50 protein-coding genes and 5 pseudogenes (2 of these 55 cut by a window edge) are annotated in these 57,671 nt (G+C 43.4%); 22 read left to right on the top strand and 33 right to left on the bottom strand.

Annotated elements, in window-relative coordinates; all coding sequences use genetic code 11:
- The 7 genes from ytfE (O59_RS18755) to O59_RS18725 all read right to left on the bottom strand — a co-directional run.
- On the bottom strand, positions 1-238 hold the 5' end (the start) of the coding sequence (gene ytfE, locus O59_RS18755) for an iron-sulfur cluster repair protein YtfE (protein ID WP_007645535.1). 485 nt of this gene lie to the left of the window's left edge; the window shows 238 of its 723 coding nt (coding positions 1-238); it begins with the start codon at positions 236-238; its stop codon lies off the left edge, out of view.
- 27 nt (positions 239-265) lie between these two features.
- Positions 266-1,033, bottom strand: coding sequence for a peptidylprolyl isomerase (locus O59_RS18750; protein WP_040393472.1), 768 nt, complete (start codon positions 1,031-1,033; stop codon positions 266-268).
- A 34-nt stretch (positions 1,034-1,067) separates the two neighbouring features.
- Positions 1,068-1,757 carry a respiratory nitrate reductase subunit gamma gene (gene narI / locus O59_RS18745; RefSeq protein WP_007645530.1) on the bottom strand — a complete coding sequence of 230 codons (690 nt, stop codon included), beginning with the start codon at positions 1,755-1,757 and terminating at the stop codon, positions 1,068-1,070.
- An 11-nt stretch (positions 1,758-1,768) separates the two neighbouring features.
- Positions 1,769-2,506, bottom strand: coding sequence for a nitrate reductase molybdenum cofactor assembly chaperone (narJ, locus tag O59_RS18740; RefSeq protein ID WP_007645528.1), 738 nt, complete (start codon positions 2,504-2,506; stop codon positions 1,769-1,771).
- 5 nt (positions 2,507-2,511) lie between these two features.
- Positions 2,512-4,047, bottom strand: a complete 1,536-nt coding sequence (gene narH / locus O59_RS18735) for a nitrate reductase subunit beta (RefSeq protein WP_007645526.1) — start codon at positions 4,045-4,047, stop codon at positions 2,512-2,514.
- 90 nt (positions 4,048-4,137) lie between these two features.
- Positions 4,138-7,860 carry a nitrate reductase subunit alpha gene (locus O59_RS18730; protein WP_007645525.1) on the bottom strand — a complete coding sequence of 1,241 codons (3,723 nt, stop codon included), beginning with the start codon at positions 7,858-7,860 and terminating at the stop codon, positions 4,138-4,140.
- A 336-nt stretch (positions 7,861-8,196) separates the two neighbouring features.
- On the bottom strand, positions 8,197-8,685 hold the full coding sequence (locus tag O59_RS18725) for an HPP family protein (RefSeq protein ID WP_007645524.1): 489 nt from the start codon (positions 8,683-8,685) through the stop codon (positions 8,197-8,199).
- Between the two features lie 144 nt (positions 8,686-8,829).
- On the opposite strand from O59_RS18725, the gene O59_RS18720 reads away from it, so the two are divergent.
- Positions 8,830-10,701 carry a histidine kinase gene (locus O59_RS18720; protein WP_050977122.1) on the top strand — a complete coding sequence of 624 codons (1,872 nt, stop codon included), beginning with the start codon at positions 8,830-8,832 and terminating at the stop codon, positions 10,699-10,701.
- Between the two features lie 7 nt (positions 10,702-10,708).
- Here O59_RS18720 and O59_RS18715 read toward each other — a convergent pair whose 3' ends face one another.
- Genes O59_RS18715 through O59_RS18705 form a run of 3 tightly spaced genes read right to left on the bottom strand, consistent with a single transcriptional unit; the run spans position 10,709 to position 12,821 of the window.
- Positions 10,709-11,146, bottom strand: a complete 438-nt coding sequence (locus O59_RS18715; RefSeq protein WP_007645522.1) for an Rrf2 family transcriptional regulator — start codon at positions 11,144-11,146, stop codon at positions 10,709-10,711.
- 12 nt (positions 11,147-11,158) lie between these two features.
- Complete coding sequence (locus tag O59_RS18710; protein ID WP_007645521.1) at positions 11,159-12,343, bottom strand: NnrS family protein; 1,185 nt, start codon at positions 12,341-12,343, stop codon at positions 11,159-11,161.
- Positions 12,336-12,821: a YbaN family protein gene (locus O59_RS18705; protein WP_050977121.1), complete on the bottom strand. Its 486-nt coding sequence runs from the start codon at positions 12,819-12,821 to the stop codon at positions 12,336-12,338. Before O59_RS18705 ends, O59_RS18710 begins: the two co-directional genes overlap by 8 nt.
- A gap of 179 nt (positions 12,822-13,000) precedes the next feature.
- Between O59_RS18705 and ytfE (O59_RS18700) the strand changes: the two genes are divergently transcribed.
- From ytfE (O59_RS18700) to O59_RS18685, 4 genes are all read left to right on the top strand, one after another.
- Entirely contained in the window at positions 13,001-13,681 is a 681-nt protein-coding gene (gene ytfE / locus O59_RS18700; protein WP_007645510.1) for an iron-sulfur cluster repair protein YtfE, read from the top strand.
- A complete protein-coding gene (locus O59_RS18695; protein ID WP_007645507.1) occupies positions 13,674-16,004 on the top strand; it encodes a nitric-oxide reductase large subunit in 2,331 nt (776 codons plus the stop codon). Before ytfE (O59_RS18700) ends, O59_RS18695 begins: the two co-directional genes overlap by 8 nt.
- 133 nt (positions 16,005-16,137) lie before the next feature.
- Positions 16,138-16,584 (top strand): azurin, encoded by a 447-nt coding sequence (azu, locus tag O59_RS18690; protein ID WP_040393468.1) that lies wholly within the window; start codon positions 16,138-16,140, stop codon positions 16,582-16,584.
- Between the two features lie 115 nt (positions 16,585-16,699).
- Positions 16,700-16,987 carry a hypothetical protein gene (locus O59_RS18685; RefSeq protein ID WP_007645503.1) on the top strand — a complete coding sequence of 96 codons (288 nt, stop codon included), beginning with the start codon at positions 16,700-16,702 and terminating at the stop codon, positions 16,985-16,987.
- 30 nt (positions 16,988-17,017) lie between these two features.
- Here the strand turns inward: O59_RS18685 and O59_RS18680 are convergent.
- Positions 17,018-18,016, bottom strand: a pseudogene (locus O59_RS18680) (efflux RND transporter permease subunit); the annotation flags it as partial.
- Positions 18,017-18,021: 5 nt separating this feature from the next.
- Here O59_RS18680 and O59_RS18675 point away from each other — a divergent pair.
- From O59_RS18675 to O59_RS22115, 3 genes and pseudogenes are all read left to right on the top strand, one after another.
- The gene (locus O59_RS18675) at positions 18,022-18,492 is read left to right on the top strand and encodes an HAD family hydrolase (RefSeq protein ID WP_007645501.1); all 471 of its coding nucleotides are present in this window, start codon (positions 18,022-18,024) and stop codon (positions 18,490-18,492) included.
- Between the two features lie 659 nt (positions 18,493-19,151).
- Positions 19,152-19,657 (top strand): annotated as a pseudogene (locus O59_RS21570) (ATP-binding protein); the annotation flags it as partial.
- Positions 19,658-19,706: 49 nt separating this feature from the next.
- Positions 19,707-19,816: pseudogene (locus tag O59_RS22115) on the top strand (IS481 family transposase); the annotation flags it as partial.
- 187 nt (positions 19,817-20,003) lie between these two features.
- Here O59_RS22115 and O59_RS18670 read toward each other — a convergent pair.
- From O59_RS18670 to O59_RS18645, 6 genes are all read right to left on the bottom strand, one after another.
- A complete protein-coding gene (locus tag O59_RS18670) occupies positions 20,004-20,243 on the bottom strand; it encodes a carbon storage regulator (RefSeq protein ID WP_040393464.1) in 240 nt (79 codons plus the stop codon).
- Between the two features lie 208 nt (positions 20,244-20,451).
- Complete coding sequence (locus tag O59_RS18665) at positions 20,452-20,916, bottom strand: hypothetical protein (protein WP_040393462.1); 465 nt, start codon at positions 20,914-20,916, stop codon at positions 20,452-20,454.
- Between the two features lie 11 nt (positions 20,917-20,927).
- Positions 20,928-23,207: an RHS repeat domain-containing protein gene (locus O59_RS18660; RefSeq protein WP_007645499.1), complete on the bottom strand. Its 2,280-nt coding sequence runs from the start codon at positions 23,205-23,207 to the stop codon at positions 20,928-20,930.
- Positions 23,208-23,222: 15 nt separating this feature from the next.
- Positions 23,223-25,358 carry a hypothetical protein gene (locus tag O59_RS18655; RefSeq protein WP_007645489.1) on the bottom strand — a complete coding sequence of 712 codons (2,136 nt, stop codon included), beginning with the start codon at positions 25,356-25,358 and terminating at the stop codon, positions 23,223-23,225.
- A 123-nt stretch (positions 25,359-25,481) separates the two neighbouring features.
- The gene (locus tag O59_RS22335; RefSeq protein ID WP_007645488.1) at positions 25,482-25,643 is read right to left on the bottom strand and encodes an RHS repeat domain-containing protein; all 162 of its coding nucleotides are present in this window, start codon (positions 25,641-25,643) and stop codon (positions 25,482-25,484) included.
- 1,166 nt (positions 25,644-26,809) lie between these two features.
- Complete coding sequence (locus O59_RS18645; RefSeq protein WP_040393460.1) at positions 26,810-27,199, bottom strand: helix-turn-helix domain-containing protein; 390 nt, start codon at positions 27,197-27,199, stop codon at positions 26,810-26,812.
- Between the two features lie 335 nt (positions 27,200-27,534).
- Between O59_RS18645 and O59_RS18640 the strand changes: the two genes are divergently transcribed.
- From O59_RS18640 to O59_RS18620, 5 genes are all read left to right on the top strand, one after another.
- Positions 27,535-28,026 carry a TIR domain-containing protein gene (locus tag O59_RS18640; RefSeq protein ID WP_232283114.1) on the top strand — a complete coding sequence of 164 codons (492 nt, stop codon included), beginning with the start codon at positions 27,535-27,537 and terminating at the stop codon, positions 28,024-28,026.
- The gene (locus tag O59_RS18635; RefSeq protein WP_007645486.1) at positions 28,020-28,685 is read left to right on the top strand and encodes a hypothetical protein; all 666 of its coding nucleotides are present in this window, start codon (positions 28,020-28,022) and stop codon (positions 28,683-28,685) included. Before O59_RS18640 ends, O59_RS18635 begins: the two co-directional genes overlap by 7 nt.
- 76 nt (positions 28,686-28,761) lie before the next feature.
- Positions 28,762-30,792, top strand: coding sequence for a hypothetical protein (locus O59_RS18630; RefSeq protein ID WP_198284830.1), 2,031 nt, complete (start codon positions 28,762-28,764; stop codon positions 30,790-30,792).
- 79 nt (positions 30,793-30,871) lie between these two features.
- Entirely contained in the window at positions 30,872-32,041 is a 1,170-nt protein-coding gene (locus O59_RS18625; protein WP_007645484.1) for a nucleoside triphosphate pyrophosphohydrolase family protein, read from the top strand.
- Entirely contained in the window at positions 32,031-32,699 is a 669-nt protein-coding gene (locus O59_RS18620) for a uracil-DNA glycosylase (RefSeq protein WP_007645483.1), read from the top strand. Before O59_RS18625 ends, O59_RS18620 begins: the two co-directional genes overlap by 11 nt.
- 172 nt (positions 32,700-32,871) lie before the next feature.
- Here the strand turns inward: O59_RS18620 and O59_RS21560 are convergent, their stop codons facing one another.
- From O59_RS21560 to O59_RS22210, 4 genes and pseudogenes are all read right to left on the bottom strand, one after another.
- Positions 32,872-32,997 carry a helix-turn-helix domain-containing protein gene (locus O59_RS21560; protein ID WP_081489740.1) on the bottom strand — a complete coding sequence of 42 codons (126 nt, stop codon included), beginning with the start codon at positions 32,995-32,997 and terminating at the stop codon, positions 32,872-32,874.
- A 652-nt stretch (positions 32,998-33,649) separates the two neighbouring features.
- Positions 33,650-34,129: pseudogene (locus tag O59_RS22330) on the bottom strand (type I restriction endonuclease subunit R); the annotation flags it as partial.
- Entirely contained in the window at positions 34,129-34,311 is a 183-nt protein-coding gene (locus O59_RS18610) for a helix-turn-helix transcriptional regulator (RefSeq protein WP_040393455.1), read from the bottom strand. The pseudogene O59_RS22330 and the gene O59_RS18610, both read right to left, overlap by 1 nt.
- Positions 34,312-34,467: 156 nt before the next feature.
- A complete protein-coding gene (locus tag O59_RS22210) occupies positions 34,468-34,698 on the bottom strand; it encodes a helix-turn-helix transcriptional regulator (RefSeq protein WP_040393453.1) in 231 nt (76 codons plus the stop codon).
- Positions 34,699-34,772: 74 nt separating this feature from the next.
- On the opposite strand from O59_RS22210, the gene O59_RS18600 reads away from it, so the two are divergent.
- Positions 34,773-35,465 (top strand): hypothetical protein, encoded by a 693-nt coding sequence (locus O59_RS18600; RefSeq protein WP_157152645.1) that lies wholly within the window; start codon positions 34,773-34,775, stop codon positions 35,463-35,465.
- Between the two features lie 131 nt (positions 35,466-35,596).
- On the opposite strand, the gene O59_RS18595 is transcribed toward O59_RS18600, so the two are convergent.
- From O59_RS18595 to O59_RS18580, 4 genes are all read right to left on the bottom strand, one after another.
- Positions 35,597-35,779: a hypothetical protein gene (locus tag O59_RS18595; protein WP_040393449.1), complete on the bottom strand. Its 183-nt coding sequence runs from the start codon at positions 35,777-35,779 to the stop codon at positions 35,597-35,599.
- Between the two features lie 215 nt (positions 35,780-35,994).
- Complete coding sequence (locus tag O59_RS18590) at positions 35,995-36,420, bottom strand: DUF6262 family protein (RefSeq protein WP_050977119.1); 426 nt, start codon at positions 36,418-36,420, stop codon at positions 35,995-35,997.
- Entirely contained in the window at positions 36,410-38,539 is a 2,130-nt protein-coding gene (locus tag O59_RS18585; protein WP_007645474.1) for a tyrosine-type recombinase/integrase, read from the bottom strand. Before O59_RS18585 ends, O59_RS18590 begins: the two co-directional genes overlap by 11 nt.
- Positions 38,530-39,717 (bottom strand): tyrosine-type recombinase/integrase, encoded by a 1,188-nt coding sequence (locus tag O59_RS18580; protein WP_198284829.1) that lies wholly within the window; start codon positions 39,715-39,717, stop codon positions 38,530-38,532. The genes O59_RS18585 and O59_RS18580 overlap by 10 nt, the downstream gene beginning before the upstream one ends.
- A gap of 367 nt (positions 39,718-40,084) precedes the next feature.
- Here O59_RS18580 and O59_RS18575 point away from each other — a divergent pair, with 367 nt between their 5' ends.
- Positions 40,085-43,090, top strand: a complete 3,006-nt coding sequence (locus O59_RS18575) for a Tn3 family transposase (RefSeq protein WP_007645463.1) — start codon at positions 40,085-40,087, stop codon at positions 43,088-43,090.
- On the opposite strand, the gene O59_RS18570 is transcribed toward O59_RS18575, so the two are convergent.
- The 4 genes from O59_RS18570 to O59_RS18555 form a co-directional block, all read right to left on the bottom strand.
- Complete coding sequence (locus tag O59_RS18570) at positions 43,087-43,911, bottom strand: SprT-like domain-containing protein (RefSeq protein WP_007645462.1); 825 nt, start codon at positions 43,909-43,911, stop codon at positions 43,087-43,089. The genes O59_RS18575 and O59_RS18570 overlap by 4 nt on opposite strands.
- A gap of 154 nt (positions 43,912-44,065) precedes the next feature.
- Positions 44,066-45,004, bottom strand: a complete 939-nt coding sequence (locus O59_RS18565; protein WP_007645461.1) for a site-specific integrase — start codon at positions 45,002-45,004, stop codon at positions 44,066-44,068.
- Positions 45,005-45,079: 75 nt separating this feature from the next.
- The gene (locus O59_RS18560; protein ID WP_007645460.1) at positions 45,080-46,486 is read right to left on the bottom strand and encodes a DEAD/DEAH box helicase; all 1,407 of its coding nucleotides are present in this window, start codon (positions 46,484-46,486) and stop codon (positions 45,080-45,082) included.
- The gene (locus O59_RS18555; RefSeq protein ID WP_007645458.1) at positions 46,483-47,043 is read right to left on the bottom strand and encodes a hypothetical protein; all 561 of its coding nucleotides are present in this window, start codon (positions 47,041-47,043) and stop codon (positions 46,483-46,485) included. Before O59_RS18555 ends, O59_RS18560 begins: the two co-directional genes overlap by 4 nt.
- An 8-nt stretch (positions 47,044-47,051) precedes the next feature.
- Here O59_RS18555 and O59_RS18550 point away from each other — a divergent pair, with 8 nt between their 5' ends.
- Positions 47,052-47,372 carry a helix-turn-helix transcriptional regulator gene (locus O59_RS18550; RefSeq protein ID WP_050977118.1) on the top strand — a complete coding sequence of 107 codons (321 nt, stop codon included), beginning with the start codon at positions 47,052-47,054 and terminating at the stop codon, positions 47,370-47,372.
- A gap of 103 nt (positions 47,373-47,475) precedes the next feature.
- Here the strand turns inward: O59_RS18550 and O59_RS18545 are convergent, their stop codons facing one another.
- From O59_RS18545 to O59_RS18535, 3 genes are read right to left on the bottom strand one after another with little or no spacing between them, the layout of a single operon-like run.
- Positions 47,476-48,861 carry an ATP-binding protein gene (locus O59_RS18545; RefSeq protein WP_007645456.1) on the bottom strand — a complete coding sequence of 462 codons (1,386 nt, stop codon included), beginning with the start codon at positions 48,859-48,861 and terminating at the stop codon, positions 47,476-47,478.
- On the bottom strand, positions 48,851-49,519 hold the full coding sequence (locus O59_RS18540; RefSeq protein WP_007645454.1) for a response regulator transcription factor: 669 nt from the start codon (positions 49,517-49,519) through the stop codon (positions 48,851-48,853). Before O59_RS18540 ends, O59_RS18545 begins: the two co-directional genes overlap by 11 nt.
- A gap of 34 nt (positions 49,520-49,553) precedes the next feature.
- Positions 49,554-49,913 carry a diacylglycerol kinase gene (locus tag O59_RS18535; protein WP_040393442.1) on the bottom strand — a complete coding sequence of 120 codons (360 nt, stop codon included), beginning with the start codon at positions 49,911-49,913 and terminating at the stop codon, positions 49,554-49,556.
- A gap of 119 nt (positions 49,914-50,032) precedes the next feature.
- Here O59_RS18535 and O59_RS18530 point away from each other — a divergent pair, with 119 nt between their 5' ends.
- The 6 genes from O59_RS18530 (at position 50,033) to O59_RS18510 (ending at position 57,407) form a co-directional block, all read left to right on the top strand.
- Entirely contained in the window at positions 50,033-52,030 is a 1,998-nt protein-coding gene (locus O59_RS18530; RefSeq protein ID WP_007645449.1) for an LTA synthase family protein, read from the top strand.
- Between the two features lie 86 nt (positions 52,031-52,116).
- Positions 52,117-52,464 carry a cupredoxin domain-containing protein gene (locus tag O59_RS18525; RefSeq protein WP_085951730.1) on the top strand — a complete coding sequence of 116 codons (348 nt, stop codon included), beginning with the start codon at positions 52,117-52,119 and terminating at the stop codon, positions 52,462-52,464.
- A 190-nt stretch (positions 52,465-52,654) separates the two neighbouring features.
- Complete coding sequence (locus O59_RS18520; RefSeq protein ID WP_081489739.1) at positions 52,655-53,014, top strand: DUF2199 domain-containing protein; 360 nt, start codon at positions 52,655-52,657, stop codon at positions 53,012-53,014.
- A gap of 291 nt (positions 53,015-53,305) precedes the next feature.
- Positions 53,306-54,052, top strand: coding sequence for a phosphatase PAP2 family protein (locus O59_RS21550; RefSeq protein ID WP_007645447.1), 747 nt, complete (start codon positions 53,306-53,308; stop codon positions 54,050-54,052).
- The gene (locus O59_RS18515; protein ID WP_157152643.1) at positions 54,015-55,685 is read left to right on the top strand and encodes a phosphoethanolamine transferase; all 1,671 of its coding nucleotides are present in this window, start codon (positions 54,015-54,017) and stop codon (positions 55,683-55,685) included. Before O59_RS21550 ends, O59_RS18515 begins: the two co-directional genes overlap by 38 nt.
- Positions 55,686-55,700: 15 nt before the next feature.
- Positions 55,701-57,407, top strand: a complete 1,707-nt coding sequence (locus tag O59_RS18510) for a hypothetical protein (protein WP_007645445.1) — start codon at positions 55,701-55,703, stop codon at positions 57,405-57,407.
- A 181-nt stretch (positions 57,408-57,588) separates the two neighbouring features.
- On the opposite strand, the pseudogene O59_RS18505 reads toward O59_RS18510, so the two are convergent.
- Positions 57,589-57,671: pseudogene (locus O59_RS18505) on the bottom strand (YnfA family protein); its annotated part runs 241 nt beyond the window's last position; the annotation flags it as partial.

Below are 57,671 nucleotides of genomic sequence, written 5' to 3'. Positions count from 1 at the left end.
CGGCCAAGGGCATTGTTTCTGTTGCAGGTGTTTCGCCTTTATTGGCAATTGCTAATAGCGCATTTGCAATAGTGTCACCGTCCAGATTTTTTTCTTCAGCGGCGCGGCGTAGACTTTTATTGCCACCGCAACAAAAATCTAACCCTTGGCGATGAAAAATAGCTGTGGCGCCCGGAATTTTTCGTGCTAGCTGACCCAGGCTTCGGTTAAGTAAGTCGTGTGCTGTTTCTAAGCTCATGGTGTAACCCTCGCAAGCTAAAGCGGTTTATTGCATAAGCGTTGATGTTGGTGCCGAAAAATCATAACCCTCTATTTTTGCATCGTTAATCAATTGCTGAATGTATTGTGCTATGGCTTTGTGGCGAACTCGCTCCTGTAAAAACTGTGCGATCTTGGTTTTTACATCATCAAATTGCAGTGCTTGGCCTGGGGTGATGCGATTGACTTTAACAATATGAAAGCCGTAGCGACTTTCAAGTGGTTGATGATGTAAACCGACTGGCAAGAGCAATAATTGCCGTTCAAATTCAGGCACGGTTTGGCCGCGGCTGATAACACCCAGGTCTCCGCCTTCTTGTTTAGAGGGGCAGGCGGAATGTTCTTGTGCAAGCTGGGAAAAATCCTGTCCCAATTGCAATTTTATCAACAAGGCTTCAGCATCTTGTTTTGCTGTAATACGCGCGGGTTCATCGTCTGGTGCTGCAGCAATTAAAATATGTTGCAATTCGAGCAGTGGTGAACTCATAAAACGCTGGGCATTGGCGCGGAAGTATTGTTGGCACGCCTGCTCGTCGGCAGTAGGTAATTGCACTTCTTGAGCAAGTAAGGCCTCTATAAAATCTTCATCTGAGGCTTCTGCGTTGTTGTCTCCTACTTGCAACTCCAGTTGTTCCGCGCGTTGGCGTAACAGCTCGCTAATAATTAACGCTTCGGCGGCTTTAATCATCGCTTCACGCTGTGAATCTGCCGGGTGGTATTGCATTTCGGCCAGTACAGCCTGTTCATTAATTGTAGTGTGATTAACCTGAATCATAATTTTCTCCAACACCGGTAAAAAACGCTGTGCATTAACGCCATGCTTTCTTGCGCACTACTTGATAATTCCGGCCGATATATTTAACCGGTACGCTTGCTACATGAACCAGACGGCTGAAGGGAAATACCACAAATAAGCTCATGCCCAAAAATATGTGAAGTTTGAAAATCCAGTGTACGGATAAAATTGCACTTGCCGCTTGCGCTGGATCAAAAGTGGCAATGTTTTGTGCCCAGCTCATTAACAACAACATCTCTTCGCCATCGGTATGCTGCGCAGAAATAAAAATTGATCCTAGGCCTAATATTAGCTGCGCATAGAGTAGTAGCAGTACCGCAATATCCATGTTACTGCTGGTGGCTCGAATACGAGGATTAAATAAACGGCGACGCAATAAAATTGTTAATCCAATGAAACAAATAACACCAAAAATTCCACCCAGCGTCATTGCAATAATTTGTTTGTGATGAGCGTGAATGCCGACTAGATGCCAGAGTTCAACGGGCGTTAATAGGCCGACAAAATGACCCAATAAAACGACTATGATGCCCACATGAAATAAACGGCTACCGGTTTTTAATTGCTTAGTTTCTAGTAGCTGGCTGGAGCTGGCCTTCCAGGTGTACTGCTCCCGATCGTAGCGAATCCAACTCGCGATAAAACAAATAAAAAGTGCAATATAGGGGTAGAGGCCAAATAAAAAAGTATTCAAGTAATTCATAACTGCTCCTATTACCGCGCACTGGCTTGTAGATTAACTAGTTCATCGACATTGAGAAATTCAACATGATCACGGCTTTGTTGTGGTGTCGGGCGCATGGTTGAACTGCTGCAGCTTTCGGAATTTTTTTCTGCACCGAAATTCACCACTTCTTCTTCCCAAACTTTATCCAAAGCTTCGGGAGTGTCATCGCGTTTTTCTTGCTCTAATTGCGCATGTAATTCGTCGAGATTCACCTCCGCACCCGAGAGCAAAAGCAAACAGTGAAATAATCCGGCATAGGGGTTATTGCGTTTTTCCAAGCGACATGCCAGTACTGCCAAAATTGGGGCAACTTCCTCAAGCCCGATACGTGCATTTTCTTCACCCTGGGTCGATAAAAACTCCAGGTACAGCGGTAAATAGTCGGGTAATTCTTTTACTCCTATATCCAAACCGGCATCCCGGTATTGCTGTTGCAGATTCACCATGGCCTGACCTCTATCGCGTGATTCGCCATGGATATGTTCAAACAAATGCAGTGAAAGTGCGCGCCCGCGTTCGAACAAACTGTCATAAGTCGATTGCAAATCCAGAAGCGACGTGTGTGCGTAGTATTTTAAAAATTCATCTAAAAATGTGTTTATTTGTTGTTTGTGTTGCGAAGGTGTTTCTATTAACTGCATACCTATACGCAATACTGCTATCAGCTCGTCGGAGTTGTCTTCCGGGTAATCCATCAGGAGTGATAAAACGGTTAATAATTTCATGGGCCTTACTCCTGAATCGAAACGGGAATGACTTGGCGAACCCCTTTGGCTTTAGTGCCGAATAGGCTCACATCATTGTTGCCATCGCCACAGCCATTACCAAAACTAAAACCGCAACTGTTTTTCAAATCGTAGGCATTTTCGGCATAGGCGCGGTGACTGGTGGGTACTACAAAACGGTCTTCGTAATTGGCGATCGCCATATAGCGATACATTTCCTCTACCGTTACTACATCCAGTCCAACCTGTTTAAGTACCTCCAAATCCTGCACACCGTCCACATGTTTGCTGCGCATATAAGCGCGCATGGCAATCATCCGTTCCAGGGCATGTTCAACTGGTTTTTCATCGCCCGCTGTTAATAAGTTAGCGAGATAGCGCAGGGGAATACGCAAGGATTTCAAATCGGGGATTTCGCCGTTCATGCCCACATGCCCGGCTTGCGCGGCGTTTTGAATGGGTGATAGTGGCGGGATATACCAAACCATTGGCAAAGTGCGATATTCAGGATGCAAAGGCAGTGCGACTTGCCAATCCACCGCCATTTTATAGACCGGTGAACGCTGCGCAGCATCGATCCAGGCTTGTGGAATCCCTTCGGCTTGCGCCGCCGCAATAACGCCAGGGTCATTGGGGTCCAGGAAAATATCCAGCTGTGCCTGATATAAATCTTTTTCGCTCGCGACGCTGGCGGCCTCTGCTATACGATCAGCGTCATACAGTAGTACACCTAAATAGCGAATACGGCCCACACAGGTTTCCGAGCAAACGGTGGGTTGACCCGCTTCAATGCGCGGATAACAAAACGTACATTTTTCTGACTTTCCACTTTTCCAGTTGTAGTAGATTTTTTTGTAGGGGCAACCCGATACACACATGCGCCAGCCGCGACATTTATCCTGGTCGATTAATACAATGCCGTCTTCTTCGCGTTTATAAATCGCACCGGAAGGACAAGAGGCAACACAAGCCGGGTTTAAACAGTGTTCGCACAAACGTGGCAAATACATCAAAAACGTTTTTTCGAATTGACCGTAAATTTCAGTTTGTACTACGTCATCAAAATTTTTGTCTTTTTTGCGTTTGGCAAATTCGGTGCCGAGTATCTCTTCCCAATTTGGCCCCCAATTAATTTTCTCCATGCGCTGGCCGGTAATTAATGACCGAGGGCGCGCAGTAGGTTGGTGCTCGCTTTTTCCGGCGGTGTGTAAGTGTTGGTAATCAAAGTCAAAGGGTTCGTAATAATCATCAATTTCCGGCAGGTCCGGGTTGGCGAAAATATTGGCAAGTACCCGTAATTTGCCACCGATGCGCGGCGTTAATTTTCCATCCGCACTACGCTGCCAGCCGCCTTTCCATTTATCCTGATTTTCCCACTCTTTGGGGAAGCCGATACCGGGTTTGGTTTCTACATTGTTAAACCAGGCGTATTCAACACCTTCGCGTGATGTCCAAACATTTTTGCAAGTAATAGAACAGGTGTGGCAACCGATACATTTATCCAGGTTCAACACCATGCCAATCTGGGCACGAACTTTCATTTTTTTTGCCTCTGTAAATTCGAGAATTTTTTTGTGGAAGAATCCCCCCAGGGCCTACCCCTTTTGTAGGAGGGGAGGGTTAGGGTGGGGTTAAGGTGTATCTAACCAATCCACTTCTTTCATTTTTCTCACCACTACAAACTCATCGCGGTTGCAGCCGACGGTACCGTAATAATTAAAGCCGTAAGCCTGTTGCGCGTAACCACCAATCATGTGTGTAGGTTTCATAATCGCGCGTGTTACTGAGTTGTGCATGCCACCGCGGGTTTTTGTGAGCGACGATCCAGGCATATTAATAATGCGTTCCTGAGCGTGGTACATCATACCCATGCCTTGCGGCACACGTTGCGACACTACGGCGCGCGCAGAAATTGCGCCATTCACGTTAAAAATATCGATCCAATCGTTGTCCTCAATGCCTGCCGCTTTTGCATCGATTTCACTCATCCAAACAATCGGGCCGCCACGCGACAGGGTCAGCATTAACAAATTGTCGCTATAGGTACTGTGAATGCCCCATTTTTGGTGTGGAGTAATCCAGTTCAAGATAATTTCTTTGTTGCCATTGGGTGTACGGTTCATCACTGGGTCAATCGTTTTTAAATTGACCGGCGGTTTGTAACAGCACAACTGCTCGCCAAAATCGCGCATCCATTCATGGTCCTGATAAAACTGCTGGCGGCCAGTGATAGTGCGCCATGGAATTAACTCATGAACATTTGTGTAGCCCGCGTTATAAGAGACATGTTCATCTTCCAAGCCCGACCAGGTGGGCGCTGAAATAATTTTGCGCGGTTGGGCAACAATATCGTGAAAGCGAATTTTTTCATCTTCTTTTGGTTTGGCTAAATGGGTATGGTCGCGACCAGTAATTTTTGACAGGGCATCCCAAGCCTTCACCGCTACGTGGCCGTTTGTTTCCGGTGCGAGTGATAAAATAACTTCGCAGGCATCAATCGCCGTTTCAATTTTGGGTCTGCCTTGGTGTGCACCTGCTTCGGTGTGGGTGCGATTTAATTTACCGAGAAACTCCACTTCTTCTTTGGTGTCCCATTTAATGCCTTTGCCGCCGTTGCCGAGTGACTCCAGCAGTGGTCCGAGTGAGGTGAAACGTTTATAGGTGTTGGGGTAATCACGCTCCACCACCACCATATTGGGCATGGTCAGGCCAGGAATGGCTTCGCATTCACCTTTCCACCAAGCTTTAACGCCGTAAGGTTGTGCGAGTTCATCGGGTGAGTCGTGCATCATCGGTTGAGTAACAAAATCTTGTTCTACGCCTAAGTGTCCATTGCATAATTCTGAGAACTTTTTGGCGATCCCTTTAAAAATATCCCAGTCACTGCGCGACTCCCATACCGGATCAATGGCTTTGGTGAGCGGATGGATAAACGGGTGCATATCCGAGGTGTTCATGTCGTCTTTTTCATACCAGGTGGCGGTAGGCAAAACTATGTCGGAATACAAGCAGGTAGTGGACATTCTGAAATCGAGCGTTACTAACAAATCCACTTTGCCGACTGCGCCCTCTTGATGCCATTTCACATCTTCCGGTTTTTTTCCGTCAGCACCCAAATCTTTACCGAGCAAACCGTGTTTGGTGCCCAGTAAATGGTGCAGCATATATTCGTGTCCTTTGCCACTGGAGCCCAATAAATTCGAGCGCCAGATAAATAAGTTGCGCGGAAAATTTTGCGGTGCATCCGGGTCTTGGCAAGCGAATTCAATTGCGCCCGTTTTTAATTGTTCGACAACATATTCTTTGGGTGCTTTACCAGCCGCTTTTGCAGCGGCAACAATGTGTAAGGGATTGGTGCCGAGCTGTGGCGCAGAGGGCAGCCAACCCATACGCTCAGCGCGGGCATTAAAATCAATTATGCTACCGCTCCATTTTTCTTTATTGGCGAGTGGTGAAACTACTTCACTCATGTCGAGTTTTTCGTAGCGCCATTGACTGGCATGGTTATAGAAAAACGAAGTGCCATTCATTTGGCGGGCAGGGCGCTGCCAATCCAATCCGAAGGCAAGGGGCAGCCAACCATTTTGCGGGCGCAATTTTTCTTGCCCGACATAGTGAGCCCAACCGCCGCCACTTTGACCTACACAGCCGCACATCATCAGCATGTTAATCAGGCTGCGGTAATTCATATCCATGTTGTACCAGTGATTGAGTGCTGCACCAACAATCACCATTGAACGACCGTGGGTTTTGTCAGCGGTGCGCGCAAACTCGCGTGCAACACGAATGACATCGGCGCGCGGCACACCGGTAATTTTTTCTTGCCATGCCGGAGTGTAGGGCGCGTCATCATCAAATGATTTAGCGACATTTACATCGTCCAGACCGTTATCGACGCCGTAGTGGGCCACCATTAAATCGAATACGCTGCTCACCCAAGCGGTTTCCCCGTTGGCCAGTACGACTTTGCGTGCAGGTACTTTATGCAGTTGAATATCACTGTGGTCCGTGTGATGGAAATAATTGTATTCGTGTTCGTTGCCCCCAAAATAGGGAAAAGCAACATCCAAAACTTCATCGCAATCATTTTTTAGCGATAAGAGTACATCTGCATCGGCCCCGGTTTTTCCATCGCGCTGTTCAAGGTTCCATTTGCCACTTTGGCCCCAGCGATAACCAATAGAACCATTGGGACTGATTAATTCCTGGGTTTGTGAATTGATCGCGATAGTTTTCCAATCTGGATTATTTTCCTGGCCAAGATTGTCAATTAAATCGGCAGCGCGCAAAAACCGCCCCTGTGTTAAATGCTCACCCTGCCGTTCCAACAACACCAGCATGGGCATATCGGTATATTGTTTTACGTAGTTAGTAAAATAAGTACTTGGGTTGTCGATGTGAAATTCTTTTAAAATAACATGGCCAAAAGCCATACCTAGTGCAGCATCTGTCCCTTGTTTCGGCGATAACCAGGTATCACCAAATTTAGACGCTTCGGAGTAATCGGAAGTAATGACACAGGTTTTGGTGCCCTTGTAGCGAACTTCTGATAAGAAGTGAGCATCTGGCGTGCGCGTTTGGGGAACATTAGAACCCCACACAATAATGTAATTGGAGTTATACCAATCGGCGGATTCGGGTACGTCTGTTTGCTCGCCCCAGACTTGAGGTGATGACGGAGGTAAATCGCAATACCAATCGTAAAAACTTAAACAGTTACCACCAATCAACGATAGATAACGCGAACCAGCAGCGTAGGACACCATCGACATGGCGGGAATGGGTGAAAAACCGTTGATGCGGTCGGGGCCGTAAGTTTTGGCAGTATAGACATTCGATGCGGCAATAATTTCATTTACTTCGCCCCAGTGTGCGCGTACAAATCCACCCAAGCCGCGTCGGGATTTATATTTTTTTGCACGCGTTTCATCTTCAACAATGGAAGCCCAAGCTTGTACAGGGTCGCAATATTCTTGCCGAGCTTCGCGCCACAACTCAATTAATGCCTGACGCACCTTGGGGTATTTCAAACGATTAGCGCTGTAAATATACCAGGAGTAACTTGCGCCCCGTGGGCAGCCGCGCGGTTCATGATTAGGTAAATCGGGGCGAGTGCGCGGGTAATCTGTCTGCTGGGTTTCCCAGGTGATTAAGCCGTCTTTCACGTAAATTTTCCAACTGCAAGAGCCGGTGCAATTTACGCCGTGAGTTGAGCGCACAATTTTATCGTGCTGCCAGCGTTGGCGATAACCCTGCTCCCAGGAGCGATCCTCATCGGTGGTAACGCCATGCCCATCAGCGAAGGGTTCTTGACGTTTTTTAAAAAAACGTAATTTGTCGAGTAGATGACTCATTCTATGGCAGCTCCTAAAAGTGTGCGCGTTACTCCATTACCTATACAACGACGTTATGCTAATGGCGCGCGCTCGGTTCACGGTTGATGTTGGAATACTGCGCCATTCAACCGCCACCTGCCAGTCGGGGAAAATTGCTTGAACGTGGTCGATCTACCTCTAAATGAGTATTTGATTTTGTTTACTAAGTTGCTGAATTTATTGGTTTTATTGTTTTTATTGGCTGGTCATCTGCGGTGAGAAAATCAACCTTAGTACAGAATAGGTACTCCAAGAAAAAGGCCGCTCCCGAGTGCGGGTGGCGGCCTCGAAAAACTGTTGCAAAAAAAGAAAAAATTAGTCTTGATTTAGCACGGCAAGCACGTCCATAGCCGTAATTACCCCGACTACTTTATTGTTATCGGTAACAAAGACGCGGTGAATATGTTGTTCAAGAAGAATCTTTGTTACGGATTTTATTGATTCGCCTTGGTCAATCGCAATGACTTCATGATTCATAATTTGATGAACGGTACAATTTTTATCAGCATCTTTTACCCATGAGCGTAGAACTTCTTCATTGATATCCTGACCACAACTATCCCGGTAGTGATTGCGCAACGCAGTACTCTTATCCCCTTCGTTGAGATTGTTGAATTTGAATACATCGCTTACGCTGACCACGCCCACTAATTCGTGGTCTGACGCTATAACCGGGGCGGCTGAAATTTTTCGATTAATAAAAAAGTCTGCCAAACGGCTGATTGTCCAGCCCTCATAAGCGGTTAATAATGTGTCGCTCATAATATCTTTGGCGTAATAGCCGCTAGTGTTGGTAGTATTCATAATTAAGCCTCTTGTTGTTTAATTGGCACTAGGTAATAAAGCTTATCGGCTAAAAAAACCTTTTTTACAATTCTCCCTAATGGGTTATTAGGGGGCAAATAAATACTCACAAGTGGGTATATTTTTTTTGAATAAAACTCTCTTATGAAATCACTTACATCTAAATCCTCCATCATTGTTCGTATTAGCGTGGCACTTGCCGGAATTGTTGTATTAGGCATGAGCACGATGTTGATTTCCTATTGGTTGTCCGAGCGTGCTGAAAACGATTCTCTGGCTATTAATATCGCCGGCTCCTTGCGTATGCAGAGTTATCGCATGGGCTTGCTGGCAATAGATGAGACTCCTGATGGGGCGCAATGGATCAGTGCACAGCAGAAAATTGATGAAACTTGGAGTAACCCGGTATTTATCCCTTTTTTGCACAAGAAGCCAGAGATCAGTGAGTTATATACCCGCGCGGCCGATAATTGGCGCGACCAATTATTGCCAGCATTTAACATGGTCAAGCAAAATCAAAATGCTTTGACCATTCAAAATTTACACGTTTTGTTGGATGAGCATATCCAATTATTGGATGCGCTGGTACAAACTATTCAGCAGGATGCAGAACAAAAGGTGCGCGGTTTTCGTTTGGTGCAGATAATTGCGCTGTTTGCTACGTTGTTAGTATCGGCGGTGGTAATGTACTCATTGAGAGTCAAAGTAGAGCAGCCGCTCAATCAATTGACCGCCATGGCTAAACGAATTTCCCAAGGCGATTTCAGTCATCAAATACCTATTGTAAGCAATGATGAATTAGGCGTTCTTGCAAGCACGTTTAATCTCATGAGCCGCTCTATCGCTAATAGTTATGATCATCTGGAACAACAAGTAGACGAAAAAACCAAAGCATTGCAGCAGTCTAATAGTGCACTGCAGTTTTTATATGAAACCGCCAAGTTCATTATTGAACACAACCCACAGGGTATTAATTACGATGAAATTATTTCCCGTTTAGGGAAAACCATCGGTGTGTCCAACCTCGAATTATGTTTAATGACCACTGAGGGCAATAGCCCTTATCTGCAAATAAAACCGGCGAGTGAAATTAATGCAGAGCTGTGCAAAAAGCAGAACTGTTCGAAATGCTTATCCAGTCGGGGGGTCGTAGAAAAAACAGATGGAACTGCTATTTATCGTTTTCAATTAACCCGTAATGACCGGCATTATGGGTTGATTGTTTGTCGTGTGGATGAGCAAAAGTTACTCTCGCCTTGGCAGGAACAGCTGATTCAATCAGCGACCGATCAATTGGCGATTGGTATGAGTTTGAAAACTGATGAAGACCAGTCGCGCCGTTTGGCGGTATTACAAGAACGCAATGCTATTGCACGTGAATTACACGATTCCCTCGCACAGGCGCTATCCTACTTAAAAATTCAGGTGACACGCCTCAATAAGGCGATTGATCGAGAGGATAAAATTACCATGGAGGATGTTGCGGGTGAACTGCGTGAGGGGTTAAGTAACGCTTACCGTCAATTGCGTGAGTTATTAACGACGTTCCGGTTAAAAATCGATGGCAGCAGTTTAAAGGTTGCTCTTGAATCCAGCATTGAACAGCTGCGTGCGCAGAATTCAATGAATATTCACTTTGATTTTGCCTTAAATAATATTCCACTGACGCCAAATGAGGAAATTCATTTACTGCAAATTATTCGCGAGGCCAGTCAAAACTCGATCAATCACAGTGGAGGAAAAAATTTGGATATCCACTTGTGGCAAAATGCAGATCAAGCGATTAGTTTAACCATCGCAGATGATGGTAGCGGCCTTCCGGGTTCGCCGGAAAAAATTAATCACTATGGTTTGGCCATCATGAAAGAGCGCGCCAAACATTTGGGGGGCGAGCTTATGTTATCCAATCAACCTTCTGGTGGTGTTTTAGTGAGTTTTGAATTCATTCCTGAATTTATAAAAATTCGCCAAAAAAGCGGGATCATCACTTCCGATATATTTAACGACTTGGCGTAAGCATGAATTAACTGATACCCAATAACTTAATTAATACAGGTTGTTTTTGTTTTGGTAGTAGATCGGCCAGAGTGTATTGATCGAGCACGTTAAAAAAAGCTTCCAATGCCGCCGCAAATACACTTTTAAGGTGGCATGCGGGTGTGATGGTACAGCCCTGAGCGCCCGTGAAGCACTCTACTATTGCTAGATCCTGCTCAGTGTCACGCACTAACATACCGATATTAATATCGTCAGCGCGGCCATTTAAGCGCAGCCCGCCATTCTTCCCCCGCACCGCAATTAAATAGCCTTTGGCGTTGAGTTCTTGAACCACTTTCATTAAATGGTTTTTTGAAATGTCGTAGCTCTCTGCAATTTCGCCAATAGTAGAAATTTCTTCACCCTTGAGCGCCACGTACATGAGTACACGCAGTGAATAATCGGTATAACGGGTTATGTGCATAGATTTCTCTTCTTATCCGGGGCGGCCATCTGCGCGCGGGCGAGTGAGTATTGGCCAATAAATCAAGGTAAATGTGGCAAAGGCGAGCGACCAGCCTGTAGCGGCCACTAACAATCCTACGCGGTAATCCAGTAGTTGTAATGCGGCTAATACACGAGCCAATGCGGCTAGTGTAATAGCCACGTAAATCGCTATTGCAAACCGGGGTAGGGTGAGTGTGCGGCCGGTGTGCCCAAGGGCTACACGGGTCATTACTCCCAGAATCAAGGTTCCCATGGCGCCGACTCCCAGTGCATGTTGCCAAGCGGTAGGGGCGGCGAGATTAAAGGCTGCGGCGCTCTTGAGCAAGAGCGCGACAACAATCCAGCCATAGCCGAGGTGCAGAATCCACAACAGCGGTTCCCGTGCGGTGCGCCAGCCTGACCAGCCGATCAAACGCAAGGCATTGAGTGTACCTGCAATTAAGGCCATAACGCCGGTTAACCAGGAAGTGCCTGTGAAAAAGTCGGCGGGAATTAACAACAGCGTGGCGAGGAGTGCAGCGCGATCCAGAGCAGTGAATGATTTTACGCACTCAATTTGAATGCCTTGATTACGCAGCCAGTTGATCGTAAAGAGCGGAAAAATTCGGCCACCAATCACAATCATCATCAAGGTAATTAAACCCAGTGCCATTAATTCACCACGCCGTAACCATTGTGGGTCACTCGTGATAAATCCGATATGCATCATTACATTAGCGAGGCTCAGCAACAGCAAAATTGCCGCAATGGGTAAATTGCGTTTATTGCCATGCCGCAATAATACGCGGGTCATATAGATAGCCATCACTGGCATAAATAATAAATCAACCGCTGCTGCTATACCCACTGGCCACCAGCTTGCTGTCCACATGGCAACGCGGCCTGCGAACCAGATTATTATCAGCGCGAGTAATGCTTTGCCGTGTAACGGCGCTGCACCGGTCCAGTTGCATACTGCCGTCAACAAAAAACCGGCGATAGCCAGTGGAATCAAACCAAATAACATTTCATGGCTGTGCCAGTGTACCGGCGACCATCCCAATGGCAGTGAAAGTCCGCCAAACAAAAAGCTCATCCAGGCAATAACAGTAATAACTCCATAAACACCCGTGAGCAAAAAGAATGGGCGGAAAGGATGTGCAAGAATCGATTGTGATTGAAAAAAATTACTCATGAAAAACCTCTGGATCGGCATAGGCGCGAATATCGCTGTAAACCTTGCATCCTTTGTACATGATAATGTTGTCGGGAGTTATGCAATCTTCATCTTGTGGTGAGGGGCGCGTAAAAATAAAAATTCCGATCGCGCCAAATAAACACAAGGTGACACTGACAATCGCCCAGTCAACTCCCCAAAATATTAATACCAGCCAACTGGCAGCAAGCATCAATATTGCCAACCGTTTAGCAGAGGAGGGAATTGCTCGCTCTTGTTGCCACGCGCGCAACGGCTTACTTAATTCTGGGTGAGTTGTTAACCATTGGTGTAAGCGCGGTGAGCCCTTTGCAGCAGACCATGCTGACAATAATAGAAACGGAGTAGTTGGCAGTAGTGGAGTCACTATGCCAACCACACCGATCAGCAATGATAAGCATGCAAGCGTGAGGTAACCGGCTTTTACAGGCTGCGACAGTGTGGAGTGGGCAGGCATTCTCAGTTCCTCTTTCATCTATAGCGCGAAGTGGCGGTCATAAAATCTTTACCTTTAAACATGTATTCATTTTACATCTTTATAAGATGCATTTACAATGCATCTTAACGAGGTTATTTGGCAGAGTTGCCGGGTTCCCTTTAATTACCGTCGTTTTATTGCAGCCGGAGAGTGACATTATGACTATTACCGACCAAAGTCTTGGCCAACTTGCACGGAGTATTCCGGGGGCCACCGCGATTTTTCATAAACACCAATTGGACTTTTGTTGCGGCGGAAAGAAAAGCTTGCGCGATGCAGCAAGTGAACGCGAGCTGAATTTGGATATGCTTGCCGCTGAGTTACAGGTGCTGCAATCACTGCAACCAGCGGAGCAAGAGTGGGTAAATGTACCGGACATTGAATTGATCGAGCACATACTCACGCGTTATCACGATGTTCATCGCCAACAACTTCCAGAACTGATTCGTCTTGCTCAGCGGGTAGAGCTAGTTCATGGCGGGCATACCGAGTGCCCTGCAGGTTTGGCGCAACTTCTCGAAACCATGCTGCAAGAGCTGGAAAGCCATATGCAGAAAGAGGAGCAAATTCTGTTTCCGATGATTAGTCGTGGCATTACTGGCATGGCTGTCCAACCTATTGCGATGATGCGCCGTGAACACGACGATCACGGGGCTGCACTCGCGGATATTGCTCACATCACGCACGGTATTGTTATACCCAAGGGGGCATGTAATACCTGGCGCGCACTCTACCTGGGGTTAGAAACTTTAAAGGCGGATCTGATGGATCATATTCATCTTGAAAACAATATTTTATTTGATCGTATTGATGGTGTCTTGGAGGTGAATCATGGGTGAGTATCGCAAGCTGTGGTTTATCTTGATTGGTGTGCTCGCCATTACCTTTTCGCTGCTCGGATATTTTGGCACCGAAGTCTATCGCAACGCACCACCGATCCCGGCACAGGTTGTCAGCGAAGCTGGTGAGGTATTGATGACTCACGATTCCATTCTGGATGGGCAAACCGCGTGGCAATCTGTTGGCGGCATGCAATTGGGTTCGATCTGGGGACACGGTGCTTATCAGGCGCCGGACTGGACGGCTGATTGGTTGCATCGCGAATTACTGAACTGGCTGGAGTTAGCCGCACAAGATACCTTTGGTAAAGCCTATGCAGACTTGGATGGCGCGCAACAAAATGCGCTGCAATACGATTTAAAAGTTGCGTATCGCACGAATACCTATAGTGCAGATACAGACAGCGTATTGGTTTCAGCCCGGCGCGCACAGGCAATTGCATTAACTGCTGACTATTATCAGCGGCTATTCAGTGCTGCCCCGGAGCTGAAAAAAACGCGTGAAAATTATGCGATGAAAGAAAACACGCTGCCTGATCCGGAGCGACGCGAACGCATGGCAGAGTTTTTCTTTTGGACCGCATGGGCAGCATCTACCGAGCGCACACCGGGTGAGGCGACTTACACTAATAATTGGCCTCATGAACCGCTGATCGACAACAAACCCACAGCGGAAAATATCGTGTGGTCAATTGCCAGCGTGGTGCTGTTAGTTTTAGGTGTAGGCGCACTCGTATGGGCGTGGGCTTTTCTGCGCAAAGAAAATGAGGAAGAGACAGTTGCGCCTGACGTCGATCCGATTACAACTTTTGCTGTCACACCGTCGCAGCGCGCATTAGGGAAATATTTATTTGTTGTAGTCGCACTGTTTACCTTTCAAGTTTTTCTGGGTGGGTTCACCGCGCATTACACCGTGGAAGGGCAAACGTTTTACGGCATTAATGTGTCTGATTGGTTTCCGTATTCGTTGGTACGTACCTGGCACATTCAGTCAGCCATGTTTTGGATTGCCACTGGTTTTCTCGCGGCTGGATTATTCCTTGCGCCAATTATTAACGGCGGCAAAGATCCTAAGTATCAAAAGCTAGGGGTGGATATTCTCTTCTGGGCGTTGATTGCGGTGGTCGTCGGTTCGTTTATCGGTAATTTCCTTGCTATCGCACACATCATACCGACCAATCTAAGTTTCTGGCTTGGTCACCAAGGTTATGAATACGTTGACTTGGGTAGGGTGTGGCAAATAGGAAAGTTTATTGGAATTTTACTCTGGTTGTTTTTGATGATGCGCGGTATTACTTCGGCGTTAAGACAACCTGGTGATAAAAATTTATTAGCTTTGTTAACCGCATCTGTTGTCGCCATTGGATTATTTTACGGCGCCGGTTTGTTCTACGGTGAACGCACACATCTCTCTGTAATGGAGTATTGGCGCTGGTGGGTTGTGCATCTTTGGGTTGAAGGTTTTTTTGAAGTTTTTGCAACCGCTGCACTCGCGTTTATCTTCTGCAGCATGGGGTTGGTATCGCGGCCCATGGCAACGGCGGCCACACTGGCGTCGGCATCGTTATTTATGTTGGGTGGCGTGCCTGGCACTTTCCATCACCTGTATTTTTCTGGCACCACCACACCGGTGATGGCCGTGGGTGCAACCTTCAGTGCGCTCGAAGTCGTGCCGCTTGTAGTGCTGGGTTATGAAGCTTGGGAAAACTGGCGTTTGAAAAATCGCGCGCTCTGGATGCAACAAATAAAATGGCCATTGACCTTCTTTGTCGCGGTTGCGTTTTGGAACATGCTCGGTGCAGGTGTGCTTGGCTTCATGATTAACCCGCCAATCGCGCTTTACTACGTGCAAGGTTTAAATACTACACCGACACATGCCCATGCGGCGTTGTTCGGCGTGTATGGATTCCTGGCGCTGGGTTTCTCATTATTAATTCTTCGCTATATTCGCCCGCAATTAGTGTTTAGCGATAAATTGATGAAGGTGGCGTTTTGGTGGATGAACATAGGTTTGGCGCTAATGCTGTTCACCAGTTTGTTACCGGTTGGGATTATTCAGTTTGTCGCGAGCGCATCGGAGGGGCTGTGGTACGCACGTAGTGAATCGTTTATGCAATCCGATTTGCTAGTGACCTTGCGCTGGGTTCGCACGTTTGGTGATGTTGTATTTATCGTGGGTGCTTTAGCGGTAACTTGGCAGATTGTGAAGGGCTTGTATGAACGCAATACGCCGACTGGTGTCAATGTAATTAATCCATTAACCGATGCTACCCCTGAAGAAAAGGTTTGTTGTGGCAGTTGTGGGGGCAGTAGTCACCCGTAAAACAAGCTGCGGATGAATTTCGCTCTGGTTAGTCGTAAAAGTGTTTTCGAAACCAACGTAGCAATAAACGTTTTTTGAGAACCCATTAGCAGGGTTCTCAAAGACATTTTTCAATCCATGTGGAAATTTAATTATGAACATAAAATACCTGATACCCGTTATGTTTTCTGCCTTTGCAATGCAAGCGCTGGCAGATGATTGTAATGTTACCGTCGATAGTAACGATGCAATGAAGTTCGACAAAAGTGAAATTGTGATAGATAAATCGTGCAAAGAGTTTACGGTTAACCTTACGCATTCCGGAAAAATTGCCAAAAACGTAATGGGTCATAATATTGTAATCACCACTACTGAGGATGCGCGTGCTGTTGCGAATGACGCAATAGCGGCTGGTTTAAATAATCAATACGTCAAACCTGAAGATGAACGTGTAGTTGCCTTCACCGACATTATTGGCGGCGGGGAAAAAACGTCGGTTACCTTTAAAGTGGATAAATTAAAAACTGACAAAGCTTACACTTTCTTTTGCTCGTTCCCGGGGCATATTGCTCTGATGAAAGGCACCGTCACGTTGAAGTAGCTGTTATGGAAAATATACTGCTCCATTTTTTGTCACTGAAGTAAATATAAACCGGTTTTAAAGAGCAGTTTGACGTTAAACATTATCCGTCGTACATAACCTGGTGGAGTCGTTCATGAAAAAAATAGAGCAAAGTCTGGAAAAAATAATTGATCATGTGGTGAGGCATAATCAAGGAGAGAACGAATTTCATCAGGCAGTAAAGGAGGTTATTGAAACTCTCGGCCCGGTGCTGCGCAAACATCCTGAATATGCTGACCAGAAAATTATCGAACGGATCTGTGAGCCGGAGCGCCAGATAATTTTTAGGGTTCCCTGGATGGATGATCGTGGGGAAGTGCAAATCAATCGCGGATTTCGTGTGGTCAAACGAGGGCGCGCTAGCCCTCATCAAAAGAAATAAAAAATTTTATATTTACGCTGATTAATACATTCAGCGTTTTCTCAACATTTGATAAACCACCGGCAATAAAAATAACGACAATAATGGCGCCGTTATCATGCCGCCCACCATCGGTGCCGCAATACGGCTCATGATTTCCGAGCCGGTACCACTACCCAGAAAAATCGGCATTAGCCCCGCAACAATCACTGTCACCGTCATCATTTTGGGGCGAATGCGCAACACAGCACCTTCCTGAATGGCATCGAGTAAATCCTGTTGGGTTGTCGTGCCTGTTTCAATTCGCCGCTGCCAAGCCTGTTTCAGATAGAGTAGCATAATCACCCCGAACTCAGCGGACACCCCGGCCAAGGCAATAAACCCGACCGCCGTGGCTACCGAAAAAGGGTAGTCCATCAGGTATAACAGCCAGATGCCACCCGTTAGCGCACAGGGCAGGGTGCCCATGATTAGCAAGGCTTCATCCAGGCGGGAAAAAGTGAGGAATAACAACAGCAGCACAATCGCGAGGGTTGCTGGAACTATCCACTGCAGACGGGCATTGGCACGTTCCATAAATTCAAACTGACCCGCGTAGCTGATACTGGTGCCCGGTAACAAGGTCACTTGTTGGTTGATGGTTTGTTGCAGATCTTTCACCGTTGAACCCAAGTCGCGGTCGCGCACATCAATGTAAACCACGCTGGTGGGGCGGGCATTTTCGCTTTTGAGCATGCTGGGACCATCGGTGACCTTGATGGTGGCAATTGTACCCAGTGTGATTTGGCTGCCCAGTGGAGTGATGAAGGGCAGGTTTTGCAGCTTGCCAATACTGTCACGCCAATCGCGCGGATAACGCAGGTTGATTGGGAAACGCGCGCGTCCATCAACCACTTCACCAATATTGTCGCCGCCAATCAGGCTACTCACCACTGATTGTGCCTGGATAATGCTCAAACCATAGCGCGCGAGTGCAGCGCGGTCGAACTGGATATCCAGGTAACGCCCGCCACTCACGCGTTCGGCAACTGCCGAGGAGATACCTGGGATGGCTAATGACCGTAAACAAAGAATATGAAGAGTTGTTGGCGGAACTTGGTATTTTCCCACCCGCAGCAATGCTCACACAGTTGCACTGTGAAATTCAGGAAGAGCTTGGCAGCCTTACACTGTTCGACGATGTGCTGCCAACACTAAGCGCACTGCTCCATACAGGAATCCGACTCGCTATCTGTTCAAATTTAGCCAAGCCCTACGGTGCAGTCATTGATGAATTACTACCACAACATGTTGATTTAATACGGTGCCTGAGTTACGAGGTAGAAGCGATTAAACCAGAGCGAGAAATTTACGATTGGATTGTGCGTGAGAGCGGCATACCGGCGGATCAAACGCTTTTCATCGGAGATACCCGTTTAGCGGATTACGAAGGGCCACTAAAATATGGGTTCCGCGCCCTGCATCTTGTCCGCCATCAACCACCCAGAGGCGGCACAATAGCTTCTTTGGCGGAAATCCTGGACTAACGATGAGGCCGCCAGCAACTTGAATCATTAACAGGACTTCCTCCCACCAGTATTGAACGATTAACGGCCAAACGATCCAATATATACCAACTATTAAAAATGTCTAACGGCTATTTATTAGACATTTTTAGTTATCAATCTCCCAAATTTAGTTGCAGTTTGCGGAGTATTTTAGTTAAACAAACGATCTGGCCGAAGGGCACGCGGTTGTCATACCCCCCCCACTAATTTTTACAATTTAACATGTATGCGCACCAAAAGTGTCCAACACGCTTAGCTGTGTGGGACATCTACGATGTTTACATGTCAAATTCGTATTATTAATAACTTAAACGCAAGTAATCTTTGGACCTCCCGAATTTCACTAGATGCCAAAAAGCATCACGATTGAAAGGCGCTAATACCGGTTAAACCACTCATCCAAATGTTGGCCATAAAAAAGACAACTATCAAAGCGAAGGCAATCCCGGCTTGTCAAAGAATTCCCGGTTACACTCTCTGGCTGATTTCACTAACTGGTCGAAACTAATCACTTCAATATATGCGTGCGGCTCAACGTGGTAACCTAAATAGCCCATTCCATCAGATGTAATCCGCAAATTGGCTCGGCGACATCTCCGGTGCATGATTCAGTGAGGTCGCAAAGAAGATAGCAATAGCTGGGTAGCGCACAGAATGTCGTACTTGTCGGTGGCCCCGGTACGTGTAAAACCCATCTTGCCAGTGCCATCGGCATTCAAGCAATTGAACAGTTGCATCGCCGTGCCTGGTTCTTCCCGGCGACTGAATTAGTGAATGCACGGGAGAAGGAAAAGTAGCAAGGGAAAGCCGAACAAATTGCGTCGCGACTCATCACACCGACTTGGTGATTCTGGATGAGATGCGTTATTTACCCTTGAGCTAAACCGGTGGAGCTTTGTTGTTTCATTTGATGAGCAAGTTGTACGAATGCACCAGCATGATCATCACCACCAATCTCAGCTTTGCCGAATAGTCGAATGTGTATGGTGATGCGAAGATGACAACGGGACTATTGGATCGAGTAACCCATCACTGTCATATTGTTGAAACCGGCAATTACAGCTATCGTTTCAAAGAGAGTTCAAACCAACCGAAAAAGGAGAAAAAGACGATAGCTTACCCACAACCCAAACCCGTACAATAAACCATCCAGGGGGGCAATTTTCAATGCAAAATAAGTGCAAAGCAACACCTACAATAATGAGTGAACTCATCAAGGCAAGGTTTGCTGTGGCCGCACGCCATTGGAAACTTTGCTGGATGAAAAAAGGTTTTGGCGGAGAATAATTTAGCTCAAATCTAAACTGACAGACACTCCTAAAAACCTGTAACTGTCAGATCAGGTCTAAGCTAGTACATATTATCTTACCTGCTGTATTGGTTTCTTAAACAGCCTTTTAAAACCGATATAATCATATGTATTCTCCGCCCCCAACAGTTACCGAGAGACGAACGTATTCAGTACTCTTTAAATATCAGGAAAAACTTATTTAAAGAATTGCCTCGGCAATATCTTTAGCTATTATTTTGCTCTTTTCGGCATAAAACCTCGCATCTTTCTCGTCAATCTCTGCTCGCAAAATAGACACGCTTTGCGGCACGTCAATTTTAACTTGTGTTTGATTGCTGCTATAGGCACTTGGTTCGAGAATGATTTTAATTAAACCATCTGATGTGTAGATATTAATACATTCACCAAGTCGACGAGTTAATCTAAGTTTAAAATTCATTTCCTTGTGGGTTGAAATAAAGACTCAATACTATTTATTAAATTTCAGGTTGAAAAGAAATACTTTTCTCAAAAAAAATGTGAGAAATTAACTGTTGAGCAAAGGATAACATTTTTAACATTTAACCAGCCGAGGTGCCGCAGAATTTTGAAAGTTCTCTCACCTGTAAAACCCAGTAACTGTCAGAGCTAGTTTGAGCTAGTACATATCACCAGTTTTTTACCGGCTCCTCATTTAAAATGTCATAAATTGATTTTTCTATTTTGAAGGAAGAGCCTAGATAATTGACACATTTTCCAGTGTAATCAATTTCATACACCTCTATTTCGTCTGTTATACTTTCTCCAAAAGCAACTGAATCAGGCGCTATAGAAACTTTAATATAAATCGGTGTTATACATTTTTTTTTATTGCGTTTTTTAGTTGAGAGCAGTCCATAAATAGATCTAATTTTTGTAACGCAATCACTTTTCCCCATGCAACCTATCTTTACTGAGTAATCTTCATTCCCTTCGCCGATTACAGGCGCAGAATTAAGGCTTCTCCTTAGTACAGATGAATCGTTATAAAGTATTTGTACATAGCCTGATGAAACTTTTCTTGTTCCTTCATCTTGACATAGTGCATGAGAGCCAAACATTATTAAAAACAAAAATATATATACTCTATCCATGTTGAAATTCCTCATTCGCAGGTTTTATCTTGGGCTTTTTTACAACTATATGTAGAGTCTGGCACAGGTACAATTGTGCCATCATAATAACTTTTTCTAGCAGGTTCATCCAAAGCTCTTGCCGTTTTCGTTTCACTTTTAGTTGCTCTCTTTTCTTCTTTTTTGGATTTTGAGGTAAGCTCGCCATTAGATTTATTCTTGGGTGCAGCTCCAGTCCTATCATGTTGGGCTGCGTGATCCATCTCATGACGCAAGCCGATTGCGGGTGACTGAATGCCTTCCTTAACTTTTAATCCTGCCTTCGGATCCCAACCAATATTCCTCGTGGCAGGGTTATATACTGTGGGATTTCCCTCCTTAACATAAACTCGATAGGTTTCAGTAGATGCTTGAAGTTGAGCGTAGTCAGAACTAAAGCCAGAATCGGCGCTCAGATAGTTGATCGCATCATGGTATTGTGCAAGGTTTTCTCCATTTGCAATAACTTCAAGAACCATCCCTGTTGGATCGATCTTATTAACCGGATCATTTCCCACATATGAGTAGAGGTTATTATCGTCCTTATAACCTATTGGATCGGTTTGTAAAAATCGTCCTAGAGCAGGATCGTAAACACGGGCTTTGTAATAATAGAGCTTCACCGCAGGTAAGCCGATTTGGCCAGTATAGCCAAAGCGTGGTCCAGTCCAGCTTTCGACGTTACTGCTAGATTTCGGTTCGCCGTAAGGGCTGTATTTATAAAGAGTTTGACGATTGCCGGTTGCATCTGTTGTGGCAATTACACTACCTTGATAATTTTGAATAAAGTATTGTCGATTTGGTGCCGCCGGATTATTGTATGATGCGATCGGTTCATCTGTTCCTGGCCCGTGCATATATCGATGAGTTTGTGTGCCTGCGTTGTTATATTCTGCTATAAGTTTTAGATCATCATAAAGAAAGGTTGTCGTTACACCATTGACTACCAGTTTGGATAACCGCCCTTCGGGGTCATAATCTAATATCGTTCGAGCGGGTGTGGCTACCGATATAAGGCGGTTATAGACGTCATATTTCATTATTCTTCCAGCGTGTAAAGTTATATTACCATTTGCGTCATAACCATTTGTACCGGAAATTAGAGTATCCCGATTGAGACCATCAAAGTTTTTATTTTCTGTTTTATTGCTAGGTTCTTTATAATCATATAAGTCACTTGAAGTACTAATTGAAGCCACTTGATTGGCTGGATTGTAGGTAAAGCCATAAGTAACATCACTTTGAGTGCCGTTAAAATCATGAGATAGTGAAGATAATCGTCCTAACGCATCGTAACCATAAATTGTAGTGGGGCCTAAAGTACGAGTTAGAAATGTACGCTGACCATTATTATTGTATTGTAATGCAACAATTGTTGGATCAAAGGAGCTTGTTATAGAAATAACTTTCCCTGTCGCATCGTATGACTGTATCCAAGCCTGACCGTCGGGATAAATAATTCGAGTTCTGGGTGCACCGACTACATCATACTCCGAGATAAGATGTCTTCCATGCAAGTCAGTCGTGGATCTCTTTCTTCCAATTCCATCATAAGTATAGGTTATCCCTGGACCATCAAATCCAACAAAACGCTTTTTTAAAATTAAACCATCATACCGGTAAGAATAATAAATATCTTTGTCTACGCCATTTGTATTTCCAGGTGATGGGGGTACATCTTCAATAAGAATCTGATTTAGATTGTCGTAAATATAATTGAAGGCTTGACTATTCCTCAGACGGAAATAAATTTTATTTCCATTTAGGTCATAATCAAATTGTTCATAATCCGCCGTATTCCATGTTCCAGCAGTTGCTATAGCATTCTCAGGTGTAGATGGAGAGTAACCGTAAGACCGAGATACTGAGGGATAATAGATTTTACTTAATCGACCCAGCGGATCATATTCCATTCGTGTTCTGTTGCCATTGGCATCTATAGATTCGGAGAGTTTGCCGTCAAGAGAATAAACATAAGTCGAATATACACGCTCACTTGAGGTGCCATAAGCTTCAACAACTTGACTTATTTGTCCTGCCGCGTCGTTAATTGTTTTGACAATCCGGTCAGGTCCGTCTAATCCTTCTGGGCCTAAGGCACAGGCATCAGCAGGCAAAAGTAAAAACGCCGATTCATTCATCCGCGTGGCAACACAGGTTTGACGACCAGCGGCATCATAAGATATTTGCTTCACAGATTTGATAGTTTCTGCTTTTAGAGCAGATGTCACAAACGCAGGAAAAAATGCTAGCAACAGGATTACTTTTTTCATTTAAAAACCCTCTCCTTAAGGTACGAGCTCTTCGGTTTTTATTAATTTTCCAGAATTATCGTAAGTCATTTTTAACGCGGATGACCATAAAAAATCTGAACCGTTGATGGCATTTCCACTACCAATTTCAGTTCGCACTTCTTGATCATCCTTGTTGTAATAATGCTTCACCATTTTGCGTACACGGCAGGCTTGACCGGTGTTTTGACATTCTCCACCGGGAAGTGGTGAAATTTCAAAAATCAAACGACCTACCGCATCATACGTGCGATAACTCACATCGTTAATATCGTTGCGCGGTCCATTTGTATTGACTATTAAGCCTAAGTCGTTATAGCTATAAATTGTAGTCAGAGGTGAATTTCCCAAACCATCTGTTAATGTGACGGATTCAGGTAAGAATGTTTTTTTCCAATAGATTGTCGATTGCACCTTAGTATCAGCATTTACTGGACAGGTTGTAGCAGTTAGTTGTGTGGCAATTAATCCACATGACTCCTGTCGAATCATACGGTAAACAGTGCCATTCCCCGTGTTTAATCCCTCATAAAAGTAAAAGTCGCGACGGTATACGCCGTCGTTGTTTGACGGCATTGTTTTTGTTTTTATTCCACCATGACTTTCAAAATAAGTGTAATTAGTGCGGTTTCCCTTCGCATCTTCCGTCCAATTTACTTGATTACATACCAGAGCATTAGCACAATTCGATGTGTAATTTGCCTTATAAATTATTACCGAGGACGTCCCGTTTGATGGTTTCTCATATGTCGCAGTAATATTTGAACGTGCATCACGCTGGTAAATGTATCCATGTCCACTGGGATATGTGATTTCAGCAATTTCATTAGAATTAGTATCCAGTTTAACGTTGGTGACACGGTTCAGCTCATCTGTATATCTTGTTGGTTTCCCTGGAATCGCTGCCGTACACCCTCCATTCGCGGTGCTTAATGGATTATAACCAATGCTTGGCAAAGTGATTCTCTTTCCACCGTAAGCGTCAGTGACTGTGACTTGTGGGTTTACGGATGAATCGTAGGTATAATTCCAAGTATTGTTACCTCTTTTCACAGACTTTACTTGCCAAAGATGAAACATCCGATTCACTGCGTCGTGATATTTAATTTCAGTAACTATTCCTCCCGGTGAAGTTTCTCTCGTAATTACTGATTGTCTTATATCAATGTTTGGTGGAAAACAGCCTGAAGAAAATTTACCTTGAAACTCCCACTTCGAAACTCTTCCGATTGAATCTATCTGTTCGAAAGTCTTCAAACTTAAGCCAAAATTTGGGATGGTTTCAAAAGTTCTTTTTCCTTGAACCCAACTCACATCGATATTATTTTGTTTTAGCGTAATTTTGATATCTTTATCTTCAGCGAGAATTTGTCGCTGCCAAAAAACGCCCGCCTTAGTGGGTATCACATAGTTAGTCGGGACCTCAGTTGCGAAGTTCAAAGTGTACCCAAGGTTACTTTGTATATTTGAAAAAGCCCGATAAACACCGTCTGTGTCGTAACCTTTTGTAATTAGTGGGTCGAAAGTCAGCATTTCACCTGATGGATACTTAATATTTGAAGCATATCCGTAGGCGTGATAAATGGCAGCGTTACAACCATCATCATCTGGACAATATTGCAGCGCTGTATAAGTGGGGTCAAAAAAATTCACCAATGTTCCATCACGATATGTAAACCTGTACCGATCCTCTCCTGTACTGCTAAAAGCTGGTCGCATCGACAAGCGAACCAAGCTAGATCCATCTTTTAGGTAATTGAGGTCTACGCAAGCACCCACACCAGTGCATTTGAAGAAATATGAGCGCCCCTCAAAAACAACTGTCAATTCCCGAATTGAGGGATCAAATCCATACGATGTGTAAGTTTCATCTCGAAAATAGGTATTTAGCGAGAAACCAAAAGAGCGCCCACTAAAATAAGTACTTATACCCAATTTTGAGGCTGCCGGGTTCGCGAGGTTAAATGGAGATCTAGTTACATAACTGCCAGATGTGACATCTACTCCGTTAAAGTCTTGCTCAAGTGTGATAACAGGCAATCTTGCTGCCGAATTATCTTGAGCTAATACTTTATCGTTAAAAAATACGATAGTTAAAATGAAAAGTAGTAATGTGCTTTTCAAAGCCGACATAAATTAATCCTTTTGACATATAGCCGAATCAATACCTTTAAGGAAAGGAATCCATGAAAATGGTACAAATTACAAACATAAAAAATACAGCAACTAAGGTTCTAGTTATGATTCTTACAACCATCAGATGGTTTTTACAACTCTTGTGCGATTACCAGCTTTGTCATAGGTATAAATGATGCGGGTTCCGTTTGAATAGACAACTTCAATCACGCGCCCTAGCGCGTCATATTTGTAGACAACAGTTCCTGCCAGTGCGCTCGAGGAAAAATAGGTAAAATTCATGAAAAAACAAACGAAGACCAATATCCATATACGTCTAAACATAATTCCTCCAATTGGAAGTGAAATTTTTAAAATTTAATCTTAAAAAATAAATCCTGTTCTTATATAAAATTATTTCTTTGTATTTCTTGTTTTAGCTGAGATGATTTGAATTTAAATTGGGCAAATAAGCTTTGCAAAATACCTTAAACCCCTGAACAGAGATAGACGATAATTGCCCGATGTTATGTAGGATATATCTCACAAGATGGGTATGTAGTGATATCTAAAAAATTGATTTCAATACAAACCCAAGAGAATCCACTCTTCCCAATAAAACCTTATATAGGTAAGTGCTCCCAAAAAAGAAGCTGATTGTGACGGACCTTCCCCCTAAAACCTAAGCAGCGGATAGCTTGCTCACAATTTTCAAAGCGGTACTCCTCCCATAATAAGGCTAGAGTCATATCTTTTAATTGCAGTTGCTTTTGTATGGAGTGTCAATCAGGAACGATTTTTTCAGATTTATTGGCTCGGAAATTCGTACCCAGCTGTCTCAGTAAGGCTGCATCCTCAAGCTCTAATAGCTCGGCAGGAGTAATGCTGCAAAGATTCAGCTTTGCTCTAATAGATGCGACTGTTTTTTGTGTGTAATCACAGACCGTTTTGCTGCTGTTCTATTACTAAGGCTACCTTTCGTAATTAATCGAACAATCTCTCTCTGTGTTGATATGGGTGTTGTCATATTCTCTCCTACTGGCACTGCTCAAAAACTGAGGCGTAGGGTGCCGTCCCCTAAATTAGAGTAATAGAAGGCCGAGCGGCTTGACGCCGCTTGATATGGGATTGAGAATAGAGGAGTCAGGGTGTCCCACTTTGACAACTTTTTCAGGGGGTATGGGATTACCGTCCTTTACCCCCTGTTCTCTTCCATGGCCTAGTTATTTAGTCGTTGTTTTCTCTAGGTCATAGGTCAATTCCCCGTTGTATTTGAAATTAGTTTTGCCTGCTAGGGCTAATATGATCAAAATGTACTAGCTTGGAACTTAAAGTTAAGTTTGATAGATAGGGGGCAAGAGGATTGCTTGACGGGCTATTAGGTGTTGCAGATACTATGGTTTCTGAAGCTGTAAGTATCTATGCTTACATCAATAGCGGGGCAATCCAAAAGGTGCGCTCCGTTGTTCTTAAAGGCATTTGCCGTTCATTTGCCTTAACTTTCTTACCTGATTCCCCCAGTCTAAAGTTTTCCCCATAATTACCAGCTGGCTATGGCTTAAATTACCGAGCGAATGACTCAGCTTATGCACAAACTCAAACTCTGCTTTCGACATGGTGCTTGGTAAACGGAGCTGAGGCTCAAAAATTTCCACTGAATACCAAACTGCTGTCTGCTCTTCTTGCGTTAACCTCAGGTGCTCAATGATTCTCGTAATAACTTGCTTAGATGGTGCACGCCTGCGCCCTTTTTCCAGCGCGCTTACATAACAGGGATTAATCCCCATAATGTCTGCCACCTGCTTTTGTTGCAGAGAACGGCTTCTTCGCAGATGCTCTAAATACTCGCCGAAGGGGATATAGATGGAGTTTTCTGGACAACTTTAGTGCAGATCAAAGTAAGGTTTCTGAGGGCGTCAACTAGTATCTGCAGGGGAAATATCCAATAAAATCAAAAAGTTAATATCGCAGGCTTGATATTTAAAGATCAAGTCTGCGAGATCTGATTTTTCGTGGGTGCGATAATGGACATTTCAATAATTAGAAGCGTAACAATTCAAGCTGCATTCGTGGCGAATGAATCCCTCTTAAGGTACTATCTAGCCTATTTTTTCATCAAGTAAGGCATGAGAAAAAATTAATTAGCAGGGCGTTTTCGAAAAACTAATTAGAAACTCAAACACAGGAGTGAATGATGTCAGATGTCATAAAAAATGTTTTTGTTAGTCATCACCATAAAGACGATGCGAGTGTTGATGGTCTTGCCAACATTCTTTCTAGCAAAGGCTACCAAATAAGAAATAGTTCAATTCGAGTTAAACCTGAAAACCAGCAAAGACTTGACCAGAAACGGATCAGTGATCGCACTATTGAACGTCTTTTAAGAATGAAAATGCGATGGGCAAGTCAAGTTATTGTTGTAATTGGTAAAGAAACGCACACCAGGTCATGGGTTGACTGGGAGATAAAGGTCGCACATCAACTTGGCAAGCCAATAATTGGGGTGTTTGAAAACGGATTAAAAGACCAAGTAAAAATCCCCAAAAATTTGGAAAAATACGCAACGTCTAGAGTTGGCTGGAGGGCAGACTCAATTATTGATGCACTAAGCGGTAATAGCCAATTTCAAGAACCAGATGGCTCACCTTCACCCAAAAAATTAAATGGAGTTAATACCGTATGTTGATTGAGCCCAACTCTCATCTTTATACATACGCCATTACCAGAGATTTTGGCTTTGCACCAAATCCATTTCATGGGATTTGTACATTGGCTACTTGCAAGCCACGGATTCGCAAGGCCGCAAAAGTAGGTGATTGGATTTTAGGTATCGGAGGTAGTCAACTCAAGCCCATTAAGCGGCGATGTATTTTTTTAATGAAAGTATCAGAAAAAATCTCTTTTCAGGACTATTGGAGTGACACTCGCTTTAATCTTAAAAAGCCACTGCGTAATGGAAGCCAGGTACAGATGCTAGGTGACAATATCTATCATAGAGATCCAAGCGGTAACTGGCTTCAAGAGGACTCGCATCACAGCAATCCAGATGGCTCACCAAATCTTGTAAATTTAAATCGAGATACGGGCGGAAGCGATCAGGTTTTAATTTCAAATTATTTTCTATATTTTGGAAGTAAAGCCGTGCAAATTGATCTTGATTCCATTGACTATATCAGAATACGAGACTTTAAAAAAACAAACCTTTCGGAATCAATGGCAGGGCGATACTTAATTGAAAATGTATTCCAAGGGCGTAAAGGAAATATAAATTTTATTATTGATGATCCGTATCAGTTTACGGATTCTCACATGCGAGTAGATCAGGGAACAGGAAAACTCTTTTAAATACAGCGGAAATCGTCAATTCTTAATTGAGCTTTTTCACTACTAAATTTTGTAGATTAAAACTAAATGAAATTTTTTGGATAAAAACTTTATGGACAACAGGTTCTCTCCCTATCTTGCTGTATTCTTTGTATGGAACCCTGCAGACGCGGCTTTAGTTAATCCGATTCTTGAAGCGGTCGGCAATAGTTTAGGGCGAGACAAAAATAGACCCTTTTCAAGGGGGCTAAATATTCCTTTATTTTATTTCAGTTCGCAAAATAGTAGCGAAACTCCTGACAGCTATCCTGCTTCGATTGCGGATCGAAATATCATTTTTATTTTCGCCAGTGTCAATACCATGGGGCGTGAGAGTTGGTCTAACTTTATAGAAAGTTTCCCTAAAGATAATTCAATCTATATTGTTCCAGTAGCAATAGATAAAAATGGTCTGAATCATGGCGGCGCACTTCACGGCTTAAATTGTATTAGAGCATATGAATGGAGCGATGAAAACAAAGACTACCTTGCCATACTCAATCTGGCTCATGAAATTTATCGATTTGGGTTTTCGCCAATTGCGTCTAATGATGCAGGGAAAAAATCCTCAATAAATATATTTTTAAGCCATGCGAAAGCCGGTGACACTGGTCGATTACACGCGGAGGAAATAAAGCGATTTATAGATAACACAAACATGAACCGCTTTTTTGATGCGAATGAAATTTCTCCGGGATTTTTGTTTAATGAAGAAATTGAAAAACATATTCCAAATTCCACATTGCTAGCCATAGAAAGTGATGCGTATTCTTCTCGTTATTGGTGCCAACGCGAAATCCTGAGCGCCAAAAGCTTTAATCGACCGATTGTTGTAATGAATTGTCTTGATGATTTTGAAGATAGGATTTTCCCCGCAGCATCTAATGTCCCAAGGGTACATGTTTCCTCCGATACACCGATGAGCACTAGGGATATATTGCGTGTTCTGTCCGCTACGATTATTGAGACAATTCGTCATAGCTATTCTATTCAATGCCTAGAAAAATATAGGTCTGCAGGATGGGTTGATTCTGACTGCGAATTGGTTGCTCGCCCACCAGAAATTCGACAAGTAATTGCATTAAAAAGCCGTGGCAAAACAAAGATTTGTTATCCGGAACCACCTATTTATTTGGATGAAGCGGGCTGGCATCGTGAACTTGGAGCTGACACTTTTACTCCGCTCTGGAACGCAGCGGATCAAAATAGATTGGTATCAATGAGAGTAGGAATTTCCATTTCTGAGGTTTCCGAACATAACTGCTTTGTTAACCATCAGCATGTAGATCATTTGATTTTATTGGCACAAGACCTAGCAAGACATTTATTGGCGCGGTCTGCGACATTGCTTTATGGAGGAGATTTACGACCGAATGGATTTACAGAATTTATTCTTAATGAGGCAGCAATCTTAAAAGAGCGAGTTAATAGAGAGCTTCCTTATGTTGAAAATCATCTTGCGTGGCCACTGTATATCTCTGAACAAGAAATCGTTTCATGGAGAGCTCAATATCGCCGAATAATGCGTACAATCGAATATAATATTCCTGATGATGTGGCGAGCGGATTATCTAAAACCGTATTTTTACCACCAAATTCAGCTAAAAATTCATACGTTTGGTCTAGATGCTTGACAGAAATGAGAGAGAAATCTATTTCTTCTTCCACCCATAGAATTTGTGTAGGTGGAAAACTTTTCGGTTACAAAGGGAAAATGCCTGGTGTGCTGGAAGAAATAAAATTGACCCTTGATTCTGAAAACCCCCTCTTTTTACTGGGAGCGTTTGGGGGCGTTGTCGGTGATGTGTGTAAAATTATATTAAATAATGAGATTTCAGAGCATTTTAGTGAGGCTTGGCAAATTTCCCATAATGCGGGCTATTCCGACTTGCAAGAGCTGGCGCGTACATTTGGGCATGATTGTAACTATGAATCGATTGTAGATACTATAAAACAGCTCAAAATAGCAGATTTGTCAGAGCGAGTCGGGTTAGAGGTATTCGAGTATCAGAGGTTAATGACCTCACCATTTATTGATGAGTGTGTACATCTAATATTAAAAGGGCTTTCAAAATCCGTAAGCGCATGATGTAGTCTACGGATATCTTTATTACATTTTTTAAACGCAGTTATTGCACATGGAATTTACTTGATCTGGATAATCCATCATGAATATTTTAACATCAAATAAATTAGACGAAATAAATGGTGCGATTCCATTTCAAGAATACGAAAGGTTAATAGTTACAACAGATAGGTTCTCAAACGAAGAAATTGTTCCAATTCTTTTGGGGCTTTATGGAGAAGTTGGCAGCATTATGTCTGCCTCTAAAAAGTATCGTCGCGAGAAAAAAGCATACGTTGGATATCGGGAGGCTGTCGAAGAGGAGTTTGGCGATGCACTCTGGTATTTTTCTGCTTTGTGCAGACGCTTAGATATAAAATTGGGAGATATATTTGAATCTGCTTTAGATTCATCACATATCAAGGTGATTTCTGCGAATGATCATTGCAATTCCCCAATCTCACAAATAATTTCAATTGCTGAGCTTATGCCGCTAGATGAAGCTCTTATGGAGTTGGGGTACACAGCGGGAAAACTACTTAAAACGGACAAGGCACTACCTATTTTTAGAGAAAATATGATCGAATTCGCACGGTTATATATAAGAGCGATTCAGTCGATTAACCTGTCTTTTGCAAAAATAGTTAAAGGGAATTTAATAAAGGCGCTAGGTCGTTTTTCTATTCCAGAGGCGCGATTTTTACCGGACTTTGATTCTCAGTTTTCTGAAGAAGAACAACTCCCACGGAAATTTGAAATTTATATAACGCAAAGAAAGAGTGGGCAAAGCTATTTACGGTGGAATGGTGTATTTATTGGTCAACCTTTAACAGATAATATTCGCGATCCTGATGGATATCGTTTCCATGATGTTTTTCATCTTGCTTATGCTGCAATTCTTCATTGGTCACCGACATTTAGAGCGCTGATAAAGCAAAAACGAAAAAGCAATCCTTTATTTGATGAAGCACAGGATGGCGGACGGGCAATTGTTGTTGAAGAAGGATTAACTGCATGGCTTTTTGCATATTCGAAAGGACTTGATTATTTTGAAGGGCATGATGGTATATCTTTAGATGTTTTGAAAACTATTCAGAAGTTTGTTCATGGCTACGAAGTTGAAAAATGCCCATTAAAGCTTTGGGAAGATGCGATTCTTAAGGGTTATTCAATCTTTCGACAGGTCAAAGAAAATAATGGTGGAATAATCATAGGCGATAGAGAAAATAGAACCATTAGTTATCGCCCACTAGGAAATGAAAATGAAAGCTGATTTTTTTGTTAAAGAGCTAAGCAGTTTGGCATTCGAAAATGCTTTTAATCCATATTCAGATCGTTGTGATGTGTACGATCTTCTTGATGCGCCGCAAAAAAGGCGGCTGTTATTAAAAAAAATGTTGGTGGCCGCAAGTGCAGTTGAAATTGACGCTATATGGATTGGGAGAGATTTAGGCTATCGAGGCGGTAGGCGTACTGGGTTAGCATTAACGGATGATGTGCATCTTTCCCATCATGCAGCAAGGTGGGGAATATATGTTGATAAGCTAACCAAGGGAGAAGCTGTCCCAGAGCGGACTGCAGCAGTAATCTGGAGTGTTCTTTCACAAATATCAAGTCCAGTTTTTCTATGGAATGTTTTCCCTTTGCACCCCTATGAAGCAGGAACTCCATTTAGCAACCGAGCACATAATTCGAAGGAGAGAATGGCAGGGGAAGCACTTCTAAAATTGTTAATCGATTTCCTAAAGCCAAAAAGAATAGTAGCGATTGGTAATGATGCTGAACAAACGGCGATGCGAGTTTTTAGACATGAAGATATTGTAAAAGTAAGGCATCCTAGCTATGGGGGACAAAGTACTTTTCTTTCTCAAATGGAGAAACTCTACGACTTGGATAGACCGCATAATATAGAAATGCGATTGTTTGATTAGCTCGTTAAACTTTCTGAATGATGGGGACTTGAATGCAAGAACAGGAAAATTATTTTCTTGCGTAAATTATAGTTTTTACCTACTTAATCGCTCAAAAATCTCTACAGGAGTCATTTCTAAGTCATTACAAATGCTGATAAATTTTGGTCAACGTCACGTTCTTCTCACCTCGCTAGATATGCCCCATATAACTACGGTCTATACCAGCAAGATCGGCAAATGCTTCTTGAGAGAGGCCTTTTTCTTTACGAATTTCTCTGATGAACCGTCCAAATGCGGTTATATGCTCGTCTTTCATAATTGTTCAGCTTATTTGAAGGCTTTTAATCACGAAGTTATTGCTTGCGAATGTATAGAGTATTGCGTATTTTTCGCAAAGCGAAGGCAACTAACGATCATAAATCCAAACCATAACATTGCCAAATTGCGCTTGCTAATCCTTGAGTGTGAGATTGATAAGATACAGATGCTAATGTGGCGAGCTATAAAAATATTAGCTAATAAAGAAACCTCAATTTCAAGGTGAATTGAGTTCTCCGATGTTATTGATATAACTTTCGACCGATATACACACTACAAGAAAATAGGTGTCGAACTTGAAGGTTACAAGCGCCCTAGCATTCTCAAAACTTTCGTACTCTCTGGAATTCTTGAGCTTTGTCGGAACGATGCTTGGTAAGTAATTACGTAGCGTGGCCCACAGAAATAATACTCAAGACTCCAGCTATTAAACATTTATAGTGAAGAAACGGATGCGATTGGGTGGGCCACTCAGATTAGAATTGATGGGGAAATTGGTTGGAATATACAGCAGCGCAAACGCGAAGCCATTCGCAACGGCGCTCCCTTCGCCGAATTACCCAACGCCTCTCCACTGCAAACCATTTTGTTAAAGCGTACAGGGATGGTGGATATTCTCGCGCACGTGTTACTGCATGATGAGCAGGATGGCCGATGGCATCTGTAGCGGCATGGACTGTCAGCTCTTGGTAGTAGCGCGGCTGTATTGCCCCTTCCAGATGGAATGGCATGTTTCTTAGGTCTTGGCTGAGGGCAGTCGCTTCACTGGCATAGCGATTATCCAACTCGGCAGGTGTTGGATAAAACTCTATGTAATCGCCTTTGCCGGTTTCCAGATCGAATTCTTAGGTTTGCTTGCCATTACTGGAATAGACGAAGCGAACGCGAAGCTTGCTTGCATAGTCGATTACCTGTTGTAACCATTTCGTTGGATGCTCAGACTCTTTTTTGGCTTCTACCACGGCCAGGTAGCGGTTGTCTTGTGAAGTAAATAATCCACAAAGCAACGTCGTCCACGAATACCACCAGCCATTTTTCAACCATTGGTAAAGTAGTGCTCACGGATTATGTTTGAGGTTATCCAAATGGCGGTCTATGTAATTTGCTCTAGTATCAGCTTCCGAAGACATCAGGCCGCTCCTTGGTCATGTTGATTTGGTACTAACTCCAGAAGTTCGCCAACAGTGCGATCAAACAATAAGCAGATTTGCTCTACTGCATTCAAGTCCACCTTCTGGGCTGTCTTTCTGGCAAAGTCGGCAATACGCGCCTTATGTTCACCCATTATACGGGCGAGATTACAGCGGATCATGGCGGTGCCCCAATCAAATAATCAGGTTTCAACAATAGCCAAAGCATACCCCGCCATTAAAATCCACATGGTATTTTGCGAGTTCAAATTAAAATTATTTGACTAAGGATGTTAGAAGTTGCCGGAGAGGAAGTGATCAAAAAACATGGAAATAGGCTAGTAAAGTAGGTCTAGCCCATCTTTGGGATTCAAGTTTAGCGCATTGCAGTAATCCACGTATTCAGAAACATCTAGCCTTCTTTCCAGAATCTCAACCTTCTGGACAAAGGAATGCGGCTCGTCGAGGCGCAGAGCTAAATCACGCATACTAAGCCCTTGATTAGTTCTAGCGGCTTTTAACCAGCCGATCAGGGCTGCATATTTTGTGGAGGATATTGCTTTTTTCATCGTACCTATTATTGGTACAATGCCTCGATGTACCCAAAATAGGTACAATTCTTGCCTTAGATGAAATCCCTTTTATGTTTGAAGCGAATAGCATTCAATTAGATTGCCTTGCAGATCTTGTGTTAATTGCTTTCATGGAGTGCCTTGCTCCAGGAGAAGTATCGCTCACCTTGGCACAGCTCCATACACGGAATTTTACCAATCACCATCAAGCAACTAGGGATTGCATCTGTTTTTTATTTAAGCAGGGCAGAGTGGTAATTTCCCCTATTATCCAAAAAAGAAGGGGCAGAGTTGTACGCGATACGAACATACTGATAAGGATCGCCACTACTGATATTCCGAAATCAATAATAAACCTCAGTTACAGCATGAGAGGCAAAATTGCCGATACTTGCAGCGAGCAATTTATTTTCATTCTGGATGAGCAACTTAAAGTTTACGAGTGCATTGAATATTGTCGTTTTTATCTTGACAGGGAAGGGCTTGGACTACGAGAGGATTCCACGCCGCCTTATAAGCTCCATCTTATGGTTATGGAATTGGCTCACGAACAAGTTTTCTCGATCCTGTGGCGCGCCGTAAAAACAGCCTCTATTTCGGCTTCACAAAAGAAAAAGAAATTTGTATCTCTCAATGATCTGTGCGAGTTAGCATATAAGTACTTTTTAGAATCGAGAAGGCGTGATATCCAGATAGATTTTTACCGCATGCCTTACAGTGTCGGCAATAGCGTGTTGCGGGGACTGATTACAACATATAAATAATTAACCTCAAGGGAGTGAGGAGTGTCCAGCAAATCTTGCATAACACTCGAAGTGATATTTTCGAGGAGGCCTATGCGGTGTTATTTTTTGAACCCTTAAGCATATATCCCAGAATGGGCGCACCCGAAAGGTCATTTAAACAATAAATCTGCATGTGCGGTCAGAGGCGTCAGGTCTTTGAGCAGATCCTCCTCTTTTAAAAGAACGATTGAGAGCTCTTTTATCTGTTCAACCTCTCGAGACGTTAAGTCGCCCTTTAGATTATTCTCGGACTGATCGTTCTGTTTAGATTTTTTTTGGTAAGGTTTACTCATTGACATTACCTCAGTATTTTTAATACGTGGTTTAAAAGTTGATGATTACTTCCCATAATTGCAATAGTTCATTTATTAACGAAGTTGTCAGATTCCCTTGTTTACTGCTGAAAATGATGGGCTTCCACGAACGTTAACGCAACAGAAAAAATCTGAGTTTATGCTGCCGAAAGACAATCAGACCTCAAGAAATTAACCTGGGAGACTAGTAGAAATTAAGGTTTGGATCTGGCATTTATCCAATTCTGCCTAAAGTGCTCGGCTTTTCCTCTTTCGTTTTCCGCCTCAGTTTTAAGTCTAGCATTTTCGCGCCTGACATCACCAAGTTCTTTTTTCAACCTATCAATTTTATTGCGAAGTAGGGCTTCAACATGTTTCCATTCCTCAGGCGTTCTAGCAGGTACAGTTTTTCCGTCAATTTTGTGTTTTTGATCTCTACCATCATTACGCAGTTCCGATAATTCATCTTTAAAATTATCATAAAGAAACTGCCTGCTCACTCCTGCTAGAGCGGCAACTGTTTTAAATGTTATAACTTCGTTTCTAGATCGCAATATTTCTATAGCCGCCTGTACGGAGTTCCTTTTCTCTAGACTTCGTTGCTCTCTTGCCAAGCGCATTGCTTCTGTTTTATCGTTCATCTAATAAGATATCCAATTGAACTGGCTTAAATTTATTGACAGAGCCGTTGAAAACCTCATTTGACTCTATAGCAGTAACAATTTTTTTCAGCGAAGTGCAAACTTGTCTATTCTTTTCAACTCGCTTCGAGAGTATCTCAGACATTCTGATTTTTCCGGAGTCTTTCAAATCTTTCAATTCAATGACCTGCTCGGCAACAACTCGTTCTAACTCAATTTTCTCAACCTTAAAAAACGGCAGGTCCTTTTCATCGGCCCTAAAATGTTTGCATGTATAACATGCATTGGCGTGCTCACACCAATCACCGATTTGGGCAGGCATAGAGCAAGCACCTCCGCAAACTCGGGTTGCAGTTATGACTGATTTCCTGACAAGTAATTCTCCGAGCTTCTCATCCACATCACCTTCTATAGTGAAAAAACGGCCGCTTCCTTTATCGATTAAAGCACGCTTTTTCAGCTCTAGTCGGTTATTGACATACACCGTTGCCATATCTGGGCTCGAATGGCCAAGCTCCATCATAATCGTTAACACATCATGTCCCTCTGCGGCCATTGAGGTGCCTTTCGTATGCCGCAAACAGTGCCATGAAAATTTTAGAGGTTTTCCGGAATCATCTAAAATATTGTTTTCAATGCATCTTTTTTTAATATCCATCGCGGTGCGGGCAGGGCGCACATAGCTTTCTTGGGTTCCTGTAAAGGTAGGGAATAAATACTTAGTCGGCTTGCCATATTTTAGAACAATACTATTTTTTATGCGCTCAATTGTTTCAATTAAAAAAGAATGTGCCTTATCCGACTTGGAAAGCGGCTTAGTATTCCAGGTTCTAACTTTATTTTGCCAAAATGTCAGCGTCATGAAATTCGTGTCATGAGGATCATCATGTAAACAGTCAAATAAAACAGCATGACCGTCTTCCGCACGCATTCCTGATGCAAGAATCATCGTAAAAACCTCATGAGTAGGATAAGGTGCTGATTTAAGTACATTAGATAATTGATCTACAATATTTTGAGAGTATGATCGGGCCGCACCTTCTTTGGAGTATCCGAGTCTGCCTAAGCCTTCTTTATAATGGCTATTTTCTATCTTCCTAGTAACTCTTGTATTTACTGATAACGCAGGCCATTTATCTGGAAATTGGGCGGATGCGCTAATTAACATCGCGTAAGCATCTGTGTACCAATTTTTTCCCGACAGCTTTTTATTATTACCCCAGGCTATAAACTCATTACCAATTAATAAATTGGTAATGTTAATTGGGCTTGGATCTTTAAATTTCTCATAAAGAAAATCTCTAAAATGTCTAAACCTGTCAAAGTATTTTTTGAGAGTTAGAGGGCCTATTTCACCATTATCAATTTTAGAAAAAATATGTGTTCTTAACGCAGCACGCATCCACTCAGGGTAATTTAAAAAGTTTATATACCAATCGTCTCTTTGTTGTGCATCAGAGAAACGTGAATTTTCTTCAGTATAAAGGTCTTTTAAGTAAACTATATTCCGTTTTTCCAGTGGTTCAAATTGTTCACGATTCATAACAATTTTTTTATGGAAATCACCAATAATCGTAATTCTTGGAGATAGATATTCCTTGGAAACCCACTCGCCATCCTTGATCCATTCAGCTATTTTTTTTGCTCGATCGCTTTGGTTATTAAACTTTGAAAATGCTTCTATAAGAAATTTATTATTCTCTTTAGTCCCTGAGGAATTTCCTTTTAACGTCCAATTTCTTTCAAATTCAGGGTGTGGTATATCGGACATAAACGATACATATCCAAACGACGAGGAAATTGTTGACCACTCCTCATTCAACCAATCCATAGGTAGCCTTCTTCGCTCTATGATACTTCTTGAGTTGTTTCTTTTATCTTGCAACAAATTGCACCAATATAGCTTCGTTTCGAGCTTGATTGATTCTGGAAGCGTTGCGAAATCAATAGGACGCTTAGATCCAACATGCTCATTTACAAACTTTGGAATTGACAGGACAAACCTTTCATTCCAAACATCACATTTAAGCAACTTGGGACTAATTTTTTCGAGCGAACTGCGAATTAACTCTTGATAACGATCGCTCTCTGCATTGGTTTGTATAAGTTTTAAATCCATTTAATAGCTCCAACTGAAAGATAATTAATTGACCTGTACTCATCGAGCCTTTCCTTTAATTTTTCAGGGCCAGTAAGATGCAATTTCCTTACTTCTGAGCTGAATAGATGTTTATAAAAATCCAAGGTTGTTTGCGGGCTCGCATGTCCTAACCGATCAGCAATTTCAAGCAAGCTGTATCCTTCCGCTATAGCTTCACTTGCATGGGTGTGCCTAAATTGATGCCATGTAAATTGAATATTTGCTCGTTTTTGTAGGTAGAGTTTAAGGTTTTCTGAATAACTACGAGACAAGGCCTTACCGACATGACCACGAAGCACATTACAAAAAACGTATTCAGTTCCCGCCTCAAAGGCATTTTCATACTCAGTACTGGTCATATAATCTTCATACATATTTATAACGTAATCTAAAACAGGAATCGCCCTTGTTCTTCTGCTTTTGGCTCGTGCGCCATTCTGATTGTCGTTGCGAGGTATAATCCAAATTACGCGTTCTGAGAGGTCAATATCTGTATGGCGCAAACCTAATGCCTCTCCTATTCTCATGCCGGTGTTGTACAATAAAGTAACTAAAAAAGCATCTCGCATTAGCGTGCATGATTTGATAAGAGTTAGTACTTGTTCGGGCTTGAGCCGCTTTTCAATAACTTTTTTACGCGCTCTAGTTATGTCACCACTAAAATATGGATCTTTATTTTTTGTGGATTTTCGATTCTCAATATGCGCTAGAAATTGATTAATCTGATTTACACTGTGAAATCGAGTCGATACGTGCTGGCCGATGAATAACTCCGGAAATCCACCGCAAAAACCAAAAAATGACTTAACAGCCAAATGAATTTGATTCTTCAGTGACGCGGAAATACGTAAAGTTGCAGGCTTTGTAATCAGAAAAAGCTTTTCAGGATTGAGCTCGTTAGCTTGGTGAACTGGTAACCATTGCAGAAAGGAATCGTATACACGTATTGAGATGTCCGAAATATGCTTATCGTTTCCGTGTAGATAGCCTAGTAAGCGACCTACGTGCCGAGCATAAGCTTCAATAGTATTAGGGGAAAAGTTGATTTCTTCTAAATGGACAATCCAAGATCTGAAGGCCTCAACAGTGGGCTCATCAATATGATTGATAGTCCAAGATATTCGTCCATTAGGAAATCTTATTTTTAATACCGCCAAAGTATGCCACCACATCGTTGTTTACATGGTGCGCATACTAAAGACGACATATATACAATGGAGCCTACTAAGAAACTAAATGGACATAACTGACATAGATATTATTGGTGTCCGTATTAACATAATGAATATTATGCGCAATTAGATGAGCGTGTTGTGGCCACTTAATTGGGGTAGCAGGAACTTCCCGCCATGGATTACCTAAACCTGCCGAAGCCTATATGCCGCAAGGCTTTTCGTGGAAAAACAAAGCGCAACATGGCGCATCTAATCGCATGTCTTAACTCCATCTTCATCAAATGTGCCATTGTGCCGACGTAATTGATTGTGCTTCGCTAAAATCCGCCCTTTTTTTTGAGGGCTACCAATGGCAAGTGCAGACAATCGAATCGAGATCCTAACCGACTCAGAAATCAACGAACTTTACGGGGTGCCCCGCTTCTCCGATGCCGAGCGTGAGGAATACTTCGTCCTTCATGGAAAAGAAACCGCACTTTATTCCAACCGACATGATGCCATCACCAACGCATACGGCATATTGCTACTGGGGTACTTAAAATACAAACCTGTGCTTTTGGACGTTTCTGTTGATGCAGTTAAATCCGATCTTGTGTATATCCGGCACAAATATGATATTCCGCTCAAACTTACTCAAGCAAAACTCACGCCTACCCAAAAGTCCCGTATTTACCAGAGTATCCTTAAATATGGTGGATACCAACAATTCGACGAAAGCTCAAACCAGCTTCTGGATTTCGTAGTCCAGCTGACCAAACAGATTGTCGAACCGAGAGAAATATTTGATGGTTGCATTCATCACTTGAATGCAACCAAAGTAGTTATTCCTGGTTACAGTACGCTGCAAAAAATTATCTCCGCCGGTATCAAGCATGAAGAGCGTGAGCTTGAAGGCAAGATCTTGGGCCGACTGACTGAACAGGATTTAGCCGCGTTAAAAAGCATGGCGTTAACGGAGGAAGAAAAACCATTAATCACCAAAATTAGAAATTTGCCGAAGAGCTTTCAGCGAAAAGAGATGTATAGCGAAATAGATGTTTTGAATAAACTCAGCAACATCTTTCCTACTGTTTGCACTGCCGTCGAGTCATTGAACTTATCACCTAAAAATATCGAACATCTCGGGAGCTACGTTAGTCTTTACAGTATTACTCGATTGAGGAACCTGTCCACTGGAAAATTCGTACTTTATCTCTCCTGTTATATATACCGTCGATATCATCAGATAAGTGACATTATTATCGAAGCGTTTCGGTATCACGTTCGCAAGCTGGAAGCAGAAGCAGGGACGCGAGCCCAAGACAAATATGTCACTGAAATGGCAAGCATGGAAGAAAAACTGGAACGGGCCGGAGACTTGGTCAAGCTGTGGGTCGATGAACGCTTCAGTGGTGATGAAGTAGCTCATAGTGATGCCAGGAAAGAAGCCTATGAAATTCTTGCCAAAAACGAAATCCCTACGGTCGGCGATTTTATGAAAAAGTCCAAGACCGACGGGAAAAAATATAAATGGCAGTTTTATGAAGAAAAGCATCACGTAATAAGAGGACTACTGCGAAAGCTTTTTTTATGCCTGAATTTTGAGTCGCACGATGAAACAGCTCAAGCATGGCTGACCCAGGTTCATAACGCAAAAGAAGAACTACTTGCACATGGAAAGATGCAGAACTTTGATACAAGACTAATCAAGCCAGAGCTAAAACCGTATTTGATTGACGAAGTCGATGGCAAGAAACAGGTCAATCTCATCCGCGCTGAAATGCTACTTTACATGCGAGTTGTTGCAAGGATAGAAGAATGCAAGTTTTTTATAGACCGAAGTGTTTCCTACAGATGGTATGAAAGCGATTTTGTCCAGGCAGAATGCGTTCCGGAGTTAGTTTCCCTTTGTAGCCTCCCCACTATACAAAAACCAGTACAGGAATTATTAGATGAGAAACTTGCCGAATTTGATAGAAAGCGAAAAGACGTTGGGGCGCGTATTGCTGCAGGTGACAACCCGTCTGTAATTTTCACGGATATTGACGGTAAAAAGAAGTGGATCGTGAAGAATACAGCGGGAAAAAATAACGAAAAACACGAAAACTATCTAAATAAGTTGAAGCAAATGCACATCGGTGATGTGCTCGCGGAGGTTGAGGTACACACCCAATATACTAAAGCGCTAACGCACCGGCGCCTAAACAAAACGGCACCGGATTTGAACACGATCATTGCGTGTATTGTTGCAAACGGGACTCGCTTTGGTACACATCGGATGGCCAAACTTTGCAATATTTCCTATGACACCCTTGCGGAAACAGAGAAAAATTATTTGTCTGGCGAAACGCTGCATAATGCGATAGACCGGGTCAGCAACGCGATCGCTGCCTTACCGATTTTTAAATATTACAATATTCAAGAGGAGGTGTTACACGCGAGTTATGATGGCCAGCGATTTCAAAGTCATTTCAACACTATCAGTACGCACTTTTGCAAAAAATATTTTGGTCGAGGTAAAGGGTTGTCTGCCGTAAGCCTGAATGCCAATCACGTCCCAGTGAATGCGCAGATTATGAAACCCTACAGTCACGAATCCCATTATCTATTCGATGTTCTTCACGGCAACACCTCAGAAATTCAGCCGGACGTGATATCCACCGACACGCATGGAACAAATCAATTTAATTTTGCCATCCTCGATTGTTTTGGATGGAGCTTTGCGCCGAGGTATGCCCGCCCAGGAAAAGAGTTAGCGAAGTTTTTCAACTTACAAAAAAATGGAGACTATTCGGAAATTGTTCTACTAAAACCTATCAACCGTAAACTGATTGAGGATAACTGGGATTTCATTCAGCAGATAATAGTGAGTTTAGATAGCAGCCAATCATCGCAAGCAACTATTGTCAGAAAGATGTCGCGCTTCAAATCGCGAAGCAACCCATTCAAGGCGTTAGCTGAGTATGATCGCTTGATCAAGAGCATTTACTTACTGGACTTTATCGATGATGGGACTTTTCGCAGTTATGTCCACCGCGCGTTAAATCGCGGTGAGTCCTATCACATGCTTATGCGGAGGATTGAAGAGGTGAATGGTAAATTCCGGGGTAATTCTCCCGATGAGATAACGAATTGGTATGACTGCAGCCGCTTGATTGCCACGTGCATCATTTATTTCAACTCACGATTATTGTCTTTTATGATGGAAAAATTGCAGCGAGAAAATCGCATAGAAAGCCTTGAAATAGTGAAATGTTGCTCCCCTGTTGCGTGGTTGCACATCAATTTCAATGGAAGTTACAGCTTTTATTTTAATGGTCAGCAATTTGACATGACACAGTTGATAGAGGAAGCGTTAGGTAACCAAGCGACCTAGTTTGTTTCTACCAGAGTCTCGCGACATTCACCGCAGATCACCGAAAGATCGGGTTTGCCCCAGAGCTGCATATGACATTTGGGGCACTTATATTTGTGTTTGTTGCTGGAATGGCGAGGCTTGGTTGTGGAGATAAAGGGACGAACCGGTAGGGACTGGGGAAAATACGTGTCGTTGAATGCGGCTTCAAGCTCAGCGAGTGAATAAGGAAGGCTTTCAATAGAAATTGAGTCGGTATTACGGTGTTCCAACACCCTTGAGGTCGGCGTTGGTAGCGTCAAGCCAATCGAAGCACCATCCCGCGTATAAGTGAGTGTTTTTCTCTCTTGGCGAATAACCGGATACCGGTCGATCCAGGTTAATTGGAATCCTGACGCGGCCAGCTCGTCGAACGCCAGCTTGAAAAGGCCGTCCTCCAGTATATAGTCCATCATGGACTGTCCGGTCATATCCCCGCCCGGTTCCCCCGTTGACGATGGCATCAAGCCAATCGCAATCATTTTCCTCGCCCATTCCATATTGTGGTAATTTTGCCGACCCGGTGTTCCCGCGTGGGCTTGCCAGATATGAACCATTTCATGGCAAAGTGTTTGGCAAATTTCCATCAGCGGGAAATTGGCAAAGTATTCTGGATTGATGGCCAACTCGTGCGTATATTCTTTACGTTTGTTGACCCATCGTTCCAGCGAAACATATCCCATGATCCGCTTTTGCCGTTGAAAAGTGATCAGGCAAGACGGAAGCTTCCCTTCGAAAAGCCGTTCATTGAAAAAATCGTACGCTTTTTGAAACGGTTGATAGGATTCTTCAGTGGGATTCATGCTTGAGAATTATGCTCGATAAATTGTATCGTACGTTACAAAAATATGTGAAAAAAGAAATATAAAAATACATTTTTATTCTTTTTAATGTTGAGTGTTGAGATTTGTCGATTAGTTTAGCTGTATTAGATTCCGTACGATAGGCACCTTTAGACTAATCTGCAATGCAACGGTCAGTGGCTAGTGCGTGCCGCTCAAAGGGATTACCGCTGTCGATATAGCGCATCGCTGTCCGCAGATCCTTCCAACCAACATATTCCATAATGGTTTTCAAATCCCATCCACTGGATGAAGCCCAGTTAGCAAACCCCCTACGCAATGAATGGCTGGAAAAAGCGCCTGAGTCGGCAATGTGTGCATCATTAAGGATTTTTCGTAGCACACCGATGAAACTGCTCGCATGCATACACTTTTTGCCCAGATGCCCCCATCGATTAATCGAGGGAAATAAAGGGCCTTCAATCAAACCGGACTCCATTAGCCACTCGTGGCAGGCATCTACTGGACAAAGCCGTCTTAATGCGGGCGTCTTATAAGTGACGCCTGCGGATTCTGTTTTGGTGTATGGCAAGTAGAGAGATATGCCTTCATCGCGGACAATCGATACATGCTGAATTTCGATCCGACTCAATTCATCACTTCGAAAACCTCGCCAAAACCCTAAAAGGACAATGGCACGATCCCGCATGGCTTGTTGAAGTAGGTGCGAGTTTTGAGCGGCGCGAGCTTCCGCGATTTTTTCTTGAAGGTAAGCGTCGATGGTTTCAACGTGGTGTAACGCTATCGGTTTGGCTTGCTGGGGCCGCTCGGGATGAACCGCCTGGATACCTTTAAGGACTTTTTTTACCAAAGGACTTTTGGTGGGATCCGGAAACCCTTGGTCAATATGCCATTGAGCAATTGCCGACATTCGTTGACGTAATGTGCTGTTGGCTAACTGACCAGCGTAAGCTGCCAGGTATTTAGCTACCGAATCGGCAGTGGCTGGTAAAAAGCCTCCCCATTCCAGCTCGAAGTGGTCTACGGCGGACCGGTAGCTGCGGCGGGTGTTATCCCGGGTTGCCGCATGAATGTAACGATCAATATCGTTCATAACTTACGCTGCTTTTTGTATTTGCTCCAACGAGGCTAACTGGCTTTTGATATTCCCACAAGCGACTGCTGCCTATTACGCATACAGGTGAGGTAGCTGCAGCAGCTCCTGACGAAAGCGGCCGAACATATTAATGGTCGTATCGTATGATTGTGCCAGTATCGAAACTGATAAGGGGGTTGGTATAGAGACATCCGGTATTCCTGTTAATGCTGGAAAATGTCCGAAACTGATTTCCATTTCATCATGGAGTTCAGGCAAGTCGGTGGCAGGCATAGACAGAGTGACCCCAACATCATTCTCCGACATGGTTTCACGTCTTATTTTGGCGGAATCCGGTATTTCTTCCGCAACTCGTCTCGCGTATTCAACCAGGTTAGGCTCTGCTGGCAAATAGAGATAACTGTTCCCTGGGGCGTCACTACCCACTCGCAAAATACGCCCCAATACCTGCCGAAAATGCAGCTCAGTCTTTACCCGAGTCAAATGGCAGCACACCCGGAGGCGCGGAATATTGGTTCCTTCGCTAATCATGCCTACCGAAATAATCCACGGTTGAGTGTCATTACGAAAGATATTAATTATTTGATGCGCATCATCTTCCAAATAGGTAGCAATAGCGGCCCGTTGCCCAAGGTGTCTTTCCAATAAATTCGCTATTTTACGAGCATGATCCACAGACGCGGCGACAATTAACCCTCCCGCATTGGGATGTAGTTTGCGAACCTGGGTTAGTTTTTTTGCGGACTGTCTGAGCAAGTACAGAATCAGGTCGTCATTATCGATCAGTTGCTGATAAGAGCAGCGAGCTTTGCTTAATAGCTCGGCGAACGATGAATATTTATCAGTCCTGTTTCCGCATTTTACCTGGATGCGATCGTTGTCAATCAAGGTAATGCTGGGTGCGCGGCATACATTTTCTTTAATTGCATGCGCTAACCCGTAAATATAATCGCAATGGATTTTGTCATCCTGGCAGTAGCTGGACAATGCGATCGGGATGCGGTCTGATCGCCACGGCGTTCCTGTAAGTGCAAGAGTAAATGCCGCGCCCCCCTGGATATGGCGAATGATTGTTTGCCCCCATGCATTGGCGTTACCGAGCGTATCCCCAGCGCAATGGTGAATTTCGTCGAAGATAACCATGACTCGATGACTGGAGAACAATGCCCAAAATGTTTGATCGAGCCGTAACATGGATTGGTAGGTTAAAGAGCAACCGCGTGCACCGAGCGATCCATCCATACGCTGTAATGTGTGTGTTTCAAGGGTATCCTGAAAATCTGATGAAACGATGATGGACGGCGAAAAGCACAGTACCAGGTCGATCATATTCAAGGATAGGAGTCGGCTGGCCAGCGTTGCGGCCATTGCCGTTTTGCCGGCACCGGGTGTGGCCAAACACAAAAAATGGTTATCACCAGCCTGAAATTTACGTAATGCTTGCTCCACACAGTTGGACTGCCATCGCCTGAGTTTCATTGTCCAATCCCTGCTTCCCGACCAAGCAAACTTTCAAGTGCCTTAACGCGGCCAAGTAACTTAGAGCATTTGTCCCTTGAAGCGTTATAGAGCACCTGTACCTGGTCACGCAGCTCGGGAATCTCCTTGCAAATTGCATCGTATTCCTCGGTTTCTCCCATCGCGGATAGCATTTCCAGTTTGTGGTGATTTAATCGTTCCCGGAGATTTTGCCGCGGATCCGGTGTGGCTATGGCGATAGCAGGAGCAATAGGTAAGTCCATATTTGCCTGTGGCGCAGGCACGACGCTGACGGCGACTGCCCGAGATCGGCCGAAAAATTGAGCAGTTAATCGATATTGGGGCCATCCACCTTCCACGACAACACGGGTCAGATCCCCTTTGTTGATAAGGCGCAGCATGTTGCGATACACGAACTGGCGAGCCGCCTTTTTGGCGTTATGGAGGCATGCCGGATCTTTCAAATAGGCTTCTGTGAGATCGTGTACGGTGAACTCGCGGTTTACCAACGTCGATAATGCCGAAAGCAGCCCGGACTTAACAATGAGAGATTTCATGATAGAGATTGACGCCTCATGTCTCGAATTTCGCGCCATTCTATCCTGTCTCTATCATCGAGACAATGAAATCATCTCCTTACTCATCTCACTACGAAAAGCTACGCATCTGGCTAAAAAAGCACCGGGAAGCGAGTGGCTTGACGCTCCGCGAAGCCTCGCTCGCAATGGGGCGGCATCATTCTGTGCTGGGCAAGATGGAACAGGATCGACGGAAAATTGAAGTACTTGAGTTTGTGAGGTATTGCCAAGTACTGGGCGTCGATCCACATGAGGGGCTGGACGTCCTCATTGACTCAATAAAAGAGGATAATCAAAAACAGCGGTAAAATTAAAGAAGCTCGACGCCGAACACACACGTCAGCCATCGAGCAAACATTGGAGGTGTATAAAAATACGATATGAAGGACTTATTTAATAAAAAAGTATTATCTATGCAAAGTCAACAACGACCTTTAAATAGTTTTGCTCTATAGGTTCATAGGATATTTTTGCATCATGCATGGAGAGTATTTTTGTAACGATTGATAATCCAAGCCCCGAACCTGAAACTCCTTGGCTTCTTACGTGCCGATAAAATCGCTCACCCATGCGCCCTGTATTCAGTTGAATTTCTTTGGATATTTGATTAATGATTGTTATGGTAATGCAACAATCTTTATCCTGTGCTGATATATTCACTTCACTTAGCGGTAAAGAATATTTGGCTGCATTATCAAGCAAGTTGCGAAATACGACCTGTAATAAATTTTTATCACCTAAAATATTTATCTGTGAATCAATACTAATTGCCCAATTAACATTGCTCAACAAACTTGATTCTACCAGTGCCAAACTGTCTCTAATCAATTGCGATAGATTTATGCTGGATGTCGCACCCCCCCCGCCGTGCTCCAATTTTTCAATCTCCATTAACTGTGTCACTAGATGAGTCAATCGTTTAGTGCTGACCATAATAGCTTCTGCTGCGAAGGTGCAATCATCATTTGTTTTAGCATTTCTTATATTGTCTGCGTGCACCAATAAAATACTCAATGGTGTGCGTAATTCGTGCGAGGCATTTGCGACAAAACGTTTTTCATTTTCAATATGACGCTTCAAATCATCCAGAAGTTGGTTTATTGCAATTTGGAATGGTTTTAGTTCAACTGGCAGCTCAATATCCAGGGGTGTAAGGAGCGAAGGTTGTGACCTTGATAATGCCTTAGAAAGGTCACGAATAGGTTTTATTCCCCAGTATACCGATAGCCAGATGAGGACGGTAACGGGCAACAACGATATTCCGAGTGGGATCAACTGGTCAAATGTTAAATACAAACTTAGCTCACCGCGCACATCCTCTCGCTGCCCGGTCATTGTCCAGGTTTGGTTTCCCGAGTTGTATAAGCTGTAAAATATCCACTTATGAGGGCTAATAAATACGTCATGATAACCGGCCTTGAGCGGAGCCAATGGCTCCGTCCCGGCATTACTAGAGCGCAACAGTAGGTTTCCTTTGGTAGTCCACACTTGAAACGCCAATTTTTCTTCGTATTTATGCCCCTCAACTCTGCGCTCTTCAGCAGATGTGCGTTCAATATTGTCTTCTTTAATGTCTGCAATACTTACAATAACCGGTAATTCACCGCTTGGTTTGCTGAGGGTCTGGACAACTAGCTGATTAATTAAACGAGTGTACTGCGCAAGCTGAGCGTCGAATAATTCATCCAATTCATGGTGCGTGCTTGAGTAGGTAATAAAACCAGTTATGCCCAGCAACACAATAACAACAGTGTTCACACCAATAAAAATCATTTGGCGAATGCTGTTAATTCTCATAGTCACTCACCATTAGGTACCCAACACCGCGCACGGTTTTTATTATTTCTGACGAAATTTTTTTACGGATGTTATGAATATGAACCTCAACGGAATTACTCTCAGCTTCACCTGACCAACCCAGGCTGAGCTCATCAAGGTGCTGCCTTGTTAGAATTTTGTTGCGGTGCAGAATAAATTCTTTGAGGATCAAGAATTCCCGATTGGTAAGATTGACTTTGCTTTCATCATAAATACACTCGTGAGTGGATAAATCCAATAATAAATCGCCACACCGAAGCTGATCTATACGGCGATCCTGATGACGACGAACGACAACTCTAATGCGGGCCTCCAACTCTCGCACATCACAGGGTTTTAATACGTAATCATCAGCCCCTGCATTCAGAGCTTCTATTTTGGTTTCAAGATGATCCCATGCAGTCAAGACAAGAATGGGGACTGCGCGCTTATTGTTACGTAATGATTTAATAACATGCAATGCCAATCCGTCTGGCAAGCCCAGATCCAATATCATCACCTCAAATATACTACCGGCAACGGCCCTTATAGCCTGTCCCCCTGTCGTACAGTGCTCCACCCGATAGTTCATTCTGGTCAGGGCAGTAATCAACCCATCCGCCAAGAGCTGATCATCCTCTACTAACAGAATTCTCATGGTGCTTCCGTCACCTCATCATTGCGTATAATTTCTACGGCCATAAAATTACTGCCCATGTGGCGGTAGCGGCCAAGAGACTCATCAACACAGCACATGAACCTAAATCTTTGGCTTTTCCACTGAGCTCGTGAAATTCACTGCCTATACGATCAACAACCATCTCAATGCCGGTATTCAATAGTTCGACAATCAAAACCATCAGGACGCTTAGCATTAGCACGGCACGTTCAACATTGGTTATATCCAGAAAAAATACCGATGGGACAAGAATGCATGCTGCTACAACTTCTTGCCGGATCGCCGCCTCAGATCGCCAACCACTTTTAAACCCTTGCCATGAATAACGCGCTGCCAAATATAGTCGCTTGAAACCTTGTGCGCTGGATTTCATCCATTACCTCTTCAATTGATAAATCTAACTACTTACACATTACCGCCTTTTACTTAAGGGAGCCTTAAGCTTGTTTCGATATTATGACGCTGTTTTTTTCCGGAAGAGTTGGCGCGTAAATGAGAAACAAGATTAATTTTTTAGCCTCAGGAGTCCTAACCTGCGGGCCTTATACTTATTTGGTGCGCATGGCGCTGCTGTCGCTTCTGATGTTAAGTGTCAGTCGTGTCGGGCTTATGCTCTGGCAATACGAACGTGTTTTCGCCACGAATAAGTGGGTAGAAGTTGCTTTGCAAGGGATAAGAGCGGATCTTATTCTCATCGGCTTATGGCTTATTATTCCCGTACTCTGCGCACCAATCCTGGCGCAAAAGCGCTGGCAAAATTATTGGTTTACCGGAACCTATATATGGTCACTAACCGGTCTTGTTGCGATGTTGTTTATCGAACTTTCAACGCCAGCTTTTCTGCTTCAATTCGATACCAGGCCCAATCGACTTTTTATTGAATATTTACGCTACCCAAAAGAGGTGCTGTCTACTTTATGGCACGGATTCCGATTCGCTTTTGTCGGCGGTATTGTATTAACAGGGTTACTGGGCTACATCGCCCACCGATCATTGCGCTTGCAAACCGCTCATCTGGCATGTTGGACGCCCACAAAGACCCTTCTTACTTGGCCCCTAGTATTGTTGCTGGTATTTATGGGTATCCGCTCTACAACAGACCACCGGCCTGCCAATCCTGCTTTTTTTGCCATCACTGGTGACGCCATGGTGAATTCCCTGGTGATTAACTCCGGTTATTCAGTGCTCTATGCGCTTTACAGCATGAAACACGAAGCTCGATCCAGTGAAATCTACGGAAAATTACCGCATGAAAAGATGCTCCACCACAGCCTGGGTTGGCCATGGCTCGAGGCTTATGAATTTAATGATCCGGATTATCCTACCTTGCATTATCAAAAAGCCGCTCGAACAAGAGACAAGCTTTTAAATTTGGTTATTGTTCTGCAGGAAAGCATGGGGGCAACTTATGTCAAATCATTGGGCGGTGTGAACGCCACGCCAGAATTGGAAAAACTAGCAGGAGAAGGTATATGGTTTGAACGCTTGTATGCTACCGGTACTCGATCCGTACGGGGCATAGAAGCTGTGGTGGCAGGTTATTTACCTACACCCGCCCAAAGCGTAGTAAAGCTATCGAATAGCCAAGGTAACTTTACGACCTTGGCATCCATTCTCAAATCAGCGGGCTACCAGACACAATTTATTTATGGCGGTGAAGCGCATTTTGACAATATGCGTGGTTTCTTTACTAGCAACGGTTTTATGGACATTGTCGATAGTTCCCGCATTCAAAACCCGGTTTTCGTTGGAAGTTGGGGCGCAAGCGATGAAGACCTTTTCAACTCCGCTCATCATGAATTTGAATCCCTGCACAAGACGGGAAAACCGTTTTTCAGTTTAGTCTTTACATCCAGTAATCATGAACCCTTCGAGTTTCCTGACAACCGGATAAGCTTGTTTGAATCCCCGAAAAACACTGCCAAGAATGCTGTTAAATATGCTGATTGGGCAATGGGGCGTTTTTTCGATAATGCGAAAAAAAGTTCTTACTGGCAAGACACTGTATTCCTGATAGTGGCAGACCACGACAATCGTGTTTATGGCAACAACCTCGTACCTGTCGAAAAATTCCAGATACCTGGTTTAATTCTTGGTGCCGATATAAAGGCAGCACGACTCTCAACGTTAAGCAGCCAGATTGATCTGGCTCCGACATTGCTGTCATTAATTGGAGTTTCAAGCTGCAACCCCCTGGTTGGGCGTGACCTTGCCAGTGACTCGTCGAGCCCGGGCAGAGCAACCCTTCAATTTGAAGATTATTTTGCGTTGATGGAACCTGACAAGGTGATCATTCTAAAGCCTGATGAAACGGCTATCGTTGCCCGGTATGACGAATCAAAGAAAACACTACAGATAATAGGAGATGCGTCAGTAGCAGAAAAAGAAAAGGCGTTGGCACATGTCCAGCTTCCGTCCTATTTATATCGGGAGCGGCGTTACACCAACCGCATTGATTGCCCTTTATTCAATAATCAGGCGATCAAATAAGAGGCTTGCAGAACCGGAAAGTTAAGCGGGATTTAAGCTTTGTAATGTAGTGTATGGTGTTATTAAGGATATAAACACCTGAACCTATGTATAAACCCCAAATGGCACTAGTATTGATTTCGTTGATTGCTTCGCAGCTAAACGCAGATGTATGCGGTGCTAATCATTACGAGATAATTCAAGTTCGCATCCATGATCACCTTTTTGATCCGGATGTTATTCTTGTGCCGCCTGATACGATCATAAAATTGTTTTTTGAAAATCAGGATGATGAAGCAGAAGAAATTTTCAGTCATCCACTAAAACTGAAGAAAATTGTTTTTGGGAATTCACAAGGGTTTGTTTTTATTGGCCCACTTGAGGAAGGAGATTATGCATTGAAGGGGCGTTTTTTCTCTAGGTCTGCGGTGAGTATTGTACGAGTAATTCGCTGATGAAATATTTTTCTCACCTCTATGCTTAATCAATTAGCACCCATAAGGAACGCCATGACCATAAAGTTTAAATGCCCGTGTTGTGATGAAATAGTTGAAGGTATGCCATCATACGCGTGGGAAAACCGCTAAGTTATTTTTCTTTACCGAAGGAAACTCGTGAAAGCAATATCTTCCTAACAGGAGAGCTTTGTGTAATCGCCGAAGAAAGGTTTTTATTCGCGGCTGTATTGAAATACCGGTCTTTGGTAGTGAAGATCCTTTTATATGGGGGGTATGGGTACAGCTTAGTGAAGAGAATTTCATGGAGTTTCAGGAATCATTACCCAAAAACGAAAGGTCAAATTACGGGCCATATTCCGGCTGGTTAAATGTATCAATACCTGCCTACCTTGAAACGGAAAACTTAAAAGTAATAATTGATATTCGTAATGATGAAATTAGGCCAAACATAGAACTTAAAGCTAATGAACATCCACTTGCAATTGAACAACAAGAAGGTATTTCGGTAAATCGCGTTTCAGAAATATACGCAATTATGGAACATTAAAGCTATGCGTACATGCGATTTTTTATCACCCACTCTAACCAGTAAAGTTATATTTATTTTAATGGCGAATAGTAATTTATTCCGAAAAAGATTCAAATAATTATAGTTGTTCGTAAGTTAATGCACCATCCATCGACACCGCCAAAACAATCCAGTTCCGATAAAATTAAAATTTATCTTCACGTTATTTTGCAATCCCTTAAGCACCTCTTAATTATCTATCAGTAACATCCTCCTGCAAGAGCCAGCATAGTGCTGCAGCATCGTAATTAATAATTGTTTCTTCATTATATGAAATCACAATCTACTGCCCTAAGCAGGGCGTTGTTAATTGAATCCAGTGTGGTTTTGGGTTTGTTGCTATGCGCAACATTAGTAGTCGAGACTTTCAATATAGACGCTCGTTTGGCCGATATCTTTTATAGTTGGGAGGGCGATAAGTGGAAATTTAAAAACGCATGGGTCACGGCGGTCCTTATTCATAAGGGCGGAAAATATCTATCCATAGCATTCCTATTGATCGTTATTTCACTCTGGGCTTCTTCCTTTTTTATTTCTACATTGAAAGCATGGAAATATCGATTTTTCTATGTGTTGGTCGCATCAATATCCGGCACGATATTGGTCAGTGTTGGTAAATCCCTCAGTAATATTTCTTGCCCGTGGGATTTCTCACGCTACGGCGGTTCGCTGGAATACATCCCATTGCTTGAACAACTTTGGGTGCGCAATGGTAGTCATTGTTTTCCTGCTGGACATGCGAGTGCTGGCTTTGCCTGGGTGTCACTTTATTTTCTAGGTCGTCACTTGCACAACGCATGGCGCTGGTGGGGGTTGGCGGCAGCATTGCTATTGGGAACAATATTCGGAGTCTCACAACAATTGCGCGGCGCACATTTTATTTCACACGATCTTTGGTCATTCGGCACCTGCTGGATGGTTTCGTTAATTTGTTATCACACAATACTTAAACCCTATGAACGCTCTCGATACTCAAGCTATGAAAAAAAATCAACTTGGCGTGGAGTTGTCGGCTAATCCTAATCAGGCGGCTTCACTATTTGATCAGCGTATTTCCAGCCAACATTTGGCAATTCTGATTTCTTTATTGTTTGTATTACTCTTCAACAAATCTTTTTTTGTCGCGGCGTGGCAAACAACGAATATGGATTCGGCGGGCGCCATTGTATTTGCCATTAGCTTGGTGCCTTTACTCTGGCTAATTACCCTTTTCTTTATTTACTTATTTTGTCTTCCGGTAATTATTAAACCTTTCTGTATTTTTCTTTTAATGGGTGGTGCAGTTTCTGCTTATTTTATGGATACCTATGGCATTGTGATAGACAGGGAGATGCTCAGAAATGCATTGGAAACGGATAGTCGTGAAAGCATGGGGTTACTGAGCTTTAAATTAGTAGCGTATATGTTTGTTATCGGGGTGCTACCTTCGTGGCTGATTTTAAAAGTAAAGATTGCATGGGGTAACCCTTGGCGAGAAGGCCTAAGTCGGTTGCTCACAACGTTCATTGCATTGGCTATTTCTTTACTGATCATATTGAGTTTGTCAGCGTATTACAGTTCTTTTTTTCGTAATCATAAAGAGGTTAGGTTTTTGGCAAATCCTTTGGGATTTGTGAATGCGGGCATTTCGTTGGCACGCGAGACAAACAAAACCCCGTTGACAATGGAGTCAATCAGTATGGGGGCAGTGTTGGGCAGTGGAATCTTGCAACAATCAAAACCCGTCTTGGTAATACTGGTCGTTGGTGAAACAGCACGGGCTGCCAGTTTTGGGGTTGATGGGTATGCGCGAAATACAACCCCCTTGCTATCCCAGCAGAACATCCTTTATTTCAATAAGTTTTCATCCTGCGGTACATCAACGGCTGTTTCATTACCTTGTATGTTTTCAACACTGTCGCGCGAAGAATATAAAGATGCAGTGGCGAAATCGCGCCATGGGCTTTTGGATTTTATTCAAACGGCAGGAATTGATGTGCTGTGGCGAGAAAATAATTCTGGTTGTAAAGGTGTGTGCGACCGCGTACCAACTGAATCTTTTGAGCAGGCACCATTGCCTCAGTGGTGTAACGATGGCAACTGCTACGATGAAGTATTGCTGCACGATTTAAGTAGCAAAATTAATGGGAATAATCAGGTGATCGTATTGCATCAGAACGGCAGTCATGGGCCCGCCTATGATCAGCGTTATCCTGAATCCATGCGTTTTTACACACCAGTCTGCACAAACAACCAGCTTCAGCAGTGCACGCGTGAAGAAGTTGTGAATGCTTATGACAATACAATTCGATACACAGATTATTTTCTGAATCAGCTTATTGAATGGCTGATTGCCAAGCAAAAAACGCACAATGTGGCAATGATTTATGTATCAGACCACGGCGAGTCTCTGGGTGAAAACCGGCTTTATTTACACGGGATGCCCTATACGGTTGCTCCTGAATTTCAAACGCGGGTGCCATTTATTTTTTGGGCATCATCTGATTTTTACCAAGATCGTGGCTTGTCAAAAGACTGCCTGTCTGGTTTTAGAAATAGTGCTTTTAGCCATGACAACCTCTTTCATTCGCTGTTGGGATTAGTGGATATACAAACAAAATATTATCAACAAAAATTGGATATATTTGCCTCGTGTATTGATCATCGCTGAACGATTTACTGAACGATGGATAAGAATTTGGAAGGTTTCCCATTCAACAATGCCTTGGTAGGTTTCGTTATGGTTAGGACTATTTTGTATGTCTATGTAGTAAATGCCGCATTTTTCGGTAGCGTTTCCTGCCATGCAGAAACCTACACTAACAATAAAGAGATAAAGGCGACCCCAACGATTGAGGAAATCATAATTCGAGTTCATCCAGTGTTTGATGAATCAAATCCAAAGGAAAATAATCGTTTATTCAGGTTCGTAAATCGGCTACATATAAATACTAAAAAAAGTGTGATTATGGATGACCTCACATTTAAGGAAGGCGAATCTTTGGATGGTCACTTGCTGGATGAAAGCGAAAGACGGTTGAGATCCCGTCGTTACTTTGCGGCTGCATGTGTTACGGAAGTCAATAGTGATAGCGCCAAGCTTGATTCCGCCAAAAAAGTGCAAGTCGATGTGCGGGAAGTTTGGACATTAGTTCCTAAAGTAACTTATTCCAGCACTGGTGGCAGTACGCATTATGGGTATGGTTTATATGACTCCAACTTTCTAGGCCTTGGGAAAACAATTAAAATTGAACGTAGCTCTACGGTAGAGCGAACCAGCGACACGCTTGTTTACAAAGACTCCAATTTTGCAAATCAAAAACAATTATCATTGGCATACTCAGACAATAGCGATGGTGTTGCGAGAGAATTCCACCTGAGCAATCCATTCCGTTCAATTAGAACCCCCTGGACTGTGGGTATTGATATGCAAGACTTTTCTCGTGACGATACACTTTTCAACGCGGGCGAGGAGGCAATGCGGTTTGGCCATGATGGGAAAAATTATTCGGTTTTTTATGGACAGCGGCTTGACACCTCAAATGATGATAGAACCCATCGATGGTTATCAGGGTTAGACAATATCAGCGATACGTTTTATTCAGTCCCAGATGCGAGAATCGATGATTTCATCAGCTTTCCCATTGATCGCGATTATACGGTGACGTGGCTGGAATATTCGTACTTACACAATCGCTTTTTTGAAGTCACTAATCTCCAACAAATCAATCGCACAGAGGATATTAATCTGGGCTCCCAATGGCGTATTCGGCTTGGTGCAGTGACCGCAACCAACGAACTGTTGGATAACTCTGTACTTGTCGAGATTGATTACAGTAAAGCGTATCAGTTATCACCATCACAACTACTGTTGAGCCACTTGTCCAGTACGGGATTTTATGGAGACACGCAAACCTCTCAATCCATTTCCCGATTCAATCTCTCCTACCATTGGATGAATTTCTCGAGAGGCCAATTTTTCATTTCGGCCAACAAGGCTCTGGGAAGAAATTTATTTATGGATACGCCGCTTGAGTTGGGTGGTGATACGGGGTTGCGTGGTTATCCCGCCCGTTTTATGGCCGGTGATCGTTCGCGTTTGCTAACTATAGAGCAACGATATTTTGGTGGAACTGAATGGTTTTCATTATTCCACTTGGGCGCCGCTGTATTTTATGATCAAGGGAAAGCATGGGGAAATGCCAATATCCCCCAACATTATCAGGGTGATGTACGCGACCTAGGGATTGGTTTAAGAATATCCGGCACCCGCACAGGTGGGCGGGATGAGGGAGTTCACAATATTGCCCATATCGATTTGGCTTATCCGCTGGACGGTGGAGCTGAAATCGACAAGTATCAGCTATCGGTCCAAATCAAAACCAGCTTTTAATTTGAGCGAAAAGGCTTCAAACAAACTTGGATTTTCCTCCAAATATAAAAAGGTACACCGCCTGATAAAAATTATGGACAACAAGATACTATGAAGTTTGCAGGCATCCGGATTTCAATAATTGCAGTTACGCGAGCGTATGGCCGAGGGGAACCTGTCGCCCGCATTTCATGACGTAGCTCTATTCCACCCTCCATCCGGCGATGATGATGCCCATTCCAATCAGGGCAATACCTGCACCAGCCCAATCGTAAATCGATAGCT

It is taken from the genome of Cellvibrio sp. BR (assembly GCF_000263355.1).
Taxonomy (GTDB): Bacteria; Pseudomonadota; Gammaproteobacteria; order Pseudomonadales; family Cellvibrionaceae; genus Cellvibrio.
Note: the sequence above shows the minus strand (reverse complement) of the source record. Positions and strands in the feature narration are given on the sequence as shown.

What these genes read in the sequence shown, in the direction of transcription:
- O59_RS18750 (WP_040393472.1), bottom strand. Translation starts at nt 1,033, where the DNA reads ATGATTCAGGTTAATCACACTACAATTAATGAACAGGCTGTACTGGCC.
- narI (WP_007645530.1), bottom strand. Translation starts at nt 1,757, where the DNA reads ATGAATTACTTGAATACTTTTTTATTTGGCCTCTACCCCTATATTGCA.
- narJ (WP_007645528.1), bottom strand. Translation starts at nt 2,506, where the DNA reads ATGAAATTATTAACCGTTTTATCACTCCTGATGGATTACCCGGAAGAC.
- narH (WP_007645526.1), bottom strand. Translation starts at nt 4,047, where the DNA reads ATGAAAGTTCGTGCCCAGATTGGCATGGTGTTGAACCTGGATAAATGT.
- O59_RS18730 (WP_007645525.1), bottom strand. Translation starts at nt 7,860, where the DNA reads ATGAGTCATCTACTCGACAAATTACGTTTTTTTAAAAAACGTCAAGAA.
- O59_RS18725 (WP_007645524.1), bottom strand. Translation starts at nt 8,685, where the DNA reads ATGAATACTACCAACACTAGCGGCTATTACGCCAAAGATATTATGAGC.
- O59_RS18720 (WP_050977122.1), top strand. Translation starts at nt 8,830, where the DNA reads ATGAAATCACTTACATCTAAATCCTCCATCATTGTTCGTATTAGCGTG.
- O59_RS18715 (WP_007645522.1), bottom strand. Translation starts at nt 11,146, where the DNA reads ATGCACATAACCCGTTATACCGATTATTCACTGCGTGTACTCATGTAC.
- O59_RS18710 (WP_007645521.1), bottom strand. Translation starts at nt 12,343, where the DNA reads ATGAGTAATTTTTTTCAATCACAATCGATTCTTGCACATCCTTTCCGC.
- O59_RS18705 (WP_050977121.1), bottom strand. Translation starts at nt 12,821, where the DNA reads ATGCCTGCCCACTCCACACTGTCGCAGCCTGTAAAAGCCGGTTACCTC.
- ytfE (WP_007645510.1), top strand. Translation starts at nt 13,001, where the DNA reads ATGACTATTACCGACCAAAGTCTTGGCCAACTTGCACGGAGTATTCCG.
- O59_RS18695 (WP_007645507.1), top strand. Translation starts at nt 13,674, where the DNA reads ATGGGTGAGTATCGCAAGCTGTGGTTTATCTTGATTGGTGTGCTCGCC.
- azu (WP_040393468.1), top strand. Translation starts at nt 16,138, where the DNA reads ATGAACATAAAATACCTGATACCCGTTATGTTTTCTGCCTTTGCAATG.
- O59_RS18685 (WP_007645503.1), top strand. Translation starts at nt 16,700, where the DNA reads ATGAAAAAAATAGAGCAAAGTCTGGAAAAAATAATTGATCATGTGGTG.
- O59_RS18675 (WP_007645501.1), top strand. Translation starts at nt 18,022, where the DNA reads ATGACCGTAAACAAAGAATATGAAGAGTTGTTGGCGGAACTTGGTATT.
- O59_RS18670 (WP_040393464.1), bottom strand. Translation starts at nt 20,243, where the DNA reads ATGAATTTTAAACTTAGATTAACTCGTCGACTTGGTGAATGTATTAAT.
- O59_RS18665 (WP_040393462.1), bottom strand. Translation starts at nt 20,916, where the DNA reads ATGGATAGAGTATATATATTTTTGTTTTTAATAATGTTTGGCTCTCAT.
- O59_RS18660 (WP_007645499.1), bottom strand. Translation starts at nt 23,207, where the DNA reads ATGAAAAAAGTAATCCTGTTGCTAGCATTTTTTCCTGCGTTTGTGACA.
- O59_RS18655 (WP_007645489.1), bottom strand. Translation starts at nt 25,358, where the DNA reads ATGTCGGCTTTGAAAAGCACATTACTACTTTTCATTTTAACTATCGTA.
- O59_RS22335 (WP_007645488.1), bottom strand. Translation starts at nt 25,643, where the DNA reads ATGAATTTTACCTATTTTTCCTCGAGCGCACTGGCAGGAACTGTTGTC.
- O59_RS18640 (WP_232283114.1), top strand. Translation starts at nt 27,535, where the DNA reads ATGTCAGATGTCATAAAAAATGTTTTTGTTAGTCATCACCATAAAGAC.
- O59_RS18635 (WP_007645486.1), top strand. Translation starts at nt 28,020, where the DNA reads ATGTTGATTGAGCCCAACTCTCATCTTTATACATACGCCATTACCAGA.
- O59_RS18625 (WP_007645484.1), top strand. Translation starts at nt 30,872, where the DNA reads ATGAATATTTTAACATCAAATAAATTAGACGAAATAAATGGTGCGATT.
- O59_RS18620 (WP_007645483.1), top strand. Translation starts at nt 32,031, where the DNA reads ATGAAAGCTGATTTTTTTGTTAAAGAGCTAAGCAGTTTGGCATTCGAA.
- O59_RS21560 (WP_081489740.1), bottom strand. Translation starts at nt 32,997, where the DNA reads ATGAAAGACGAGCATATAACCGCATTTGGACGGTTCATCAGAGAAATT.
- O59_RS18610 (WP_040393455.1), bottom strand. Translation starts at nt 34,311, where the DNA reads ATGATCCGCTGTAATCTCGCCCGTATAATGGGTGAACATAAGGCGCGT.
- O59_RS22210 (WP_040393453.1), bottom strand. Translation starts at nt 34,698, where the DNA reads ATGAAAAAAGCAATATCCTCCACAAAATATGCAGCCCTGATCGGCTGG.
- O59_RS18600 (WP_157152645.1), top strand. Translation starts at nt 34,773, where the DNA reads ATGTTTGAAGCGAATAGCATTCAATTAGATTGCCTTGCAGATCTTGTG.
- O59_RS18595 (WP_040393449.1), bottom strand. Translation starts at nt 35,779, where the DNA reads ATGAGTAAACCTTACCAAAAAAAATCTAAACAGAACGATCAGTCCGAG.
- O59_RS18590 (WP_050977119.1), bottom strand. Translation starts at nt 36,420, where the DNA reads ATGAACGATAAAACAGAAGCAATGCGCTTGGCAAGAGAGCAACGAAGT.
- O59_RS18585 (WP_007645474.1), bottom strand. Translation starts at nt 38,539, where the DNA reads ATGGATTTAAAACTTATACAAACCAATGCAGAGAGCGATCGTTATCAA.
- O59_RS18575 (WP_007645463.1), top strand. Translation starts at nt 40,085, where the DNA reads ATGGCAAGTGCAGACAATCGAATCGAGATCCTAACCGACTCAGAAATC.
- O59_RS18570 (WP_007645462.1), bottom strand. Translation starts at nt 43,911, where the DNA reads ATGAATCCCACTGAAGAATCCTATCAACCGTTTCAAAAAGCGTACGAT.
- O59_RS18565 (WP_007645461.1), bottom strand. Translation starts at nt 45,004, where the DNA reads ATGAACGATATTGATCGTTACATTCATGCGGCAACCCGGGATAACACC.
- O59_RS18560 (WP_007645460.1), bottom strand. Translation starts at nt 46,486, where the DNA reads ATGAAACTCAGGCGATGGCAGTCCAACTGTGTGGAGCAAGCATTACGT.
- O59_RS18555 (WP_007645458.1), bottom strand. Translation starts at nt 47,043, where the DNA reads ATGAAATCTCTCATTGTTAAGTCCGGGCTGCTTTCGGCATTATCGACG.
- O59_RS18545 (WP_007645456.1), bottom strand. Translation starts at nt 48,861, where the DNA reads ATGAGAATTAACAGCATTCGCCAAATGATTTTTATTGGTGTGAACACT.
- O59_RS18540 (WP_007645454.1), bottom strand. Translation starts at nt 49,519, where the DNA reads ATGAGAATTCTGTTAGTAGAGGATGATCAGCTCTTGGCGGATGGGTTG.
- O59_RS18535 (WP_040393442.1), bottom strand. Translation starts at nt 49,913, where the DNA reads ATGAAATCCAGCGCACAAGGTTTCAAGCGACTATATTTGGCAGCGCGT.
- O59_RS18530 (WP_007645449.1), top strand. Translation starts at nt 50,033, where the DNA reads ATGAGAAACAAGATTAATTTTTTAGCCTCAGGAGTCCTAACCTGCGGG.
- O59_RS18525 (WP_085951730.1), top strand. Translation starts at nt 52,117, where the DNA reads ATGTATAAACCCCAAATGGCACTAGTATTGATTTCGTTGATTGCTTCG.
- O59_RS21550 (WP_007645447.1), top strand. Translation starts at nt 53,306, where the DNA reads ATGAAATCACAATCTACTGCCCTAAGCAGGGCGTTGTTAATTGAATCC.
- O59_RS18515 (WP_157152643.1), top strand. Translation starts at nt 54,015, where the DNA reads ATGAAAAAAAATCAACTTGGCGTGGAGTTGTCGGCTAATCCTAATCAG.
- O59_RS18510 (WP_007645445.1), top strand. Translation starts at nt 55,701, where the DNA reads ATGGATAAGAATTTGGAAGGTTTCCCATTCAACAATGCCTTGGTAGGT.